Annotated in this window: 51 protein-coding genes (1 of these 51 running past the window's edge); 19 read left to right on the top strand and 32 right to left on the bottom strand. The window is 64.6% G+C overall.

Annotated elements, in window-relative coordinates; all coding sequences use genetic code 11:
• The 5 genes from ACBR42_RS05665 to hrpB all read right to left on the bottom strand — a co-directional run.
• Positions 1–91 carry the start of a hypothetical protein gene (locus ACBR42_RS05665; protein WP_102325604.1) on the bottom strand. Its footprint begins 239 nt before the window's first position, so the window shows 91 of its 330 coding nt (coding positions 1–91); it begins with the start codon at positions 89–91; the stop codon falls past the left edge of the window.
• Between the two features lie 4 nt (positions 92–95).
• The gene (locus tag ACBR42_RS05660; protein ID WP_102325605.1) at positions 96–1,673 is read right to left on the bottom strand and encodes a HAMP domain-containing sensor histidine kinase; all 1,578 of its coding nucleotides are present in this window, start codon (positions 1,671–1,673) and stop codon (positions 96–98) included.
• A 30-nt stretch (positions 1,674–1,703) separates the two neighbouring features.
• Complete coding sequence (locus ACBR42_RS05655) at positions 1,704–2,384, bottom strand: response regulator transcription factor (RefSeq protein WP_102325606.1); 681 nt, start codon at positions 2,382–2,384, stop codon at positions 1,704–1,706.
• A 31-nt stretch (positions 2,385–2,415) separates the two neighbouring features.
• Positions 2,416–3,606: a S1C family serine protease gene (locus ACBR42_RS05650; protein WP_265001171.1), complete on the bottom strand. Its 1,191-nt coding sequence runs from the start codon at positions 3,604–3,606 to the stop codon at positions 2,416–2,418.
• A 73-nt stretch (positions 3,607–3,679) separates the two neighbouring features.
• Positions 3,680–6,238, bottom strand: coding sequence for an ATP-dependent helicase HrpB (gene hrpB / locus ACBR42_RS05645; protein WP_371207456.1), 2,559 nt, complete (start codon positions 6,236–6,238; stop codon positions 3,680–3,682).
• A 99-nt stretch (positions 6,239–6,337) separates the two neighbouring features.
• Here hrpB and ACBR42_RS05640 point away from each other — a divergent pair, with 99 nt between their 5' ends.
• Positions 6,338–8,425 (top strand): protein-disulfide reductase DsbD family protein, encoded by a 2,088-nt coding sequence (locus tag ACBR42_RS05640; protein WP_371207455.1) that lies wholly within the window; start codon positions 6,338–6,340, stop codon positions 8,423–8,425.
• A gap of 43 nt (positions 8,426–8,468) precedes the next feature.
• Here the strand turns inward: ACBR42_RS05640 and ACBR42_RS05635 are convergent, their stop codons facing one another.
• From ACBR42_RS05635 to ACBR42_RS05615, 5 genes are all read right to left on the bottom strand, one after another.
• Positions 8,469–9,401, bottom strand: coding sequence for a hypothetical protein (locus ACBR42_RS05635; protein ID WP_118962838.1), 933 nt, complete (start codon positions 9,399–9,401; stop codon positions 8,469–8,471).
• Between the two features lie 101 nt (positions 9,402–9,502).
• Entirely contained in the window at positions 9,503–10,465 is a 963-nt protein-coding gene (locus tag ACBR42_RS05630; RefSeq protein ID WP_165927298.1) for an Hsp33 family molecular chaperone HslO, read from the bottom strand.
• Positions 10,466–10,510: 45 nt separating this feature from the next.
• A complete protein-coding gene (locus ACBR42_RS05625; protein ID WP_371207454.1) occupies positions 10,511–10,831 on the bottom strand; it encodes a hypothetical protein in 321 nt (106 codons plus the stop codon).
• Positions 10,828–11,814: an ornithine carbamoyltransferase gene (argF, locus tag ACBR42_RS05620; RefSeq protein WP_102325610.1), complete on the bottom strand. Its 987-nt coding sequence runs from the start codon at positions 11,812–11,814 to the stop codon at positions 10,828–10,830. The genes ACBR42_RS05625 and argF overlap by 4 nt, the downstream gene beginning before the upstream one ends.
• The gene (locus ACBR42_RS05615; protein WP_102325611.1) at positions 11,811–13,019 is read right to left on the bottom strand and encodes an aspartate aminotransferase family protein; all 1,209 of its coding nucleotides are present in this window, start codon (positions 13,017–13,019) and stop codon (positions 11,811–11,813) included. The genes argF and ACBR42_RS05615 overlap by 4 nt, the downstream gene beginning before the upstream one ends.
• Positions 13,020–13,309: 290 nt before the next feature.
• Between ACBR42_RS05615 and ACBR42_RS05610 the strand changes: the two genes are divergently transcribed.
• The 12 genes from ACBR42_RS05610 (at position 13,310) to ACBR42_RS05555 (ending at position 25,328) form a co-directional block, all read left to right on the top strand.
• Positions 13,310–13,951: a regulatory protein RecX gene (locus tag ACBR42_RS05610; protein WP_371207528.1), complete on the top strand. Its 642-nt coding sequence runs from the start codon at positions 13,310–13,312 to the stop codon at positions 13,949–13,951.
• Complete coding sequence (locus ACBR42_RS05605) at positions 13,948–14,400, top strand: CHAP domain-containing protein (protein ID WP_102325613.1); 453 nt, start codon at positions 13,948–13,950, stop codon at positions 14,398–14,400. The genes ACBR42_RS05610 and ACBR42_RS05605 overlap by 4 nt, the downstream gene beginning before the upstream one ends.
• A gap of 132 nt (positions 14,401–14,532) precedes the next feature.
• Complete coding sequence (locus ACBR42_RS05600; RefSeq protein WP_371207453.1) at positions 14,533–14,778, top strand: twin-arginine translocase TatA/TatE family subunit; 246 nt, start codon at positions 14,533–14,535, stop codon at positions 14,776–14,778.
• Between the two features lie 46 nt (positions 14,779–14,824).
• Positions 14,825–15,448 carry a methylthioribulose 1-phosphate dehydratase gene (locus tag ACBR42_RS05595; RefSeq protein ID WP_174234100.1) on the top strand — a complete coding sequence of 208 codons (624 nt, stop codon included), beginning with the start codon at positions 14,825–14,827 and terminating at the stop codon, positions 15,446–15,448.
• On the top strand, positions 15,445–15,987 hold the full coding sequence (locus tag ACBR42_RS05590) for an acireductone dioxygenase (RefSeq protein WP_102325616.1): 543 nt from the start codon (positions 15,445–15,447) through the stop codon (positions 15,985–15,987). The genes ACBR42_RS05595 and ACBR42_RS05590 overlap by 4 nt, the downstream gene beginning before the upstream one ends.
• A 23-nt stretch (positions 15,988–16,010) precedes the next feature.
• Positions 16,011–16,727, top strand: coding sequence for an acireductone synthase (gene mtnC / locus ACBR42_RS05585; protein WP_118962841.1), 717 nt, complete (start codon positions 16,011–16,013; stop codon positions 16,725–16,727).
• Positions 16,724–17,683, top strand: coding sequence for a bifunctional riboflavin kinase/FAD synthetase (locus ACBR42_RS05580; RefSeq protein ID WP_110547791.1), 960 nt, complete (start codon positions 16,724–16,726; stop codon positions 17,681–17,683). Before mtnC ends, ACBR42_RS05580 begins: the two co-directional genes overlap by 4 nt.
• A gap of 92 nt (positions 17,684–17,775) precedes the next feature.
• Positions 17,776–20,649, top strand: a complete 2,874-nt coding sequence (gene ileS, locus ACBR42_RS05575) for an isoleucine--tRNA ligase (RefSeq protein WP_371207452.1) — start codon at positions 17,776–17,778, stop codon at positions 20,647–20,649.
• A 5-nt stretch (positions 20,650–20,654) separates the two neighbouring features.
• A complete protein-coding gene (lspA, locus tag ACBR42_RS05570) occupies positions 20,655–21,128 on the top strand; it encodes a signal peptidase II (protein WP_110547792.1) in 474 nt (157 codons plus the stop codon).
• A gap of 95 nt (positions 21,129–21,223) precedes the next feature.
• The gene (locus ACBR42_RS05565) at positions 21,224–21,712 is read left to right on the top strand and encodes a DUF3035 domain-containing protein (protein ID WP_102325621.1); all 489 of its coding nucleotides are present in this window, start codon (positions 21,224–21,226) and stop codon (positions 21,710–21,712) included.
• Positions 21,713–21,775: 63 nt separating this feature from the next.
• Positions 21,776–23,653 carry a DNA mismatch repair endonuclease MutL gene (mutL, locus tag ACBR42_RS05560; protein ID WP_371207451.1) on the top strand — a complete coding sequence of 626 codons (1,878 nt, stop codon included), beginning with the start codon at positions 21,776–21,778 and terminating at the stop codon, positions 23,651–23,653.
• 133 nt (positions 23,654–23,786) lie between these two features.
• Positions 23,787–25,328 carry an NADH-quinone oxidoreductase subunit M gene (locus ACBR42_RS05555; protein WP_102325623.1) on the top strand — a complete coding sequence of 514 codons (1,542 nt, stop codon included), beginning with the start codon at positions 23,787–23,789 and terminating at the stop codon, positions 25,326–25,328.
• A 58-nt stretch (positions 25,329–25,386) separates the two neighbouring features.
• Here the strand turns inward: ACBR42_RS05555 and parE are convergent, their stop codons facing one another.
• A complete protein-coding gene (gene parE, locus ACBR42_RS05550) occupies positions 25,387–27,426 on the bottom strand; it encodes a DNA topoisomerase IV subunit B (protein ID WP_102325624.1) in 2,040 nt (679 codons plus the stop codon).
• 142 nt (positions 27,427–27,568) lie between these two features.
• Positions 27,569–28,114 carry a hypothetical protein gene (locus tag ACBR42_RS05545; RefSeq protein ID WP_371207527.1) on the bottom strand — a complete coding sequence of 182 codons (546 nt, stop codon included), beginning with the start codon at positions 28,112–28,114 and terminating at the stop codon, positions 27,569–27,571.
• A gap of 400 nt (positions 28,115–28,514) precedes the next feature.
• Here ACBR42_RS05545 and ACBR42_RS05540 point away from each other — a divergent pair, with 400 nt between their 5' ends.
• Entirely contained in the window at positions 28,515–28,943 is a 429-nt protein-coding gene (locus tag ACBR42_RS05540) for a hypothetical protein (protein ID WP_371207526.1), read from the top strand.
• Positions 28,944–29,009: 66 nt separating this feature from the next.
• On the opposite strand, the gene ACBR42_RS05535 is transcribed toward ACBR42_RS05540, so the two are convergent.
• Positions 29,010–29,456, bottom strand: a complete 447-nt coding sequence (locus ACBR42_RS05535) for an Rrf2 family transcriptional regulator (RefSeq protein WP_102325697.1) — start codon at positions 29,454–29,456, stop codon at positions 29,010–29,012.
• 153 nt (positions 29,457–29,609) lie between these two features.
• Here ACBR42_RS05535 and cysK point away from each other — a divergent pair, with 153 nt between their 5' ends.
• Positions 29,610–30,599, top strand: coding sequence for a cysteine synthase A (gene cysK / locus ACBR42_RS05530; protein WP_102325626.1), 990 nt, complete (start codon positions 29,610–29,612; stop codon positions 30,597–30,599).
• Positions 30,600–30,698: 99 nt separating this feature from the next.
• On the opposite strand, the gene ACBR42_RS05525 is transcribed toward cysK, so the two are convergent.
• The 10 genes from ACBR42_RS05525 to gltX all read right to left on the bottom strand — a co-directional run bounded on the left by ACBR42_RS05525 (position 30,699) and on the right by gltX (position 44,656).
• A complete protein-coding gene (locus tag ACBR42_RS05525; RefSeq protein ID WP_162900434.1) occupies positions 30,699–31,844 on the bottom strand; it encodes an OmpA family protein in 1,146 nt (381 codons plus the stop codon).
• A gap of 248 nt (positions 31,845–32,092) precedes the next feature.
• The gene (locus ACBR42_RS05520) at positions 32,093–32,431 is read right to left on the bottom strand and encodes a DUF1491 family protein (RefSeq protein WP_102325628.1); all 339 of its coding nucleotides are present in this window, start codon (positions 32,429–32,431) and stop codon (positions 32,093–32,095) included.
• A gap of 75 nt (positions 32,432–32,506) precedes the next feature.
• On the bottom strand, positions 32,507–34,213 hold the full coding sequence (locus tag ACBR42_RS05515; RefSeq protein WP_102325629.1) for a S41 family peptidase: 1,707 nt from the start codon (positions 34,211–34,213) through the stop codon (positions 32,507–32,509).
• Positions 34,210–36,426 carry a ribonuclease R family protein gene (locus ACBR42_RS05510; RefSeq protein ID WP_371207525.1) on the bottom strand — a complete coding sequence of 739 codons (2,217 nt, stop codon included), beginning with the start codon at positions 36,424–36,426 and terminating at the stop codon, positions 34,210–34,212. The genes ACBR42_RS05515 and ACBR42_RS05510 overlap by 4 nt, the downstream gene beginning before the upstream one ends.
• Positions 36,427–36,458: 32 nt before the next feature.
• On the bottom strand, positions 36,459–39,158 hold the full coding sequence (gene topA / locus ACBR42_RS05505) for a type I DNA topoisomerase (RefSeq protein WP_371207450.1): 2,700 nt from the start codon (positions 39,156–39,158) through the stop codon (positions 36,459–36,461).
• 46 nt (positions 39,159–39,204) lie between these two features.
• Positions 39,205–40,368, bottom strand: a complete 1,164-nt coding sequence (gene dprA / locus ACBR42_RS05500) for a DNA-processing protein DprA (protein ID WP_371207449.1) — start codon at positions 40,366–40,368, stop codon at positions 39,205–39,207.
• On the bottom strand, positions 40,365–41,003 hold the full coding sequence (plsY, locus tag ACBR42_RS05495; protein ID WP_102325632.1) for a glycerol-3-phosphate 1-O-acyltransferase PlsY: 639 nt from the start codon (positions 41,001–41,003) through the stop codon (positions 40,365–40,367). Before plsY ends, dprA begins: the two co-directional genes overlap by 4 nt.
• On the bottom strand, positions 41,000–42,295 hold the full coding sequence (locus ACBR42_RS05490; protein ID WP_371207448.1) for a dihydroorotase family protein: 1,296 nt from the start codon (positions 42,293–42,295) through the stop codon (positions 41,000–41,002). Before ACBR42_RS05490 ends, plsY begins: the two co-directional genes overlap by 4 nt.
• Positions 42,292–43,257, bottom strand: coding sequence for an aspartate carbamoyltransferase catalytic subunit (locus ACBR42_RS05485; RefSeq protein WP_110547812.1), 966 nt, complete (start codon positions 43,255–43,257; stop codon positions 42,292–42,294). Before ACBR42_RS05485 ends, ACBR42_RS05490 begins: the two co-directional genes overlap by 4 nt.
• Complete coding sequence (gene gltX, locus ACBR42_RS05480; RefSeq protein WP_132304889.1) at positions 43,250–44,656, bottom strand: glutamate--tRNA ligase; 1,407 nt, start codon at positions 44,654–44,656, stop codon at positions 43,250–43,252. The genes ACBR42_RS05485 and gltX overlap by 8 nt, the downstream gene beginning before the upstream one ends.
• Positions 44,657–44,807: 151 nt before the next feature.
• Here gltX and ACBR42_RS05475 point away from each other — a divergent pair, with 151 nt between their 5' ends.
• The gene (locus ACBR42_RS05475) at positions 44,808–46,952 is read left to right on the top strand and encodes a ComEC/Rec2 family competence protein (RefSeq protein ID WP_371207447.1); all 2,145 of its coding nucleotides are present in this window, start codon (positions 44,808–44,810) and stop codon (positions 46,950–46,952) included.
• A gap of 141 nt (positions 46,953–47,093) precedes the next feature.
• Here the strand turns inward: ACBR42_RS05475 and nth are convergent, their stop codons facing one another.
• Positions 47,094–47,804 carry an endonuclease III gene (nth, locus tag ACBR42_RS05470; protein WP_371207446.1) on the bottom strand — a complete coding sequence of 237 codons (711 nt, stop codon included), beginning with the start codon at positions 47,802–47,804 and terminating at the stop codon, positions 47,094–47,096.
• Between the two features lie 147 nt (positions 47,805–47,951).
• Here nth and ACBR42_RS05465 point away from each other — a divergent pair, with 147 nt between their 5' ends.
• Positions 47,952–49,736: an ABC transporter ATP-binding protein gene (locus tag ACBR42_RS05465; RefSeq protein WP_371207445.1), complete on the top strand. Its 1,785-nt coding sequence runs from the start codon at positions 47,952–47,954 to the stop codon at positions 49,734–49,736.
• 11 nt (positions 49,737–49,747) lie between these two features.
• Here the strand turns inward: ACBR42_RS05465 and ACBR42_RS05460 are convergent, their stop codons facing one another.
• The 7 genes from ACBR42_RS05460 to hisB are packed head-to-tail and all read right to left on the bottom strand — an operon-like array spanning position 49,748 to position 54,369.
• Complete coding sequence (locus tag ACBR42_RS05460; protein WP_102325636.1) at positions 49,748–50,125, bottom strand: histidine triad nucleotide-binding protein; 378 nt, start codon at positions 50,123–50,125, stop codon at positions 49,748–49,750.
• A gap of 28 nt (positions 50,126–50,153) precedes the next feature.
• Complete coding sequence (locus tag ACBR42_RS05455; protein WP_371207444.1) at positions 50,154–50,564, bottom strand: phosphoribosyl-ATP diphosphatase; 411 nt, start codon at positions 50,562–50,564, stop codon at positions 50,154–50,156.
• A 29-nt stretch (positions 50,565–50,593) separates the two neighbouring features.
• Positions 50,594–51,355, bottom strand: coding sequence for an imidazole glycerol phosphate synthase subunit HisF (gene hisF, locus ACBR42_RS05450; RefSeq protein ID WP_371207443.1), 762 nt, complete (start codon positions 51,353–51,355; stop codon positions 50,594–50,596).
• Entirely contained in the window at positions 51,355–52,710 is a 1,356-nt protein-coding gene (gene hisA, locus ACBR42_RS05445; protein ID WP_371207442.1) for a 1-(5-phosphoribosyl)-5-[(5-phosphoribosylamino)methylideneamino]imidazole-4-carboxamide isomerase, read from the bottom strand. The genes hisF and hisA overlap by 1 nt, the downstream gene beginning before the upstream one ends.
• Complete coding sequence (gene hisH / locus ACBR42_RS05440; protein ID WP_371207441.1) at positions 52,707–53,387, bottom strand: imidazole glycerol phosphate synthase subunit HisH; 681 nt, start codon at positions 53,385–53,387, stop codon at positions 52,707–52,709. The genes hisA and hisH overlap by 4 nt, the downstream gene beginning before the upstream one ends.
• Before the next feature lie 8 nt (positions 53,388–53,395).
• Positions 53,396–53,776 carry a hypothetical protein gene (locus ACBR42_RS05435; RefSeq protein ID WP_118962854.1) on the bottom strand — a complete coding sequence of 127 codons (381 nt, stop codon included), beginning with the start codon at positions 53,774–53,776 and terminating at the stop codon, positions 53,396–53,398.
• Entirely contained in the window at positions 53,773–54,369 is a 597-nt protein-coding gene (gene hisB, locus ACBR42_RS05430; RefSeq protein ID WP_102325642.1) for an imidazoleglycerol-phosphate dehydratase HisB, read from the bottom strand. The genes ACBR42_RS05435 and hisB overlap by 4 nt, the downstream gene beginning before the upstream one ends.
• A gap of 177 nt (positions 54,370–54,546) precedes the next feature.
• On the opposite strand from hisB, the gene ACBR42_RS05425 reads away from it, so the two are divergent.
• Both ACBR42_RS05425 and ubiM read left to right on the top strand, forming a co-directional pair.
• Positions 54,547–55,134 (top strand): nitroreductase, encoded by a 588-nt coding sequence (locus ACBR42_RS05425; RefSeq protein WP_102325643.1) that lies wholly within the window; start codon positions 54,547–54,549, stop codon positions 55,132–55,134.
• A gap of 34 nt (positions 55,135–55,168) precedes the next feature.
• Positions 55,169–56,350, top strand: a complete 1,182-nt coding sequence (gene ubiM / locus ACBR42_RS05420; protein WP_102325644.1) for a 5-demethoxyubiquinol-8 5-hydroxylase UbiM — start codon at positions 55,169–55,171, stop codon at positions 56,348–56,350.
• A gap of 106 nt (positions 56,351–56,456) precedes the next feature.
• On the opposite strand, the gene ACBR42_RS05415 is transcribed toward ubiM, so the two are convergent.
• Positions 56,457–56,636: hypothetical protein (locus ACBR42_RS05415; RefSeq protein ID WP_371207440.1), on the bottom strand; the 180-nt coding region annotated here is incomplete at its 5' end.

The raw sequence follows: 56,636 nt of genomic DNA, 5'->3' as shown, positions 1-56,636 counted from the left end.
TGTTGCCCGGCTCTGCCGGGGCGGGTGATGCACCGCACAGGCAGAAGCTCATCACGACGATGGCGGGCGTCATGGCGGGGTGCATGTTCATGGCGCTACTTTACGCTACTGTTCATGTCATGCTGATGGGGGAAAGGTGACGTTTGCGTCATGCCTGATATGTGCGCATCGGATGGAAAATCTTCTTCGCGCGATGTCAGCGCACAGGCGGCGATGGGCAGGGCGAGCGAAACCGTAAGCCCGGGATTATGGGCCGAAAGATGCATCCGCCCCCCATGCAGTTGCACGATGGCGCGGACCATGGACAGACCCAGTCCCGCGCCGGGGGTATTGCGGGCCTTTTCCGCCCGGAAGAAGCGTTCCGTCGCCCGGGCCATGTCGGCTTCGGTCATGCCGATTCCCTCGTCACTGACCGATAGGTCCAGCATCCCTTCACCCGTTGGCCCGGTTATCCGCCCCGGCGAGATTTCGCGGATCTGGGCGCGCAGGAAGACGGTGCCGCCGGGCGGGGAAAACTTGATGGCATTGTCCAGCATGTTGGCCACGGCCTGCTGCACCAGCGACCGGTCGCCGTAGAAGGACAGGTGTGCCGGCAGGTCGAGCGCCAGGGCGATCTCATGCTCCTCCGCCACCGCTTCATACAGGTCCGCCACATCCAGCAGGACGGGAACCAGATCGAATGTCATGAAGGCCGAGCGGCGGGCCCCGGCCTCAATCTGGGCAATGCGTAACAGGGCCTCGAACACGGCGGTAACGTTATCCAGGTTGCCGACCGCGCGTTCGATCGCGCCACGCAGTTCATCGGGCGTGGTGGCGTGAAGGGCCGCGTCCTCAAGCTGCGTGCGCGCCCGCGCGATGGGGGTGCGCAGGTCATGGGCAATGGAATTGGAAACCTGCCGCACGCCATCCATCAGGCGCACGATGCGGTCCAGCATTTCGTTGATGGCTTCGGCGACCTGATCCATCTCGTCGCCATTGCCAACCAGCGGCATGCGCCGGCTCAGGTCGCCATGCGCGATTGCGGAGGTCGTGCGCGCCACGGTCTTGACCATGCGGCGGAAAATCCCGTGCACCAGCACCGCGCCACTGACCGCAAGCAGGGAGACCATGACCCAGGCCCATAGCAGGGAATCGGTCAGCAGGTGCCGCAGCACCCCGCGTGAGCGCACGTCGCGCCCGACCAGCAGGCGGTAGCCACTGTCCAGTTGTCCTGCCGTATGGGTCTGCGCCGTGCCGGGCAGGCGGTAGGCATGCAGTTCCGCCATGCCGCGCAGTCCCGCGCGCGTATCGGGCAGGGTGTACCAGCGGTCGGTATACTGCACGCGTCCCGGCCATGCGGAGACATTGCCCGTCAGGTAATTGCCCTGCGGGTCGATGACCATATAGATCGCGTCGTCATCAAGGTTCTGTTCAAGCCGGTCCTCGATGGTCAGCGCCAGCGTCGGCAGTCCGCCCATGACCCAGCGCTCGGCCAGCGCGCGGGCATCGGCGTTGATGGCGGTTTCGACCTGACGTTCCAGAAACCCGATCGTGCCCCACCACATGAAGGACATGAACAGGACGGAAGACAGGGCGAACAGCATGCCATAGGCCAGCGAGAAGCGCAGGCTGGCCGACCGCCACGCCCGCCACGGCGACCGGCGTGGCCGGACCTGTGTGAAGCCTTCCGCCATTACGGCCGGGACCGCAGGCGGCTGTGCCGCCTATTCCGCACGTAGCATGTACCCGGCATTGCGGATGGTATGGATCAGCGGGGTGTCGAACGGCTTGTCCACTTTCTGTCGCAGGCGCGAGACATGCACGTCGATCACATTGGTCTGCGGGTCGAAATGGTAGTCCCACACGCCTTCCAGCAGCATGGTCCGGGTCACGACCTGCCCCGCGTGGCGGGTCAGGTATTCCAGCAGGCGGAATTCCCGTGGCTGGAGATCGATCTTGCGCCCCGCGCGGCGCACCGTGCGCGACAGCAGGTCGATTTCAAGGTCCGCCAGTTCCAGCTTGGTCTGCGGCGCGGTTTCGGTCCGGCCACGGCGGCCCAGCGCTTCCACCCGCGCCAGCAGTTCGCTGAAGGCGAAGGGCTTGGTCACATAGTCGTCCCCCCCAGCCTTGAGGCCCTGCACGCGGTCATCCACATCCGCCAGCGCCGAAAGCAGCAGGACGGGAGTGGCATTGTTCTGCGCGCGGATGGTCTCGAGCAGGCGCACCCCGTCAATGCCACCGGGCAGCATGCGGTCGAGTATGATCAGGTCGAACTTCTCGCTCACGGCCATGAACAGGCCATCCTTGCCGTTATCGGTCAGTTCGACCAGATGTCCGGCTTCCTTCAGGCCCTTGGCCACGAAATTGCGGACGGTGGGATCGTCCTCGACTACAAGTATATGCACGTTGCCTCACGTCGTTTGGGGCGGGGATCGTTCAGTCTTCCGGGTCCTCGTCGGGGCGGTGGCCGACACAGGCGTTCAGTCCCAGTATCTCATGATGGCGACGGATATGCAGTACCACCGTGGATTCAGGCTGCTTTGCCGCGATGGAGCGGATCAGCATGCGTGATGTGTCAATCGGTTCGTCATTCACCGCGATGATGACATCGCCAATATGCAGATGCGCCTTCATCGCCGGGCCGTCACGGTCGATGCCGACAATCTGCACACCACCATGCCCCGGCCCGTCAGCCAGCGTAACCCCCAGCCACCCCCGGTCAATGCGGCCCTTGCGGCGCAGTTCCTCTACAATAGGGGCCACGATTTCCGATGGCAGCCCGAACCCGATCCCGACCGATCCCCCGGTGGGGGAGACGATGGCCGTATTCACCGCCACCACCTGCCCGCCCAGATTGAATGACGGTCCCCCTGAATTGCCGGGATTGATGGGCGCATCGATCTGAAAGAAATCGTCAAACGGGCCGGTGCCGATGTCGCGCCCGCGCGCGGATACGATACCCGCCGTAACCGATGAACCCAGCCCGAACGGGTTGCCCGCGGCCATGATCCAGTCGCCGATATTGACCAGCCTGCTGTCGCCCCATGGCACGAATGGCAGGGGGCGGGGGGCACGGATCTGGATGACCGCGATATCCGTCAGGTCGTCGCTGCCAACCAGTTGGGCGGGATATTCAGCGCCATCGGCCAGCGATACGGTAATCTGGTCCGCGCCGCCGACTACATGCGCATTGGTCACGATCACGCCGGTGGGGTCGATCAGGAAGCCCGAACCCGCCCCCAGCATTTCTTCCCCATGGGCGCGCATCCGCTCGCGGAAGCGGTGTTCGAACGGCGTGCCCTTCACGCTGGGGGGCAGGGGCTGGTGACCGGGGGCCTGTCGGCTGTCCTGTGCCGACTGGGAAACGGCGATGTTCACCACCGCCGGACCAACCTGGCGTACCAGCGGCGCGAAGGTCAGCGGCCCGGACGAGACGACCGGCGCCACCGGCGCGGCAAACAGTGACGGGGTCGGCTGTGGGGCGGGTGATGCCACACCCTGCGCGCAGGCCGCCACAGTCTGCATGGTCAGGCCGGGAATGCCCAGCAGCAGTACCGGTAGCAGGCGGGAAGCCGGGCGGTGCATGGCGGTCGGTATCCATGTGGGGCGGCAGGAACAAGCATTCATGATGGGCCATGTTATCTTAAAAAAGCGGCAATGCCATGTCTGCATACCCTCATGTCGGGAAATGCATGCCGATTTATGGGTTCCGCCCGTGCCGCGGCGGGGGTGGAGACGCTGTTGCCGGGTTTTCCGGCCAGTCGTGCCGGGGATAGCGACCGCGCATGTCACGGCGCATATCCGCCCATGACCCCGCCCAGAAACCGGCCAGATCGGCGGTAATGGCCTGCGGTCGGCCCGCCGGTGATAGCAGGGCGATGCGCAGGTCCAGCCGTCCGTCCGCTATGCGTGGTGTCTGGGTCACGCCGTAGAAGGTCTGTGCCCGTGCGCTGGCGACCGGCACGGGTTGCAGGTAGTCCACTGCCGCCCGTCCGCCGGGCAGTTCCAGATGGGCGGGCAGCATCCGGTCCAGCCATTTCAGTGTCGCATGGTCCATCGTGGCGCGCAGCATGGCCAGCAGGTCCATTTCCCCCAGTAGCGACAGGCGGCTGACCCCCGCAAGCCATGGGGCCAGCCATGTTCCGGTCGTCCCGGCCAAGGCTGCGTCCGACAGGTCAGGCAGATCGGGACGGTCCAGCCGGGTCCGGGCCAGTTCCACACGCGCCTGAAGCTGGCGGCAGGCATCGGTCCAGTTCAGTGTGGCGGCAAGGTTCTGCGCCGCCTGTGCGCATAGCAGGCTGGATACTTCCTCCGCGCTGGCTGTGACGGTACGGTCACGCAGCACGAGATTGCCCAGCCGGAGCCTGCGGCGCGCCAGCACGCTGCCGGTGGTGGTGTCCAGCGTGGTTTCAACCTGTTCCTTCGCACGCGCCAGCACGCTATCGGGCAGCGCGTCGCGGTCCAGCGGGGCGGCCAGACAGATTTCCGCCGCCTTGCGCACATGCATGCCCGCGACCGCCAGCAGGCCGTGTCGGGCCAGTTCATCGGTTTTGGACAGGCGCGCGCTCCCCCCGCCTGCAAGGCGGAAGGAGCCAACATCCCCGCGCGACTGCGCCACGCGGTCGGGAAAGGCTGCTGCGATCAGGGCCGCGCAGTCACCCTGTGCCACAATATCGCGGCCCAGCCCCAGCCGCCTGCGATACTGTCGGGCGGCGTGGCGGATACGTGACAGGGCGGCACGGTCGGCATCGGGGTGATCGCCCCCTGCCAGCAGGTCAAGGCGCAGGCGGATATCGGCGGGAGCCGGGGGAGGCGCGCCGCGCGCGGGCCCCGCCGGGCGGCGCGGGCGCAACGGGTCGCGTTCTTCCAGCAGGGCGGCAATATCGGCGGCCAGCGCGCATTCGCCGGGACCGCGGGCAGCCAGCATCATGGCGGCAAGGCGCGGATGGGCGCCAAGGCTGGCCATGCGTGTGCCCTCCGGGGTGATGCGGGCGTCATCATCCAGCGCCCCCAGCGCCTGCAGCAGGCTGCGCCCGGCCTCGAACGCGCCATTGGGGGGCGTATCGGGGAAGGGCAGGTCAGCGGGGTCCGTTCCCATCGCCTCCTGCCACGCGGCGGTATCGAGCCGCAGGCCGGTCAGTTCGGCTTCCATCATTTCCGGCTGGTCATGCGGCGGCATGGCGCGGGTTGTCATTTCCGTCCACAGACGGATGGCGATACCCGGCGCGACACGTCCCGCACGTCCGGCGCGCTGGGCCGCCGCCGCGCGGGAAATGCGTACCGTATCAAGCCGCGTCAGTCCCGTGCCGGGGTCCAGCCGCGGCACACGGCGAAAACCGCCATCCACCACGATGCGCACACCGGGCACGGTCAGCGATGTCTCGGCAATGGAGGTGGACAGGATCACCCGTCTGCGCCCCTGCGGGTGCGGGGTCAGAGCCAGATCCTGCTCGGCGGGGGGGAGTTCACCATACAGCGGAAGGACATCCGCATCCACGCCCGCAAGCGCGCTACGCGCACGCAGGATTTCACCCACGCCCGGCAGGAAGGCCAGAATATCGCCCGCTTCCTCGGCCAGGGCGGTGCGGATGGCGGCAGCCATGGCATCGGGCAGGTCCCGGCGATGGACCAGATCGCGCCGCGCGTGGCGGAGATCGACCGGAAACATCCGGCCTTCGCTTTCCACCAGTTCGGCACCCATGCGCTGCGACAGGGCGGCGCCGTCCATCGTGGCGGACATGGCCACCAGCCGCAGGTCGGGCCGCAGGCTGCGCTGAAGGTCCAGACAGAAGGCAAGGGCGGCATCCGCATCGACGGAGCGTTCATGGATTTCATCGAAGATGACGCAGGCCACCCCATCCAGCGTGGGGTCCGACAGCAGGCGGCGGACCAGCAGCCCTTCGGTAATGACCTCGATACGCGTGCGCTCTGACGTCGCGCCATCCAGTCGCGTGCGGTAGCCCACCAAGCCCCCCGGCTGTTCGCCCACCAGTTCGGCCATGCGCTGGGCGGCGGCGCGCGTGGCCAGTCGGCGGGGTTCCAGCATGACGATCCGCCCGTCCTGCCGCCATGGGGCGTCCAGCAGGGCCAGCGGGACCAGCGTGGTCTTGCCCGCACCCGGCGGCGCCACCAGAACGGCGTTGGATGTGCGCGCAAGGGCCGCCTTCAGCGCGGGAATGGCGCTGGATACCGGCAGGTTTTCCCCTGCGGCGGACAGAAGGGGCGCAAGTCGGTTTTGCAAGGTGGGATCGAAAGCCATATCCTGATCTTATGGCGTCCGGCATGGTAACGGGGCAATCCTTGGCATGATGCCGGGACGCGTTTTTCTTTCTTTCCTTTCTTTCCGGTGGAGTCTGCTGTGCCCCTTCTGTGGCTTGTGTCGATCCTGTGCACGCTGCTTGCCGTAGCGCCCGTGGCCCATGCCGCGCAGAGCGCGCCGGTAACAACCACGCGCTCCACCGCAACCCTTGTCACCGATGATGACAGCTACATGCCCGGCCGTGCGCTGCATGTGGGGCTGATGCTGCATCTTGCACCCGGCTGGCATACCTACTGGATCAATCCCGGCGATGCAGGGGATGCGCCTACCGTGTCCGTCACTGCGCGGGGCGGCGCGAGCGGGCAGGCCAGCACCATCGAATGGCCTACCCCGCGCGTGCTGCATGATGGGCCGCTGACCTCCTACGCCTATACCGGGGATGTGCTGCTGCCGGTCACGCTGTCCCCTGCGCCGGTGGAAGGCAATGATGGTGCGCTTACCCTTGATGCCGAGGCCGACTGGCTGGTCTGTGCCGCCGTCTGTGTGCCTGAACATGGCACCTTCAGCCTGACCCTGCCGCGCGGTGAGCCACATCCCTCGGCGCAGGCAGCCGATTTCGCGCGGGCTGCCGCCAGTAGACCGGTGCCCTCGCCTTTCGCGGTGACGCTCTCCCCCACAGGTACCCTGCAGGTCGCGGGCAGCGGGCTTTCCGCCGATGCGGTAAGGGCGGCGTGGTTCATGCCTGAAACGGCGGGGGCGATCGATCAGGATGCACCGCAGGCCGTGGCGGTGCGCGATGGAATTGTGCAACTGGCCCTGCATCCGGGGCCGGAATTCCATAACGGCACGGGGCTGTCCGGCATTGTGGTGCTGCGCGATGGCATGGGCCGCGAGAGCAGCCTGCAGGTGCAGCCCGCACCCGGAGATGTCCGCCCCATTGCGCAGCAGGGTAATGACGTGACACGCATTGCGGCCCTGCTGGCCATGGCCTTCGCGGGGGGGCTGATCCTGAACCTCATGCCCTGCGTATTTCCGGTGCTGGCGATGAAGGTGCTGGCGCTGGAACGCATGGCGCGCGGGGAACGCAGGGCGGCCCTTGCCGGGGCCGGGGCGTATGCGGCGGGCGTTGTGGGGGCTTTTGTGGTGCTGGGCGGCTGTATTGCGGCCCTGCGGGTTGCGGGGCAGCAGGCAGGATGGGGGTTCCAGTTCCAGTCCACCGGCTTTGTCATCACGATCTGCCTGCTGCTGTTTGCGGTCGCCCTTAACCTGCTGGGTGTCTTTAACATCGGCATGCGGCTGGGCTCGCTGGGTAATGCCCTGCCTGCCCATATGGGTGATTTCCTGACCGGGGTGCTGGCGGTTGTGCTGGCCTCGCCCTGTACCGCGCCGTTCATGGGGGCGGCGGTAGCGGGCGCGCTGGCTGCGTCACCGGCAACGGGGCTGCTTATTTTTGCATCCCTCGGGCTGGGACTGGCGGCACCCTACCTGCTACTTGCCGCCATGCCGGGCCTGCTGGGCTGGCTGCCGCGTCCGGGCGCATGGATGGAAACCGTGCGGCACCTGCTGGCGCTGCCGGTGCTGGCGACCTGTGTATGGCTGGGATGGGTCGCATGGCTGGAAGGTGGCAGCGACGGACTTGTCCTGCTTGGGGTGGGGCTGGTGCTGGTTGCGGCTGGCTGCTGGTGCCTGCGCATGGCTGGTCATGCGGATATGCGTGAAGACGGGGTGCATCGCGCCGGATTTTACCGGGCTGTGGCGGTTCTTGCCCTGCTGGTGGCGTTCGTGGGTGGGGGTGTGCTGCCTCTGGCCGCCATGCATGAGCACGGGGCGGACAGGGTAGCCGATGGCAGTTCGGCCTTTTCGCCTGCACGGCTGGCACAGTTGCGCGCGCAGGGCCGTCCCGTCTTTGTGGACATGACGGCCGCGTGGTGCATTTCATGTCTGGTCAATGAACGCGTCGCCCTGTCCAGCCATGCCGTGCAGGCGGCGTTTGCGCAGCGCGGAATTGTTTACATGAAAGGCGACTGGACCCGGCGGGACGCCGATATCACGGCTTTCCTGCACGATCATGGTCGTGATGGCGTGCCGTTCTATGTCTATTATCCCGCGCATGGAGCGGAGGTGATCCTGCCGGAAATCCTGTCGCCTGGCATTGTCCTGCGCATGACCGGATCGGATGGCGGATAAGGAAACGGGGGCGGATGATCCGCCCCCGCCCGTCTGTATGATGTCAGTTGGCTGTGCCGGATGTGGTACTGCCCGGCAGGGTCAGCGTGCCCGGCGGGGGCGAACGGAGCTGGCTGCCTTTGGTGGTCTGTGTGGTTGAACCCGTATCGTCGGACGGATAGCCCGCGGGGAAGATGGCATCCGGCCCGTCATCTCCCCTCGGGACGGGTTTTGCCGTCGTCTGGGTTGTTGTGGTGGTAGCGGAAGACGGAGTGCTGCTGTCCGTTGGTCCGCCGCCCAGTGTTACGGAATTACTGTAGGGTGCGACCGCGCCAGAAACCGGTGCGGCGGGGGCGGCTGTTTCCGCACCATCCAGCGGCTGGGCCGCGACGCTGCCGGGCACCGGTGGCGTGACCAGCCAGTTGCCCAGATTGTTGCGGATCTGGTTTTCCAGTTCCACGCTCATGTCCTGCAACATCATGTCAGTCAGGGCATTCAGGTTTTCCGGCGTGTCGGTATTGCCGCTTTTCGTTTTCGGGTCATAGGTCCGTGTGACCTGCGCCACGGCATAGCCCGTGCTGCGCCCATCGGCGGAGGTTACATCCAGATGCACGTTCAGTTGCCCGTCCAGCAGGCCGCCGGGCTGGTGCAGGATGGAGGCCCGGTCGATCGTCAGCACGCCCTGCCCCCCGCTGCCCGAGGCAATCAGCCTGTCATGCGCCATCTGCCGCAGCGACTGGTCCGGCGGAAAGGGCGCACGCGCCGACAGGTCGCCCGGCACCATGCCCGGCTGTCCCCGGTCCACGATGGAGATGGAGGCGACATTCAGATGCAGCGGTGGCTGGCTGCTGAACTGTGGCGGGGCAAAGGTGGTGGTGGGGCGGCTGTCCGCATGGTCGCAGGCGGACAGGGCCATAAGGGGCAGGCTGGCCGCCAGCGCGATACGCAGGCTGCGGCGTAACGGAAGGAGCGAAAGCGGCGAACGGTTCGGTCGCATGAAATATATCCCGATGACGGCTGGCGCGTGCGGCGCGGTCGGTAGATCAGGGGTATGACCGTGCCACGATCCGCGTCGGGCGCAAAGGGGCAGGTGGCTTTTCAGGCCACCTTGCCGCTGATCTCGTCGCGCTGGAAATGGAAACTGTGATTGCAGAAAGAACAGTTCATGCTGATCGTTCCTTCCTTCGCCATATGGTCCAGATCATCCAGCGAAAATGTTTCCAGAAGACCCGACAGCCGCGCGCGGGAGCAGCGGCAGCCAAACGCAAGGGCGCGGGGCTGCCCCACGATCAGTCCTTCCGCATGGAACAGGCGATACAGCAGGTCGGCGGATGAAAGCCGGTCATCCAGCACTTCACGCGCGCTCAGCGTCGTGGCCAGCGTTGTGGCGGTTTCCCACGCATCATCGCCCTGTTCGGCGCTGAGGGTGGTTTCGATGCCACCCGCCGTGGCGATCTTTTCCATCACCAGCGCACCCGCGCGCCAGCCCTGTTCGGTCTTTCCACAGAACAGCCGGACCCAGCAGGCATGCTGTTCGCTGGTGGCGAAGTAATGCGTCGCCATGTCGGACAGGCTTTCGCCCGTCATTTCGACGATACCCTGATGGATGTCGGTGTCCGGTCCCTGATCGACACTGAAGGCGATATAGCCCTTGCCCAGCAATTCACCCGCCGTGGGGTTCGGGGTGGTCCTGAGCAGTTCAGCCACCTGTTCATCATCGGAACGGGCGTGAAAACGTAGCGCGCCCGAATCCGTGCAGTCAGCCACCAGCAGGCTGACCGGGCCGTCGCCCTTGGCCTGAAGGGAGAAGGAACCCTGAAATTTCAGCGAGGAGGCAAGGGCCGCCACCAGCGCAAGGGCTTCCCCCGCCAGTTGCAGCACGGCATCGGGATTGTCGTGGCGCGTCAGCAGGGTATCGGTCAGCACGCCGGGCCGGACAAGGCGGCCGCGAACGGGGCGCTGGTCCAGATAGAATGGCACGACGCCCTGCGGCACGACCAGATCGGGCGTGTCAGGGCGGCTGGAATCCAGAAAGGCGGGAGAGGAGATATTGGAAGTCATGGCAGAAACCCGCGGCAGCGCGCCCGCGTGACGGGCGCGGAATAATCACAGATTGGCGGTAATGTCCGCCTCCAGCGCCGCAAGGCGCTGGTCGAGGTCCTTGACCTGCACTGCGGGCAGCAGACCGTTCTCACCTATCGCGGCGATCGCGCGCAGGCGGCAGCGGTCATGTTCCATGTCCAGATCCTGCGTGCGTCCCGCGCCCGCAAGGCAGTCGAGATAGCCATCGCGTATCACATCAAGGCGGGTATCGGTAACGGGCAGGGCGGCAAAGATGTCGCGCACGCTCTTTTCCGCCCAGCCGGGAACTTCCGGCGTATCTTCGGTCGCGGTCGGCAGGGCGGGCTGTTCAGCCGGTCCGGTCATGCCGTGGGCTCCTTTCCATATTGCTGCCAGTCCTCGCCACACAGCGCCCAGACAAGAATGCCCTTTTGCGCATGCAGACGGTTCTCGGCCTCGTCAAACACAACGGAATGCGGACCTTCAAACACGCTTTCCGTCACCTCTTCCCCGATATGGGCAGGCAGGCAGTGCAGGAAAAGGGCGTCGGGGGAGGCATGCGCCATAAGCGCTGCATCAACACGGTAGGGTTCGAACGCATTCAGCCGCTGGTCGGACGCCTTGTCGGACATGCTGACCCATGTATCGGTAATGATCGCATCCGCACCCGCCACGGCGGCCACGGGATCGGTCGTGACGGTGATATCCGCACCCTTGCTGCGTGCCCATGCCACGGCCGCGGCGCTGGGTGCGTGGGTCGGGGGCGTGGCCAGACGCAGGCGGTAGCCGAACAGGGCCGCCGCCTCGATAAAGGATGTGGCGACATTGTTGCCATCGCCGACCCAGGCCAGCGTGCGGCCGGTGATCGGGCCGCGATGCTCCTCGAACGTCATGATGTCGGCCATGATCTGTACCGGATGCGAATCCGGTGTCAGGCCGTTGATGACCGGCACGCTGCTCCACCGCGCAAGCTGGCGCAGGTTTTCCGTCTTGCCGGTGCGCAGCACGATGGCGTCGACAAAACGCGACAGCACGCGGGCGGTATCGGCAATGCTTTCCCCCCGGCCCAACTGCATGTCCGATGGCGCAAGCAGGATCACGTTGCCGCCAAGCTGCTGCATGCCGACTTCAAACGACACGCGCGTCCGGGTGGATGGCTTGGACAGCATGAGCCCGAGTGCCCGCCCGCGCAGGGGCAGGGCGGGGTGCAGCGGGCGCGCGCGCTTATGCTGCATGCGCTTGATGCCCACGGCCACATCCAGAATGGTGCGCAGGGTGGAGGCGTCCAGATCCTTGAGGTCAAGGAAATGACGGGGGATCAGGGTATCGGGTGACTGAAGCGCGTTCATGCCACATTCTCCGGCTTGGCCGTCGCGGCCAGATGGGCACGCACGCGCTGCGCGGCCCGGTCCAGCATGGACAGCGCGTCCGTGCAGTCGGCTTCGGTTACGGTCAGGGGGGGCAGCATGCGCAGCACGTTGTCGCCAGCCGTGACGCTCAGCATGCCTTCCGCAAGGGCGGCATTCTGCACGGTGGCTACATCGACCTTGCATTTCAGGCCGATCAGCAGGCCAAGCCCGCGCCGCCCGGTAAAGATGTCAGGATGGGTGGCCACCAGCCGGTCAAAGCCCGCGTCAAGCTGCGCCGCCCGGTCACGCACGCCCGCAAGGAAGCCGGGCGCAAGCAGGATGTCCAGCACCGCATTGGCGGCGGCGCATGCCAGCGGGCTGCCGCCAAACGTGGTGCCATGGCTGCCCGGCGTCATGTGCCTTGCAATGGTTTCGGTCGTAAGCACCGCCCCCATGGGGAAGCCCCCGGCGATGCCCTTGGCGGTGGACAGGATATCGGGCGTGATGTCCGACCATTCATAGGCGAACAGACGCCCGCTGCGGCCCATGCCGGACTGGACTTCATCCACGCCCAGAAACAGGCCGTATTCATCACATGCCGCCCGCAGTTCCTGCATGAAGCGCGGGGTGGCGGCATTGATGCCGCTTTCGCCCTGCACCGGCTCGACCATGATGCCTGCGGTTTCCGCCGTAATGACGTCACGCACGGCGTTCATGTTGTTCAGCGGCACATGATCGAAGCCCTCGACCCGCGGGCCGAAGCCGTCAAGGTATTTGGGATTGCCCGTGGCCGACAGTGTCGCAAGCGTGCGCCCGTGGAATGCGCCATTGAAGCAGATGATGCGCGTGCGCTCGGGGTGGCCGGACCTGGCCTGCGCGCGGCGGATCATCTTGATCATGCCTTCATTGGCTTCCGCGCCGGAATTGCAGAAGAAGGCGGTGTCCGCAAAGCTGTTGGCGACAAGCCGCGCGGCCAGCCGTTCGGCCTGCGGCACGCGGTACAGGTTGGACACGTGCATGACGCGCTGCGCCTGCTGCGTGATCGCGTCCACCAGATGCGGGTTGTTATGACCGACCGAGGATGTGGCTATGCCCGATCCGAAGTCCAGGAATCGTCGTCCGTCCACCGTGTACAGCCAGGCACCTTCGCCGCGCTCGAAAGCGAGGTCGGCGCGATTGTAGTTTGGCATCAGGGCGGGAATCATGGATTGGCCTTGCAACTTCGGTTCAAAGAAAAAGGATGGCGGGTTCAGAAACGAAAACGGCCCACCGCCGAGGGGGTGGGCATATTTCTTTCCCGATTTTCCAGATCATGCGCGGATGCGATTCGCACGGCATCCGGCTGCGCATTTTGACCCGGAAGCGCAAGAGAATATGGGCCACGGGGGCGAAATGCAACCTTAACCCCGTTTTCCCCTGTGTTTGCGCCATGGCTGCCATCCGCCAGCCTGCCGGGTATGGGCGGGGACGACCGGATTGTGGCACAGTGCCGGTTATGGTGGCCCGTTCTTCCCGTTCCGCTCCCCGCCCGCTTCCGCCCGCCCCGGATGGCGCCGTGCTGCGCGCGGTCGCGCTGGCATATCTGGCGCGCTTTTCCGCCACGCGGGCCGCTGTGGAACAGACACTCGTGCGGCATGTGGACCGCTGGGTCCGTCGCGCCATCGCCAGTGGCATGGAAGCGGATGCGGCCAGCCAGGCCGTCATGCCCGCCCGTGACCTGATCCCGCGCATCGTTGCCGACATGGAAGGGCTGGGCGCGGTGGATGATGCCCGTTTTTCCGAATTCCGTGCCCGTTCCCTTGCCCGTGCCGGACGATCGCGCCGCATGGTCGCGGCCCATCTGGGCGCGCGCGGCGTGGATGAAGCCACGGCAGGGCAGGCGATGGAGGAAGCGCTGGGCGCGCACGATGGGGAAGGGCGCGAGACGGAACTGGCGGCGGCGCTGGTATTCGTGCGCAAGCGTCGCGCCGGGCCATTCCTGCGCCCCGATGCGGATGAAGATGAAGCCGCGCAGCGCTACCGGCGTGCGATGGACGCCATGGCGCGGGCGGGGTTTGCCCGCGACACCGCGCGGCAGGCCCTTGATATGGATGTGAGTGAGGCGGAGGACAGGATCATGCGCATGAGGTCGGCATGAAGGCCGTGCTGGCGCGGGCGGTGGCGGGTGGCCTGCTGCTGTCGCTTGCGGCCTGCGCGGGCGGGGGATGGCACGGGGCGGTGCAGTGCGCGCCCTATGCGCGTGAGATCACGCATGTCCAGCTTAGTGGGGATGCGGCGTCATGGTGGGGACAGGCGCGGGGCCGCTATCCACGCGGCAGTGCGCCCGCGCCCGGCGCCGTGCTGGTGTTCCGTTCGACGGGCCGGCTGCCTGCGGGGCATGTGTCGGTCGTGCGCGCGGTTCGCGGCCCGCGGGAAGTGCTGGTGGATCAGGCCAACTGGGTGCCGGGCCGAATCGGCCACGGTGAACCGGTGGTCGATGTATCGGGGCGCAATGACTGGTCGCGGGTGAAGGTTTGGTGGTCCCCCATTCACGATATGGGTAAAACCGTCTATCCTGCATACGGATTTATCCTGCCGACGGGTTGAACGGGCCGACATGGGTGCTTGCATATCATGGGGCGTCCCCTCACATAGGCGGAGTAAGGGCAGGTCGCCTGCCGTATCGGATGGCGGGCGGAAAACGGCATTTTGCGTCATGGACGCGGATTGGGGAATGCAATGGGTAGCTTGAGCTGGGGACATTGGCTGATCGTGCTGGCCGTGGTGCTGGTACTGTTCGGCGGCGGCGGCAAGATCAGTTCGCTCATGGGCGACATGGCGCGCGGGATCAAGTCGTTCAAGAAAAACATGGCTGATGACGCGCCGGATGCTCCGGTTCCGACGGGCCACATCCAGGGACCGGGCAAGGAAACGGACGCCTCCTTTACCGAAAGCCCGCAGCGTTCCGTCAATAACGCGAAATGACAGGGGCCGCGTCCGTGCATGACACGGCGCGTGGATGAAGGGTCTAATGGATAAAGCAGTGTTTCCCGCAGGCGCTTACTGCCGGGCGGTAGAGGGGATTATTGCCGCGGGCCAGCGCATGGACCGTCATGGCTGGGTTCCGGCCACCGCGGGCAATATCAGCATCCGCCTGCCCGATGGCAATCTGGCCATCACCCGTTCCGGCGGCCACAAGGGGCTGCTGGGGGCCGATGGGGTGATCGCGGTGGACATGGCGGGGGTACCTCTCAACGCAGGTGACCGCCCCAGTGCCGAAACCCTGCTGCATTGCCAGATTTATGCCCATGACCCGCAAGCCGGTGCCGTGCTGCATGGGCATTCCGTCGCCTCTACCGTGCTGTCGATGCTGGGCGGTGACGCGCTGGTGCTTGAAGGTTACGAAGTCCAGAAGGTCTTTGCCGGTCAGACGACGCATGATGCCCGCGTGCATGTTCCCATATTCGACAACGATCAGGATATTGCCCGCCTCTCCCGCGTCGTGGCCCCGCATCTTGATGGCATGCGCGCGGGCTATATCATTCGCGGGCATGGGGTCTATGTGTGGGGGGCGGACATGGACACCGCCCTTGCGCGCCTTGAGGGGCTGGAGTTCCTGCTGGCCTGTGAACTGGAAAAGAGGAAATTCGGATGAGCGTCCTCGATGTCTATGCCGATAACAATCCCGGTACCGCCATCATCCACCTGACCGATCCCGCGCGGATTGCAGGCGAGCTTGCCGCCATCGGCGTGCGCTTCGAACGGTGGGACAGCCCCGTCGTTCCGCCGCGCGATGCGCCGGAAGCCGAGGTGCTTGCCGCCTATCGGCCCTATCTTGACCAGTTGATGGGGGAAACGGGGGCCGGTTCGGCCGATGTGCTGCGCGTTGGTCCCGATACCGAAGGCTGGGCGCAGGCGCGCAGGAAGTTCCTGTCCGAACATGTCCATAGCGAGGACGAAGTCCGTTTCTTCGTGCATGGTCAGGGGAATTTCATTCTGCACGTGAATGACCGTGTCTATAACGTGTGCTGCACGGCGCGTGACCTGATTTCGGTCCCGGCGGGCACGCCGCACTGGTTTGACGGCGGGACCACGCCCGATTTCGTGACCCTGCGGATTTTTACCAATACCGATGGCTGGATTGCCCAGTATACCGGAAGTGACATCGCGGCCAGCTTCAGCCCCGAAGCCTGAACCGTATTGAGGGAGATGAGAACGTGACCCAGGCCACGCAGCCGCCCGTCCGTGCGGTGCTGCTGGATATTGAGGGAACGACCATACCGGTTTCCTTCGTCCATGACATCCTGTTTCCCTATGCGCGCAAGGCGCTGCCTGAACTGCTGCGCAGCCATGGCGATGACCCCGCCGTTCAGGCGCAGATAGCCGAAATCGCCCGTCTGGCCCCCGGCGTGGCCCCCCTGCGCCAGCTTGAGGCATGGATGGACGCGGATGCGAAGGTCGCGCCGCTCAAGGCATTGCAGGGCATGGTCTGGGCGCAGGGTTATGCCGATGGCGCGCTCAAGGCCACGCTGTATCCCGATGTGGTGCCCGCCCTGCGCTGCTGGGCGGCGGCAGGGCTGGCGCTGGCGGTCTATTCCTCCGGTTCCGTCGCGGCGCAGAAGCTGATCTATGGTCATACCACCGAAGGCGACCTGAGCAGCGTGTTCGTAGGTTTTTACGACCTGCAGATGGGCGGCAAGCGCGATGCGGAAAGCTATCGCCGCATTGTGGATGATGCGCGGTGGAATGCGGGTGATGTCCTGTTCCTGTCCGATGTGGTGGCCGAACTGGATGCCGCCGCCAGCGCTGGCTTGCGCACCTGCCAGATCGCCCGGCCCGAGGACGGAACCCGGCCCGGAACCACCCACCCGGTCGCCGTGACGCTGGCGGAGGTGGCCGCCCGCTTCGGACTGCCGCATCCGGAGGCGGTATGAAGGCGCATCTGCATACGGACTGGCGCAATATTCCCGATGCCGCGCGGGGCGCCGTCGCGGCATTGGGCAATTTTGACGGGGTCCATCTGGGGCACGCCCACCTGCTTCATACGCTGCATGCGGCCCGTCCCGATCGGGAACTGGCGGTTGTGACGTTCGAGCCGCATCCGCGCGAACTGTTCCGCCCGCAGGACCCGCCCTTCCGGCTGACCCTGCCGCAGGAACGTTTCGCCGCCCTGTCCGCGCTTGGCGTAAAACACGTATTCCAGATCCCGTTCGACCAGACCTTCAGCGCGATGAGCGCGGAAAGCTTCGTGACCCGTGTGCTGCACGAAAGCCTTGGCCTGACCCATATCGCATGCGGCACCGACTTTGCGTTTGGTCACCGCAGGCGGGGCAATGTCGATTTCCTGACCGAACAGACCGAGGAACTGGGCATCGGCCTGACCGTGGCCCCGCCGCTGGCCGATGCGCTGGGGCCTTATTCCTCCAGCCGTATCCGCAGGCTGCTGCAGGATGGTTACCCCGAACGCGCGGCGGAGGAGCTGGGCCGCCCGTGGTCGATTCGCGGCGTGGTCCAGCATGGGGACAAGCGCGGCCGGCTGCTGGGCTTCCCCACGGCCAACATAGCCCTGGGCCGTCATCTGGAACCCGCGCGCGGGGTCTATGCCGTCAGCGTGCGCATGGCCGATGGCACGGTATGCCCCGGTGTCGCCAATATCGGTCGCCGCCCCACCATCAATGACGGGCAGGAAAGCAGGCTGGAAGTCCATCTGCTGGGCTTCTCGGGCGATCTGTATGGGCAGACGCTGTCGGTTGCGCTGCATACGCTGCTGCGCGCCGAACGCCGCTTTGACGGGCTGGACGCCCTGAAAGAACAGATCGCGCGGGATTCGGAACAGGCGACAGCCTACCTGTCGGCCCACCAGTTCGGCACCATTGTGTCCAGAACTTGACCACCCGCCTTTGCGGTCCCCATAAGGTTGCCCTGCGCGCGGGCCGGTAGCGGTCCCGTATGCTTCCCCTTGCCAGAAGAACAGAACAGGCCATGTCCGAGTCAAAACCACAGGATATCTACCGGGAGACGGTCTTCCTGCCGACCACTTCCTTCCCCATGCGGGGCAACCTGCCCAAGCGGGAGCCGGAGATTCTGAACGGATGGGAAAGCGGGAAGCTGGATGAAACGCTCTTCGCCCAGGCGCAGGGGCGTGACGTGTTCATGCTGCATGACGGGCCGCCCTATGCCAACGGCCACCTGCACATCGGCCACGCGCTGAACAAGATCCTCAAGGACGTGATCAACCGTGCCCACCGCATGGCGGGATACGGCATCCACTACGTGCCGGGCTGGGACTGTCACGGCCTGCCGATTGAATGGAAGATCGAGGAAGAATACCGCAAGCGCGGGCAGGACAAGGATTCTGTGCCGGTCCTTCAGTTCCGTGCCGAATGTCGTGCCTATGCCCAGAAATGGCTGGATACGCAGGCCAGCGAATTCCGCAGGCTGGGCGTGCAGGCGGAATGGGCGAACCGCTACGCCACCATGGATTTTTCATCCGAGGCGGCGATTGCGGGTGAAATCGGCAAATTCCTGCTCAACGGCCTGCTGTACCGTGGCCTGCGCCCGGTCATGTGGAGCCCGGTTGAAAAAACCGCGCTGGCCGAAGCCGAGATCGAATACCGCGATCATGAATCCACAGCCATCCATGTGGCTTTCCCCTTCGTAACCGATCCCACACCCGCCCACGCGCTTCAGGACGTGGCGGCGGTGATCTGGACCACCACGCCGTGGACCATCCCCGCCAACCGCGCCATCGCCTATGGGCCGGACATCACCTATGCCGTGGTCCGCGTCGATGGCGTGGGCGAGGGCGCGATGCTGGAACCCGAAGCCCGCGTGCTGGTGGCTGAAGACCTGATCGGTCTCTTCTGTGAGGCGGCGGGCGTTACCGCCCATCATGTGCTGTACACCCTGCCGGGCAGCGCGCTGGAAGGGGCTGTCTGCGCCCATCCGCTGCGGGGTCAGGGTTATGATTTCGATGTGCCGCTGCTGCCTGGCGAGCATGTCACAACCGAAGCGGGCACGGGCCTTGTCCACACCGCCCCCGCGCATGGCGAGGACGACTTCAACCTTGGCCGCGCCCATGGGCTGGAAATCACCGAACTGGTGATGGATGATGGCCGCTATGCCGACTGGGTGCCGCTGTTTGCGGGTGGCCATGTGTTCAAGGCGGCCGAGCCTGTATGTCAGGCGCTGGCGGAAGCCATGCAGCGCGCCGTAACGGATGGCACCGCGCCGTGCGGTCTGGTGGCGCGGGCCACGCTGGTCCATTCCTACCCGCATTCATGGCGTTCGCGCGCGCCGATCATCTATCGCGCCACCCCGCAGTGGTTCATCCGCATGGATGGCGAAGGCCACCTGCGCGACCGTGCGCTTGCAGCGCTGGACAAGGTGACGTTCGTGCCGGCGCAGGCGCGCAACCGCCTGACATCCATGGTGGCGGGCCGCCCGGACTGGTGCATCAGCCGCCAGCGCGCCTGGGGCGTGCCGATTGCCGTGTTCGTGGAAAAACGGACGGGTGAGGTCCTGCGCGATGCAGATGTCATGGCGCGTATCGTCGCGGCTTTCCGCGCCGAAGGGGCAGATGCGTGGTACAGTTCCCCCGCTTCACGCTTCCTTGGCGATGGCCGCAACCCCGACGATTACGAACAGGTGTTCGATATCGTTGACGTGTGGTTCGAAAGCGGTTCGACCCATGCCTTCGTGCTGGGCCATGGCGACATGAAGTTCCCTGCCGACCTGTATCTGGAAGGTTCGGACCAGCATCGCGGGTGGTTCCAGTCCTCCCTGCTCGAAAGTGTCGGCACGCGCGGCGTCGCCCCCTACCGGGCGCTGGTGACGAACGGCTTCGTGCTCGATGAGCAGGGCCGCAAGATGTCCAAGTCTCTGGGCAATGTCATCGCCCCGCAGGACGTGAATGACAGCATGGGGGCGGATATCCTGCGCCTGTGGGTCATGAACTCGGACACGAATGAAGACCTGCGTATCGGCAAGGAAATCCTGAAGCAGCAGGGTGAACTGTACCGCCGCCTGCGCAACACGCTGCGCTGGCTGCTGGGTGCGCTGGACGGCTTTACCGAAGCCGAGCGCGTGCCCTATGCCGAACTGCCGGAACTGGAACGCTGGGTCCTGCACCGCATGTCCGAACTGGGCGGTCTTGTGGCCCGGGCGGTGGAAACGCATGAATGGGTGGGCGTCTATCCCGCGCTGCACGGTTTCTGTGCCGCCGACCTGTCCGCCTTCTATTTCGACGTGCGCAAGGATACCATCTACTGCGATGGCCGCTCCAGCCTGAAGCGTCGTGCGGCGCGTACGGTGCTGGACCACCTGCATCGCTGCCTGTGCACATGGCTTGCCCCCGTTCTGGTCTTCACGGCGGAAGAAGCCTGGCTGGCCCGTCCGGGTAATACCGAAAGCGTGCATCTGCAGTCCTTCGTGGACATGCCGACCGAGTGGAACGATCCCGCGCTGGGCGACCGCTGGGCGATGCTGCGTGGGGTGCGCCGCATCATCACCACCGAAATCGAGAGCGCGCGGCGCGGCGGGATGGTCAAGTCCTCCCTTCAGGCAGCCCTTGAACTGCCGCTGTCCGAGGCGGAAGCCGCGCAGTTCGAAGGCGTGGACTGGGCCGAACTGACCATCGTGTCGCAGGCGGAAGTCAGCATCATTGCCGGTGCGGGTTCGATCTATCTGGGTCAGGACGAAGCACAGGAAGGCACGCCGCACGGCATTCCCACCATCAGCGTGGCGGAAGGCCATAAATGCGCGCGCTGCTGGAAGGTGCTGGAAGAAGTCGGTCAGGACGAGAGCCATCCCGAACTGTGCCTGCGCTGTGTCGATGTGGTGCAGGGTAAGGCGTAGGCGCGATGAACAACCGCGTTGTGGGTGCCGCCTGCCTGCTGGGCGCACTGGCTGCCGATCAGGCCAGCAAGTTCTGGATACTGGATATCTATGACCTGCCCGCGCGGGAAAGCGTGCCCCTGCTGCCGGTGCTGAACCTGACCATGGTGTGGAATCACGCCATCACGTTCGGCATGCTGGGCGGCGCCGGGGCGGCGGGGCGCGTGATCTTTTCGGTCGCGGCCCTGCTGATCGTGGCGGGGCTTGGCGTCTGGCTGGCCCGCACGCCGCGGCGGTGGGTGGCCGTCGCGCTGGGCATGATCATGGGGGGCGCCATTGGCAACGTGATCGACCGGCTGCGCTTCGGCGCGGTGGTCGATTTCATCCATGCCCATGCTTTTGGCTGGTCATGGCCGGTGTTCAATATCGCCGATGCCATGATTGATTGCGGGGTGGCCATCCTGATCATCGACAACCTGCGCGACCGCAGTGCAAACTAGGGGCTGGAGCGGCCTGCATGTGCTTGCCGAACCGTTCCACTAACGGTAATAGGCGAGATATGGCGATTCCTGCTCTCAGACCCCTTTCCTGTGCATTGCTCGTATCGAGTGGCTTCATGCTTTCGGGCTGCACGGGCGCTGATGTCTCGCGCGCCTTCGGGCTGGAGCGGACCCTGCCCGATGAATATACGGTCACGACGCGCGCGCCGCTGTCGATGCCGCCTTCCGATGAACTGGGCGCGCCCAACAGCAATGCCGTCCAGCGTGCGGAAGATACCAATCCACGCATGCAGGCGCTGGAAACCCTGTCCCCCAACGTGGCCCTCCAGGGTGCGGACGGCACGGACAGCGCAGGCCAGACCGCCCTTGTGGGTGCCGCGCAGCATGCCGCGAACGAGGCCGATCAGGGGGAAATGGGGCGTGCCGATACCAGCTTTGTCGACAAGCTCATGTTCTGGCATGGCGGCGGGGCAGGCAACCTTGTGAATGGCAAGGCCGAAAATGCCCGCCTGCGTGAAGATTCGGCCCTTGGCCGCAACCTGACGCAGGGCGCGACCCCGACGGTAAGCGGTCCCACCAAATAAGATGCTGTCCCGACCAGCAGGGGTCGGGCGTGACCTGATGGCTGCTGAAACCCGGTTCCCGATATGAATACGTCACATGCGAACACGCCGCCGGTGATCCGTCGCCTGTCGGAACAGGTGGTCAATCGCATTGCGGCGGGCGAAGTGATCGAACGCCCGGCGGCGGCGCTGAAGGAACTGGTTGAAAACGCTATCGACTCCGGTGCGCGGCGCATCCATATCCGGCTTGATAGTGGTGGAATCGACCGGATCGAAGTTATGGATGACGGATGCGGCATGGCACCGGACGACCTGCGTCTGGCGGTTGAGCGGCACTGCACGTCCAAGCTGCGTGATGAAACGCTGGTGCGTATCTCCACCCTCGGTTTCCGGGGGGAGGCACTGCCATCCATCGGGGCGGCGGCCCGGCTTACGGTCACGTCCAGACCGGCTGGCAGCGATTCGGCATGGTCGATCCGGGTGGAAGGCGGCGTTGTGGGGGAACCGCAACCCTGTGCGGGGCCACCCGGTACGCGTGTGCTGGTGGAAGACATGTTCTTTGCCACGCCTGCGCGGCGAAAATTCCTTAAAAGCCCCCGTGTCGAATCCGGGCATGCGGAAAACGTGGTGCGGCGTCTGGCCCTGTCGGCACCCCATATCGCGTTCCGGCTGGAATTCGATCAGCGCGTGATACTGGACCTGCCCGCGCAGGACACGCCCGCCCGCGTGGCCGCTATTCTCGAAGCCGGTCAGGCCGACGGATTGCTGCCGGTGGAAGGCGAGCGCGGCGAACTGAAGCTGCGCGGCTATATCTGCGCACCATCGGTCCATCGCGCCACGGCAAACGGGCAGATGCTGCTGGTCAACGGGCGACCCGTCGTTGATCCGGTGCTGCGCACGGCGGTGCGGGTGGCCTATCGCAACGTGATGGAACACGGGCGGCACGCGGTTGTGGCCCTGTCGCTTGAAATCCCGCCAGAGCAGGTGGATGTGAACGTACATCCCGCCAAGACGGAACTCCGCTACGCCGACTCGGCTGCTGTGCGGGCGCTGGTGATCGGCTCACTGGGGCGCGCGCTGGGCACTGGTGCGGGTGTTGCGGGGGTACGGCCCGACCTGATCCAGTCACGGGGACCTTCTTCATCGCGGATCTGGTATCCGCCCGAACGCAGTGCGGATGCGGCGGCAGTTTCGACCCGGCTGGCCACGCCACCCGACCTGTCGGGGGATGCCGCTGTCCCATCTCCGGTCCCATCCCCTGCGGGATTTGCCGAATCGTCGCTGCCGCTTGCCGCCCTGCCATCCGCGCGCAGGGTGGTTGCGGAAGATGCGCAAACTCGTGCGGACAGCGTGGCGGCGATGGATTATCCGCTGGGCGCTGCCATGGCGCAGGTTCTGGGCACCTATATCCTGTCCCAGACAGCCGATGGCGCGCTTGTGCTGGTGGACCAGCATGCCGCCCATGAACGCCTGACCCATGAAATCCTGCGCCAGCAGTATTTGGGGGGCGAAATCCGTGCCCAGCGCCTGCTTCTGCCCGAAGTGGTGGATCTGCCTGCCCGTCAGGTCGATGTGCTGCTGGGGTTCGTACCTGCCCTTGCGCGGCTGGGAATCGAAATCGAACCTTTTGGGGGTACCGCCGTTCTGGTCCGTACCATGCCCGCATTGCTGGAGAAGGAAAATCCGGCGGCCATGCTGCGCGATCTGGCGGAGGAGCTGGAGGCGGACGACCTGTCCACCCCCGCGCAGGCCGATGCGCTGGATGCGCGGATGGATGCGATCATCGCCCGTATGGCCTGCCATGGCAGCGTCAGGGCCGGTCGCAAGCTGACACACGAGGAAATGAACGCCCTGCTGCGGGACATGGAACGTACGCCGCGTTCAGGCACCTGTTCCCATGGGCGGCCAACCTGGCTGAAGCTGGAAAAGGCCGATCTGGAGCGGATGTTCGGCCGTCGCTAGCCAGTAGCGGAACGTTGTGAACGGACGGGTCGCGGGGCCGGTGACAGGGACGGTGCGGGGCCGCCTCGGCATAATGTGAGCGGGGGGCTACTGGATTCCTGATCGGGAACGCTTCTAGGGTCGGCCATTATCCATGGATGATGTGAGACCGAATGTGCATCCGATCCTGCTGTCCCTAGTTACCTACCTGCCTCTTGCCGGGGTGGTGGCCATATTGCTCACACGCGGCTCAACCCAGACGGTCGAGACCGCCGCCCGATGGGTGGCGCTATGGACCAGTGGCATCGTGTTCGCGCTGGCTGTCATCATGTGGGCGGAATTCGATCCCACGCGGCCCGGCATGCAGTTCGAACAGCAGATCGGCTGGGCCAGTGGCGCGGGTATATCCTACCATGCCGGGCTTGATGGCATCAGCCTCATGTTCGTGCTGCTTTCCGCGTTCCTGACGCCGCTTTCCATCATCGGTGGGTGGCGGCAGGTGACGGGGCGCGTGCGTGATTACATGATCGCCATGCTGCTGCTGGAAACCACGCTGATCGGCCTGTTCTCGGCCCTCGATCTGGTGCTGTTCTACGTTTTCTATGAAGCGACGCTGCTGCCTGCCAGCCTCATGATCGGGATATGGGGCGGCCCGCGCCGGGTCTGGGCTTCGTTGCAGTTCTTCCTGTTCACGTTTGGCGGTTCGCTGTTCATGCTGCTGGCGTTGCTGGCCATGTGGAACGCGACGGGGACGACCGATATTGTCGCCCTTCAGCATCATGGTTTCGGCCATGCCATGCAGTGCTGGCTGCTTGCGGGCTTCATCATCGCTTTCGGCGTCAAGCTGCCGCTGTTCCCGCTGCATGCGTGGCTGCCCGATGCGTATACCGAAGCGCCTACGCCTGCTTCCGTCATGCTGTCCGGCGTGCTGTCAAAGGCAGGGGCATACGGACTGCTGCGTTTCGGTGTGCTGATGTTCCCCGATGCGGCACGTCTGTTCGCGCCGCTGGTGCTGACGCTGGGGGTGATTGCGGTGATCTATGCCGCCATGATCGCATTGGCCCAGACGGATATGAAGCGTGTGATCGCCTATTCGTCCTTTTCCCACATGGGGGTGATCGCCATCGGCCTGTTTACCCTTACGCCAGAGGGGATCGACGGGGCGATTTTCCAGATGCTGTCACATGGCATCGTGATCGCGGCCCTGTTCTTCTGTGTATCTGCCGTGTCGTGGCGTACGGAAACGCGTGAAATCAGCGCCTTTTCCGGTGTCGCGCACAAGATGCCGGTACTGGCGACGCTGGCCATGCTGTTCGTCATGGCCAATATCGGCCTGCCGGGGACCGGGGCCTTCGTTGGCGAATTCCTGGTCATGGTCGGTGCGCTGCATGTCTCCTTCTGGCTGGCCTTCCTTGGCGGCACCAGCATGATCCTCGGCGCGGTCTATATGCTGGTCCTGTATCGGCGCGTGCTGTTCGGGGCGGACCGGGGCGGGGTGGTTGCCCTGCTGCGTGACCTGACGGGGCAGGAACTGGCCGTGCTTGTGCCGCTGGCGGTGGTGACGCTGTGGATGGGCGTGCATCCGGGTTCGTTCCTGCGGGTGTTCGATCCCGCCGTGACCGGCCTGCTGCATCCCATGGCGACCGTGGCCACGGTGGAGCCTCATGTTGTCGCCCCGCTGACCGGCGCAGGCTGACAGGGCGACAGGAATGCAAAAAGGCCCGGTTCCTTCAGGGGAGCCGGGCCTTTTTTGTTTAGACGTCGAGGTTGTCGACCTGACGGGCATGGTCCTGAATGAAGCGGAAGCGCAGTTCCGCCTTGCGGCCCATCAGGTGCTCGACCCGTTCAAGGGTAAAGGCCCTGTCCTCGGGCGGGGTAATGACCTTGAGCAGCGTGCGGTGCTTCGGGTCCATGGTCGTCTGTTTCAGGTCGCCGGGCGGCATTTCGCCCAGCCCCTTGAAGCGGGAGACCTCAACCTTCGCATTGGGTTTGAAGTCCTTCTTCATTTTCCGCTCACGGTCGGCGTCGTCCATGGCGTAGACGCTCTTGCCGCCCTGTGTCAGTCGGTACAGCGGCGGCTGCGCCAGATACAGATGCCCGTTGCGGATCAGCCCCGGCAGTTCGCGGTAGAAGAAGGTCATGAGCAGGGAGGCGATATGCGCGCCGTCCACATCGGCATCGGTCATGATGATGATGCGGCCATAGCGCAGCCTGCTGGCGTCGAAGCTTTCGCCCATGCCACAGCCCAGTGCTTCCACAAGGTCACGCAGTTCCTGATTGCCGCGCAGCTTCTCGGTCGATGCGCTGGCCACGTTCAGGATCTTGCCACGCAGCGGCAGGACCGCCTGTGTTTCGCGGTTGCGTGCCTGCTTGGCGGACCCGCCCGCGGAATCCCCCTCGACAAGAAATATTTCCGTCTCCGCCGCGTTTTCGCGCGTGCAGTCGGTCAGCTTGCCGGGCAGGCGCAGGCGGCGGGTAGCACTTTTGCGCGGGGTTTCCTTCTGTTCCTTGCGGCGCAGGCGTTCTTCCGCCCGTTCCACCACGAAGGCCAGCAGGTTGTCGGCCTGCGGCGGGTTGCCCGCCAGCCAGTGGTCGAACCGGTCGCGCAGGGCCGTCTCAACCAGCTTGCTGGCCTCGCTGCTGGTCAGCTTTTCCTTGGTCTGGCCCTGAAACTGCGGGTCACGGATGAAGACCGACAGCTTGGCCGCGATGCAGCCCATGATATCATCGGCATTGATGCTGGCCGCACGCTTGTTGGCCCGCTGTTCGCCCCAGTTGCGCAGGCCCTTGAGCAGCGCGTTACGGAAGCCGGTTTCATGCGTGCCGCCATTGGGCGTGGGAATGGTATTGCAGTAGGAGGCAAGGGTGGCCGGTCCCTGTTCCACAAAGGCCACGGCCCATTCCAGCCGACCGGTGGCGGTGCCGTCGGCGGCGGTGGGCAGGTCGGCATCGCCCGACCACAGATCGGTCAGCAGGGCCGCCTTTTCCCCCAGTTCGTCGCGCAGGCTGTCGGCCAGTCCGCCGGGAAAATGCAGCACGGCTTCCGCCGGAACGTCATCCCCCTTGATCAGCGCCGGATCGCACGACCAGCGGATCGTGACCCCACGGAACAGGAAGGCCTTGGAGCGGCAGAGTCGGTACAGCCGCCCCGGTGAAAAATGCAGCCGACCAAATATCTGCGGATCAGGGGTAAAGCGTATCTGCGTGCCACGGCGGTTGTTGACGGGGCCGATCTTTTCCACGCCGCTTAACGGGTGCCCGCGTTCATAGACCTGCCGCCACAGGGCGCGATCACGCGCGATTTCCACCTCCATGCGGGATGCCAGCGCATTGACGACCGATGAGCCGACTCCGTGCAGACCGCCAGATGTGGCATAGGCCTTGCCCGAAAACTTGCCGCCCGCATGCAGCGTGGTCAGGATCACTTCCAGCGCCGAACGGTCGGGAAAACGCGGGTGCGGGTCAACCGGTATGCCGCGTCCGTTATCACGGATGGTCAGGCAGTCATTTTCTTCCAGCGAGACATCGATGGTGGTGGCATGGCCCGCCACGGCTTCATCCATCGCGTTATCGAGGATTTCGGAGGCGAGGTGATGGTACGCGGTTTCATCCGTGCCACCGATATACATGCCCGGACGGCGACGTACTGGTTCCAGCCCCTCCAGCACTTCGATGGCGCTGGCGTCGTAGGTATCGGGGCCGTTTTTTGCGTTTTCGGGCATGGCGGCGGGCGCGCTCTTGCGTCGGGCGGGCTTGCGGGGGCTGTCAGGCGTGGAAAAAAGATCGTCGTTCATGAAGCGTTCTTTGTTCTGTCGGGTCACGTCCTGTCAAGCGGGAACGCCTGACGCCCGGGCACTATGCCCGCACTTGCGGGCATGAAAAAGGCCGGACGCTGGCCCGGCCTTATTTTCTTTTATTCTGTCCGTAACCCGTGGATCAGCTACGCACGGTGTGGCGCGCCGGGGCACGGTTGCGGCTGCTGCTGGCGGCGGCGGCCGGACGGGCCGGGCGGTCGGGCGCGGTGCAGGTCAGGTAGGACGCGGGCTGGAGAATGTCCTTCGCCTGCGCGTAGTTGGACAGGTCGGCGGCACTGTCGAGCACCAGCACCTCATCGAACATGGACAGGCGCTGCTGGCAGAACGCCGTGCCGGACTTCAGGCCGCGCTCGGACTGTACATTCGCAAGCTGCGTGATGTAGTCATCATGCTGGCGCTGGGCATTGCGGCCGTAGGTGGTGTGGAAATAGCCGTTGAGGACATGTTCCTCATTCGTCAGCTTGCCACGGAACTTGACCACGAAGCTATTGTACTTGTCCTGCGCGCCGCATGACAGGGCCGTGACCATCAGTTCGCTTTTCAGCCCCTGCACGTCAAACGCCTCATGCGCGGGGGAGGGGGAGCAGGGGCCGGCAGCCAGTGCCTGCCCGCCATTAACCAGCCCTGTCAGGGCAAGGGCAGCAGCGCCAGCGCGCCAGATCGACATGGACATCAGGATGGGTTCTCCAGATATTGGGGCAGTTGCCAACGGGGATGCACGTGCCCCGCAAATTCCGGCAGGAATGAAATCCGATCAGGTCTATAGCGCAAACATTCAGTCGCCAAAAGGGAGAGTCAGGGCCGCCCCTTCAAAAAGCTGCGTCATGCCTGTTCCATGGGATGACAGCGGCTTCGGGGACGGGTATGCCACACGGGCAGGGCTTGTCCGCCTGCGCAAAGGACCAACGGGTCTTTCCCGCGGGGATGCGTTGTTCTACAGCGTATGCCAAAGCGGTTTGCCGTTGTGCCGATCCATGAAGCGGGGCGGCGCGGGCAAACTGTCCTGATAACGGGTGAAAAATCAAATACAGCGGAGCTGACGAGTGCGACTGCGACTGTCTGCAATCATGATGACGACGGGCATTCTGCTCGCCGGATGTGACAACAAACCGGCCGTTAACCTCGGCGGGCCTCCCAATCCCTACAATTACATGAAGCTGTCGGGGCAGTGTGATGTCGGCGCCCCCGTGGCGGCCGGTTCCAACACCCGTACGGCCACCATGCAGGTGCGCAGCGATGATGGCTACTGCGCCATCGAGACGCGGGCATCAGCCGGTCATGCCTATGCCTCCTTCGGGGTGTCTCCCGCGCCGGAGCATGGCAAGGCCTTCATCTACAATTACAACGATCACACTTATGTGACGTATACGGCCAACACGTCCTATACCGGTCAGGACAAATTCCGCGTCGTCCTGATCCGTAGCGAAAAGGAACCGCGTGAATATATGGATGTGACCGCAACGGTCACGGCCCCGGTTGTCGCCGGCGCCCAATGATCCACCCCGGCCCCGATAAGGGGCCGGGTTTTCCCCTGACGGGAGAGCTGGCCAGTCAGGCCGGTTTCAGATCGAGAAGGTGATCGGTTCGGGCAGCGAGCGGCGCATGCCGGCGTGTTCCGCCCGGCGCACCAGATCATCCAGACTGATCTTGCGACATTTCTCATCAATCATGGCGTCGAATTCCTGCCAGCACGGCTCGACAACCTTCTGGAACAGGCCACCGATCGGGCCGTCATCCGTGTTGTCGTCCGCCGTGATGACCGACAGGATATCCGCCATCAGGATATCGCGGCGGGGGCGGCCCAGCCTGTAGCCCCCGCGCGGGCCACGCACGCTTTCCAGCAGCCCGGAACGGGACAATGCCTGAAGCAGGGGTTCAATGCCACGCCGGGCCAGACCCGCGCGTTCGGCAATGTCGGCTGCACTGATGGTGCCATTGCGCCCGGCGTGAAAGGCAACATCCAGCATGATGAGAATTGCGATCATGGTCCTGTCGCGCCGGAGCAGCATATCGTTCAGCCTTGCTTTGAATAGGTTGGGAAACCAGTTCGCATCATTTACCAGTAATTGCCTGATTGATCCACGCTTCTGTTTGGGAGGATGGTAGATTATGTCAGAGTTTATGCGTGAATAGGCCATTTCCGTAACAAGGAGTGATACCGGATGAAAAAAACCACCCCAGCAGATCGCACGTATGGTTTTGCGGCGCCACGCGGCAAGGTTTACGATTCCATTGTGGATACGGTGGGGGGGACGCCACTGGTGGCGCTGCCGCATCTGACCCGTGAAGACGGGCTGGAAAGCCGCGTGCTGATGAAGCTGGAGTTCTTCAATCCGCTTGGTTCCGTCAAGGACCGCATCGGCGCCGCCATGATCGAGGATGCGGAAAGCCGGGGCGAAATCCAGCCGGGCAAGACCACGCTGGTGGAACCGACTTCCGGCAATACCGGCATTTCCCTGGCGTTTGTCGCGGCGGCACGGGGGTACAGGCTGATCGTGACCATGCCGGAAGGGGCCTCGATCGAGCGGCGCAAGATGCTGCGCCTGCTTGATGCACAGCTTGAACTGACCCCTTCGCGCCTTGGCATGGCGGGGGCCATCGCGCGTGCTGAGGAAATCCTTAAAAAAACGCCCAATGCGTGGATGCCCCGGCAGTTCGACAATCCGGCCAATCCGGACGTGCATGCCGCGACCACGGCCGAGGAAATCTGGGTCGATACGGCAGGCGAAGTCGATATCGTGGTGGCCGGACTGGGCACGGGTGGCACCGCCAGCGGCATTGCCCACAGCCTGAAGGCCCGCAAGCCGGGTATTGAGGTCTATGGTGTCGAACCGATGGAAAGCGCCATTCTCAATGGTGATGAACCCGGCCCCCATGGCATTCAGGGCATCGGGCCGGGGTTCTGCCCCCGCACACTGGATCTGGCGGCGCTGTCCGGTGTGCTGCCGGTCTCGGAACGCGAAGCCATCGCGGCGGCACGGCGCTGTGCGCGGCTTGACGGCGTGCCAGTGGGCATTTCATCGGGTGCGGCGCTGCATGCGGCTGTGCAGCTTGCAAACCGCCCGGAAAACAGGGGCAAGACGATCGTGACGATCGCGCCTTCCTTTGCCGAACGCTACCTGTCCACTTCCCTGTTCACGGGGCTGGTCTGATCCAGCCTCCGACATCATTTTTATGGTGCGCACAAAGAAAAAGCGGCTGCCTTACGGCACCGCTTTTTTCTTGCCCGGTTCCCGGTCAGCCGGAAGGGATCAGTGCAGGATGATCTCGACCCGGCGGTTCTGGGCTTCACGGGTATTGGCGGCAGTCTGGACCAGCGGGTTGGAATCGCCATAACCATGGATGTCGATTGAGGGGCCGGGCACGCCATCGCGCACCAGTTCGGCCTTGATTGTCTGTGCACGGCGCAGCGACAGCGCCTGATTATACTCTTCGCCCCGTCGGCCCGGATGGGCGGCGGAGTTGTCGGTATAGCCGTTAACCTCGATCCGTGTGGTCTGGGTATTGGTCGATGCCTGTGCCGCGACCGCCACGATGGAACGGGCGCGTTCGGTCAGGTCGCTGCGATCCCAGTCGAAAAACACCAGATAGGTCCGGTTTTCCGCCGGTGCGGGGGCCGCGATGGTGGGCGGCGGCGGCGGCGGCGGCGGAGCCGGATTGAATTCGTAACGCAGGCCGAGCATCAGCGAATGATTGAAGTCGGTGCGCGTATCACGGTTGCCGTTACGGAAGCCGTAATCGCTGTTCATGGCGGACAGGGCGGTTGCACTGCCCGTCACGATGGAACTGTGCGACTGCGGGCCAAGCATGGTCCAGAACCGGTATTCAGCCGTGGCGGACAGGCCGACAACCCAAGGCATGGGAAAGGCGAGGCCGAAAATGCCCTGATAGGCGAAATTGCCGTATGTGCCGCCGACATGCTGGCTGTAATTCTGGCCGTTCACATTACCGGTCATGGTGGCATTCATGTTCTGCCAGCCATAGCCGATACCCGCGCCGAAATACGGGAAAAGCCAGCTTTTGCCGATATCGAGGTCAAACAGCGCGTTGGCCATGATCCCCGATTCCTGCTGCCGTCCATCGGCATGGGCATGATATGCGGCATTACCGCCGACGGTTTTCAGGTCATTATTGCGATAGTGACCTTCCACCTCGACGCGGAAGCCGTTGCCCAGCCCCCAGCCAATGCTGCCGATTCCTGTTGCGCCCGGGTGGAATTCATCGCGTGCTGAAGAATGCCGTACGACCTGCCCCTGATTGAAGCTGGCACCGCCTTCACCGCTCATGTAGAGGCCCTGTACAGGCTGCGCGAATACCGGGGCGGAGACCAGGACGGAGCCGAGGGTAACCGAGGCAGTCAATAAAGACCCTGCAAGCAATCCGTACCGCAGATTCATACTCTTCATCTCCCTTCGACGGGCCTCTTCCGGCATATAGGCCCGGTCGGGTGCACGTGCCATCTTCCCTGGAAATATCAGCTTCAGCACTCTTTTGCTGAAAGAAACCACCCCTGACAATCCATTGTGACCCCGTTACGCGCCGCTTTGATCGGCTGGAGCCAACTGTCACGCCTGACTGTGTGCGAGATGCCACACCCATACGCCGGACTGGTTTCCCTGACTTTAACCCTGTGGAATCAGGTCTTTCATATCAGCCTTGCTTCAAACGGCGGCACCAGATCAGGGGCATCGAATTCCACAACCCAGATATCGGGGTCCCGGTCCACCTGCCTTGCGACGTAGGCATCGACGCTGGCCTGATCCACGGCCGCCTCCCCTGTAGCGCGGAACCATGCCCGGCGTCCATCGGGGGTGCGGGTGGGCGCCAGCACGCACAGGCGGCCTTCGCGGCCCAGAAGCACGATCAGCACGCTGCCCGCATCGTCATCGCCACGGTGCAGGACCATGCCCGGATTTCCGGTTTGTCCAGCCTGACGCAGCATTGCCTTGATCCAGATGCCGGTTTTCAGTCGGGTTTCTTCCATGGGGGCAGGCATCTCCGGTAATGCAGAAAGACAGAGGGAGACATGCAGGAATAGCACAGTTTCCCATGGGCCCGGTCAGCCGCCGCTGGCCGGAACGCCCCCTTCATCGGGTATGGTGGACAGGGCGGCACGGTATTCGACAGGATTGTCCAGCAGGGAATGGGCGGCATCCAGATCGCTGTCCGTGCCGATGGCGGCGGGGCAGGCCTTGCGGATTCCCAGGATATGCGAAGGGTCGACAGGATAACGGGTCTGGCGCGCGGCCATGACCCAGTCCCGGCTGTCTGCCGTGCCTTCCGCCAGATTCTGGAGCTGGCGTTCCATCTCGCTTTCGCCCAGACTCGTGCAGACCTGCGGCATCACGCCCAGCCCCTGCAGCGGCCAGCCCAGCGGGGCCAGCACGCGACTCCATGTCACGAACAGTTCGCCCCCATTGGGCAACTGGCCGATGGTCTGGACCAGTCCCTTGCCCAGCGTGGCGCTGCCGATCACCACGCCACGCTTCTGGTCGGACAGGGCGGCGGCCAGAATCTCGGCCGCACTGGCGGTCCGGCCATCCACCATCACGATAATGGGCAGGCCGTTGGTCATGTCGCCGCCCTGCACGGCCCAGACATGGTTGGCCTGCGGATCACGGCCCTGCGTTATCGCCGCCACGCCGTGATCGAGCATCAGGGCCGATGTGGTCACAGCCTGCTGCAGCACGCCGCCGCGATTGCCGCGCAGGTCTATGATCAGGCCGGAAATGCCCGGCACGTTCATGGCTTCGTCCAGATACTGGCTCATTTCTTCCGCCGTGTTGGCGGAAAAGGCCGTGATGTGAAGGATGACGTGCTTGCCACTGGTATAGGCGAAGACGGTTTCGGGCGGGGTGGACGCACGGTGGAGGGTAACCGTGGTCTGCCGTCCTTTTGATTCCACCGTTATGCGAACAAGGCTGCCGTTGGCGCCATTAAGCCATGAACTGACGGTATCAAGACTGCGTGATGCGGTAGGCCGCCCGTTGATCGCGCGCACGATCTGCCCCGCCGCCAGGCTTGTCGGCCATGCGGGACCATTGGCGTTGACCGCCGTGATGATGATGGCGTCATGATCGAGTCCCAGCGTCAGCCCCGCCGAGGCTTCGCCCCCGGTGCGGGTGCTGCGGTCCGATACGGCGGCGCCGGGCGCGATATAGCGGGAATAGGGGTCCAGATGATTGAACAGTTCATCGAAGAATCCCTGCAGCACGCCATCCTGTCCCGTATCGCGCATGGCGGGGGAATGATGCCACGCCATATCCAGCACATGGGTGATGGCGGCACTCCATCCCGGCAGGTCATCCGGCGCGGGCAGGGGCAGGGCCATGACCGTCCGCTGCGTTGCGACCAGTTGCAGGAAGCCGTGCTGTTCATCAATGCTGAGGGAGGGGTCGAGCGCGCTCAGCCCGTTCAGTCCCCACAGGGCGAAGTCATGGATCGTATGACTGTCCAGCGTGCGGGGCTGCAGGAAGGCGAGACTCGCCTGAATGACCGACGACAGGACCGCAAGATCCATGCCGGGCCCATCGGGCTGTTCCATGCTGTCTTCATGCAGCGGGGGGGCTGGCGTGGGCGTGCGGGGGGTAGCGGGCGCATCATCGGCATAGGCGGCGGTGGTCAGGCGCGCGATGACAAGCAGCAGGATGAAGGTGTCACGCGGGATATGGCCCAGCGTGGACATCCGCCGTCGCCATATGACGGCGGCCTCGCCCCCCATGCTTACGGGGCGTAGGATGATGGCCGGAAACCGGCGGCGTTTCATGGCCGCCGCCTTCGCCGGGGCGGCAGGGTGTCGGGAAGTGCCAGCAGGACTGTTCCCCGGATGGCGCATGCTTCTTCAATCCGTACGCACAGGGCCTGACCGGGGCGGAATACCATGGTCGCGTCGCGTGCCGATAATGTCTGCGTTTTTTCGTCGTGATGCCACTGATCTTCCGGCAGGGCAGACATGGGCAGCAGGGCGGATGTACCCGTTGCATCCAGAACGGTAAAAATGCCGAATCGTGACAGGCCGGATATATGCGCGTCCATCACCGTGCCCACGCGCGCCTGCAGCCATGTGGCGGCGTAGCGTTCCAGTGTCTCGCGTTCGGCCTGTGCGGCGCGGCGTTCGGTCTGCGTGATGGCCTGACCCGTTGTCTCCAGTTCCGTATGGTCCGGTGCGCTGCCCGATTCCAGCTTTGCTGCGACCAGCAGGGCGCGATGGGTCAGCAGGTCGGCATAGCGGCGGATGGGGCTGGTGAAATGGGCATAGGCGGGTAGCGAAAGGCCAAAATGGCCGATCGGGTCCGGGCTGTATTCGGCCTGATTCTGCGCACGCAGCACGAGTTCGTTGACCAGGGGGGCCTGATCGCTGCTGCTGACTTCGCGCAGGACGCGGTCAAGGTCGGCTGCGCGCAGGCCACCCACGGGTGGTAGGGATATGCCCATCATGTCCAGCGTGCGGCGCAGGCTTTCCAGCCGTTCCGGCGTAGGGGGCGCATGGATTCGATACAGGCAGGGGACATGCCGCCCCTCAAGGAAGCGTGCGGCGGCGACATTGGCCGCGATCATGAATTCCTCGACCAGCCTGTGACTGTCCAGACGGATGCGCGGGTGAATGGACTCTATCAGACCCGCGTCATCAAGGTGAACCTGCCGTTCCGGCATGTCCAGATCCAGCGTGCCCCGCCGTGCCCGTGCGCGCGACAGGCACTCCCATGCACCGAACAGGCTGTCGAGCAGTCCGTCAGGCAGGGACAGCATCGTGGTATCGGGTGCGCCATCGCGCGCGGCCTGCACCTGTTCATAGGTCAGGCGTGCGGCGCTGCGCATGATGCCACGGCCAAAGCGCGCGCCCGACACTGCGCCATCGGCTGCGACGTGCATATCGACGAAGATGCAGCCCCTGTCCTCACCGGGACGGAGCGAGCACCACCCGTTGGACAGTTCTTCGGGCAGCATGGGAATGACCCGGTCGGGGAAATAAACCGAATTGCCGCGCAGACGCGCTTCCCGGTCCAGCGCGCTACCGGGGCGGACGTACCAGGCGACATCCGCGATGGCTACGGTAATGCGGAAGCCATCCCCATCGGGTTCGGCATAAATGGCATCATCAAAATCGCGCGCATCCGCGCCATCGATGGTGACAAGCGGCACGTCACGCAGGTCCGTGCGACCATCGGGTGAGACACCCCGCGCGGCTCTGGCCTGCGCCAGTGCTTCCTGCCCGAAGACGTGAGGGATGCCGTGCATCGCCACAGCCAGCATGCTGATGGTCCGGGCATCGCCCTGCGGACCAAGGCGCTGGATGATTCGCGCGGGGTGCAGGCCCGGCCCGGACTGGGGCAGGGGAATGGCGATGACGATTTCGTTATCCGGCGCGTCGTCATCCTCGCCCATGGGAATGACCCATTCCGCCCTTGCGCGGCGATCCGCCGGGGTCAGCCTGCCTGCGGGGCGAAAGCGCGCGGGGGCCGCTGCTGCCGGGTCCGTGTCCCCAAGGGCGCGGAACAGGCCCACGATCTGCACCGGCGCATCCGTCAGGCGACGCAGGGTGCGGCCTTCATACCGGCCGGGACCAACGCGACGCAGGCGCGCGACCACGCGTTCACCGGGGGCGAGGGCCGCGCGTCCGCGCAGTTCAGGGTGCATGAACACGGTGGGGGAAGGCCCGTCGCCATCCCATTGCACGGGCCGAGCGATGGGGTCGCCATCGGCATCGGTGCCGGTGACCTGCACCACGGCGGATTCGGGCAGGCGGTCCGATACACGGAACCGCCGCGCACCGGCCGGGGCAAGCGTGCCGTCCAACGCCATTTCCCGCAGCATGGCGCGCAGGGCCTGCCGGTGTTCGGGACCAAGGCCGAATTCCCGGCTGATCTCGCGCTTGCCGATCCGGCCCGGCGCGTTTTCGATAAACGCGCGAAGCTGCTCACGTTCCGGCAGGCCGCCCGTACGGGCCGGGGATGTGCCCGTGGGCAGGCTGTCCGGCATCTGGAAAGTTGCTGGACGCTGCCGCTTCATGGTCAGCCAGCCTCGCCTTCGGTACTGGCCTTCTTGCGGGTCGTCGTCTTGCGCGCAGCCGGTTTGGCCGCTGTCTTGCGGGGGGCAGCTTTCTTCTTGGGTGCGGCCTTGCCTTCAGCGGTGTCTTCGGCGCTGGCCTTCGTCTTGCGGGCGGCGGGCTTGCGGGTGGTGGTTTTCTTGCCCTTCGCCTTGAGCGGCTTGCCCTTTTCCTTCAGCAGGGTCAGGGCTTCCTCCATGGTGACATCATCCATTTCCTGCCCGCGCGGCACGGTCGCCACGATCGATCCATGCTGGATGTAGGGGCCGAAGCGTCCCTTGCGCACCAGCACCGGCTCGCCATCCTTGGGGTGGGGACCAATGGTGCGGATGGAAGCCAGTTTCTTGGCCAGCGCATCGACCGCGCGGTTCAGCCCCACCGTCAGGACATCATCATCCTTGTCCAGTGAACCATAGACCGCGCCCATTTTCACATACGGCCCGAAGCGGCCCAGACCGGCTTCGATGGATTCGCCGGTTTCGGGGTGGATGCCGACAATGCGCGGCAGCGACAGCAGGCCCGCCGCCTGTTCCAGCGTGATCGTATCCCCATCCAGTCCGCGCGGGATGGTGGCACGCTTGGGTTTGGCCTTCTTGTCCTCCGGGTCGGGTTCGCCCTGCTGCACATACAGCCCCCACGGCCCGCGACGGACGGTAATTTCCTCGTCCGTGCCGGGGGCCGTGCCCAGAACGCGCATGCCGTCCTTCAGCGTTGCCGCGTCTTCCCCTTCCTTGGGGTCGGCGACCAGTTTGCGCGTGTACTGGCAGGTCGGATAGTTGGAACAGCCAATGAACGCGCCATAACGGCCCAGCTTCAGCCCCAGACGGCCGGTATTGCATGCCGTACACACGCGCGGGTCCTGCCCGTCTTCGCGCTGGGGGAAGAAATAGGGCGAGAGATCCGCGTCGAGCGCCGTAATGACATCGGATATCTTCAGGTCCTTGGTCTGATCCACCGCATGGGAGAAATCGGACCAGAACGCCGACATGACATCGCGCCAGTTCGCGCGGCCGCCGGAAATGTCATCAAGCTGTTCTTCAAGCCCCGCAGTGAACTGCGTATCGACATAGCGTTCGAAAAAGGACGTGAGGAAGGCCGTGACAAGCCGTCCCCGGTCTTCGGGGATGAAGCGCCGGTTTTCCAGTTGCACGTAGTTACGGTCGCGTAGCACGGTCAGGATCGAGGCGTAGGTGGAGGGACGGCCAATGCCGATTTCCTCCATCTTCTTGACCAGAGACGCTTCCGAATAACGCGGCGGCGGCTGGGTGAAGTGCTGTTCGGCCGTCACATCGCCGCGCCCGATCGCATCGCGTTCGCTCATGGCGGGCAGCATGCGGTCCTGATCGTCGTCCGTCTTGGCGGGGGAATCGTCGCGCCCCTCGCTATACAGACGCAGGAAACCGTCGAACGCGATGATGGAGCCCGTGGCGCGCAGGGTTGCGTGCTGCTGGCGGTCCGTGATGTCCACCGCGACCTGATCGAGTTCGGCGGACTGCATCTGGCTGGCGACCGAACGCTTCCAGACCAGTTCGTACAGCTTGCGCTGCTCGGGCGAGAGGTAGCGCGCCATGTCGGCAGGCGTGCGGCGCACGTCGGTCGGGCGGATGGCTTCGTGGGCTTCCTGCGCGTTCTTGGCCTTGGTGGAATAGATACGCGCCTTTTCCGGCACGTACTGATCGCCGAAGCTGTGGCCGATATGGCCACGTATGGCTGCAATGGCCTCGCCTGCCATCTGCACGCCATCGGTTCGCATATAGGTAATCAGGCCGACCGTCTCGCCGCCGATGTCGATACCTTCATACAGTTGCTGCGCGGTGCGCATGGCCACCTGCGCGCCCATGCCCAGCTTGCGGGACGCTTCCTGCTGCATGGTGGACGTGGTGAAGGGCGGGGGCGGATTGCGGCGGACCTTGCGGCGTTCGACCCTGGCGACACTGAAATCGCCAGCCTCGACGGCGGCCTTGGCGCGCATGGCGCCGGCTTCGTCATTCAGGTCGAACTGGTCAAGCTTGTGGCCGTCCAGATGCGTCAGCCGCGCGGTAAAGGGCAGACCGGCGGGCGTGGTCATGCGCGCGATGACGGACCAGTATTCGCGTGGTTTGAAAACCTCGATCTCGGCTTCGCGTTCGCAGATCAGGCGCAGGGCGACGGACTGCACGCGTCCGGCACTGCGCGATCCGGGCAGCTTGCGCCACAGCACGGGCGAAAGCGTGAAGCCGACCAAATAGTCCAGCGCCCGGCGGGCGAGGTAGGCTTCGATCAGCGGGAAATCAAGTTCACGCGGATGGGCCATCGCCGTCTTGATGGCGCTTTTGGTGATTTCATTGAAGGTGACGCGCTGCACCTCGATGCCCTTGAGGAGGTTTTTCTCCTCCAGCATGGCGCGGACATGCCACGAAATGGCCTCTCCCTCACGGTCGGGGTCAGTGGCCAGATACAGATGGCGCGCACCACGCAGGGCCTTGGCAATGGCCGCGATCTGGCGGCTGCCGCGCTCATCGGCTTCCCATACCATGGCGAAGCCCTCATCGGGGCGCACGCTTCCATCCTTGGGCGGCAGGTCACGCACATGCCCGAACGAGGCAAGAACCGTAAATTGATCGCCCAGATACTTATTGATCGTTTTCGCCTTGGCTGGCGATTCGACCACCACGACGTCAGTCATTCTGTCTCCGGATCACGATTCTAAAACCTTGCTTCAATCCCTGCTGTCAGGCCGGGGGTGGACGGCGCACGACCATATCCCCCGGAAGGAATTCGATCGTGCCTGCAATCTCCATTTCCGACAGGACTGTCAGGACCGCTGCTGTGGAGAACTGGCAGCGCCGTACAAGATCGTCAACAGGTGATGGCGTGAAAGATAGAAATCCCTCCACTCTTTCGTGAATATCTTCTCCCTTCGCCGGTGTGGGCGGGACGGGGGCTGCCTGTGCCACCGCGCCCTGCCTTGCCGGTGGGGCGGACGGTGGCCGTGACGGCTGGGGGTGGAGCGGGAAAAGGCTTCTTTCTTCCATGAATTCAGGAAGTTCGCGCAGGATGTCGCGCTCGTTTTCCGTCAGGATCGCACCCTGACGCAGCAGGTCATTGCTGCCCCGGCAGCGCGGGTCGAGGGGGGAGCCGGGCACGGCAAAGATGATCCGGTCATAGTCCAGCGCCATGCGTGCGGTAATCAGGCTACCCGACCTGGGTGCGGCCTCAATGACCACGCATCCCAGCCCCAATCCGGCTATAAGCCGGTTCCGGCGCGGGAAATGGCGGGCCTGCGGCACCGTGCCCAGCGGCGCTTCGGTCACAACTGCGCCAGTGCGGGCAATTTCATCCTGCAGGGTGTGATGTTCCGGCGGGTAAGGACAGTCCAGTCCGCCCGCGATGGCTGCGACCGTGCGGCCCGCTGTCATCGCCCCGCGATGGGCGGCGGCATCAATTCCCCGCGCCAGTCCCGATACCGTGTTCACTCCCTGTGCTGCCAGCAGGGCCGCAAGGCTTTCCGCCATGCGCATCCCGCCTGATGATGCGTTGCGTCCCCCGACGATGGCGACCATCCGACTCGCCAGCAGGGCGCAGTCGCCCAGCACGCTCAGCACCGGCGGCGCATCGTGCAGGCTGGCAAGGAGTGGGGGATAGCCCGGCTGGCCATGCACCAGCAGGTGGCCGCCCATGGCATGCAGGCGTTCAATTTCATGCAGCGCATCCGCGCGGGGACAGGGCATGCCCACCGTTCGGCTTATGCGGGTGGCACCCCGTTCAAGCATGTCCAGCGCGGATTGCGCGCTGCCATGGGTCTGGATAAGGCGGCGGTAGCTGACCGGGCCGATGCCATCCGTTCGGGCCAGCCGCAGGCAGGCCAGGACCGTTTCGGCATCGGCGGGGGTCATGGCGTTTTCTGGCCGATCCTTGGTTCCGTGCCGCGCAACAGGCGGCTGATATTGGCATGGTGGCGGATCAGGATGACAAGGGCGATCAGCACGCCTGCCAGATAGGCGGGGGAGGAGAAATCAACCCGTCCCGGCCGGATCATGAGCAGCGGCATCGCCGCGAAGGCGATAATCGCCCCTGCCGAGGAAATGCGCGTGACCTTGGCGAAGATCAGCCACAGTGCGCAGCAGCACAGCCCCACGCCCGGCATCAGCGCCAGCACGCTGCCCAGCCCGGTGGCGACCCCCTTGCCGCCCTTGAATTTCAGCCATACCGGAAAACAGTGCCCGAGCACGACACAGATTGCGGCCACGGATTCCGCGGCCAGCGTATGGAAGGGGCACAGCACGAAGGCGCAGAAAACGGCGAATGCGCCTTTGGTGCCATCCAGCGCCAGCGTGGCCGCCGCCAGTCCCTTGCGCCCGGTACGCAATACGTTGGTTGCCCCGATATTGCCCGATCCGATCTTGCGGATATCCCCGTTACCGGACAGCGCGGTCAGCACCAGCCCGAAGGGGATGCTGCCAATCAGGTAGGACAGGAACGCAACCCCGGCCATAAGCGGCAGGTCATAGGTGGGGATGCCGTAGATCATGCGGCCTGCGCCCCGAATACACGCTGGCCGTTTTTCCACGTGCCAACCACGCGGCCTTCCAGCGCACGTCCGTCGAAGGGGGTGTTCTGGGCCTTGCCGGGCAGTTCGCCCGCCCGCACGATCCAGCCGCTATCGGTGTTGAACAGGCACAGATCCGCCGCCTGTCCCGTAGCCAGCGTGCCCGCATCGCTGCGCAGCAGGCGGGCAGGGCGGTGGGTCAGCAGGCCGATGGCGTCAGACATGCCCAGATTGCCCGCATGCACCTGCGCCAGCGTGACCGCCAGCAGGGTGGACAGTCCCGTGCCGCCAGCGGACGCCACGGCAAAGGGCTGGCGTTTGTCATCCGCGTCGCACGGCATGTGATCGGATGCGATGGCGTCGATCGTGCCATCCGCCAGCGCCGCACATACCGCCCTGCGATCCGCTTCCGCACGGAGCGGCGGCGACAGCTTGGCATAGGTGCGGAAGTCACCGATGACCGTTTCGTTCAGGTCAAAATAGGGCGGTGCCGTATCGCAGGTCACATTTACGCCATCGGCCCTGGCCGCCCGGATCAGGTCGAGGCCCTCAGCCGTGGAGACATGGCCGAAGTGCAGCCGCCCGCCCGTCATGCGCGCAAGGCGGAGGTCGCGGGCGATCAGGATCGCTTCAGCCGCCGCCGGAATGCCGGGCAGGCCAAGCCGTGTGGCCAGTTCCCCATCGGTGGCGCACCCGCCACGGGCAAGGGACGGGTCTTCGGGATGCTGGACAATCAGCGCGCCGAAACCTTTGGCATAGGTCAGCATCTGCCGCATCGTACGGCTGTCCGCAATGGCGTGCGGCCCATCGGTAAAGGCGATGGCCCCGGCTTCGGCCAGAAGGCCGATTTCCGCCATTTCCTTACCTGCGCATTCCCGTGTCAGCGCGCCATAGGGCAGGATGTCGATCATGCCGGTTTCTTCCCCGCGTGCGCGCAGCAGGCGGGCAAGGGCCGGATTGTCGATGGTGGGGCTGGTGTTGGGCAGTACGGCAATGGTGGTGATGCCGCCCGATACGGCCGCCCGCGCGGCGGAGGCCACGGTTTCCCGGTATTCAAAGCCGGGTTCCCCGATCGTCACGCGCATGTCCACAAGGCCGGGACACAGGACAAGCTGGTTCTGCCCGTCGATGATTTCGGCCCCATCGGGCGCGCCTTCGGCCCCCGGCAGGTCGGTGCCTGCGATTACGCCGTCACGCACCAGCAGCCGTCCCGCCCGATCCAGACCGGAGGCCGGATCGATCAGGCGGACGTTTTCAAACAGGACAGGCTTCATGCGCCGTCTCCCCCGCGTGACAGGATGTCCAGCACCGCCATGCGCACGGCCACCCCCATTTCCACCTGTTCACGGATCACGCTCTGGTCGGAATCGGCAACGCGGCTGTCAATTTCCACGCCCCGGTTCATCGGGCCGGGATGCATGACCAGCGCATGTGGCTTCGCCAGCGCGAGGCGCTTGTTATCCAGCCCGTAGAAGCGGAAATATTCGCGCGCGCTGGGGACCTGCGTGCCTTTCATGCGCTCGCGCTGCACGCGCAGCATCATGACCACGTCCACGCCGCGCAGGCCGTCTTCCATCGTATGGTGAATGCTTACGCCCAGCGCGCCGATCGCGCCGGGCACCAGTGTTGGCGGCCCTACCACGCGCACCTGACAGCCCATGGCGGTCAGCAGATGGATGTTGGACCGTGCGACGCGGCTATGGCTGACATCGCCGCAGATGGCGATGGTCAGCCCCTCGAACACGCCGAAATGGCGGCGGATGGTCAGCGCGTCCAGCAGGGCCTGCGTGGGATGTTCATGCGTGCCGTCACCGGCATTGACCACACTGGCCTGAACCTTCTGCGCCAGCAGGGCGGGTGCGCCGGACTGGGAATGACGCACGACCAGCAGGTCGGTATGCATGGCGTTCAGCGTCGCCGCCGTGTCCAGCAGGGTTTCCCCCTTGTTGACCGAGGAACTGGCGACCGTCATGTTCACCACATCCGCCCCAAGCCGCTTGCCCGCCAGCTCGAAGGACGTGCGCGTGCGTGTGCTGTCCTCGAAAAACAGGTTGATGAGCGTGCGCCCGCGCAGCAGGTCGCGCGGGGTTTTGCGCGACCGGTTGAGCAGGGTGTAGTTTTCCGCAAGGTCAAGGATGGGGGTGATGCGGGTGGGATGCATGCCCTGCACGCCCAGCAGGTGACGCGCCGGGCGTGTCAGGAACACGTTGCTGCCATGGGCGCTGCGATCACTCATGGGCGGCGACCGCATTGATGCGCGCAAGTACCTCGTCCCGCCCCAGCGCGACCAGTGTGTCGTCAATGCCGGGCGACATGGTGCTGCCGGTTACGGCGGCGCGCAGCGGCTGCGCCACCTTGCCCAGCTTCATTTCATGGGTTTCGGCAAACTGGCGCAGGGTCGCGTCGACCGTTTCCCTGGTGAACGGTTCGGCGGCCTTCAGCGCTTCGGCCAGCCTGCCCAGCATGGCACGGTTTTCAGGGGTGAACTGCTTTTCTGCCTTGGCATCGAAGGAAAGCGGCAGCGAGCGGCCAAGGAAGGCGGCATTGTCCGCCAGTTCCACCAGCGTCTTCGCACGTTCCTTCAGGCCGGGCATAAGTGCGAGCACCTTGGCGCGCGTGGCGTCGGATGTATCCACACCTTCCATCGCCGCAAGGCGTTCCATCACGTCACCGGTCAGCCGTTCATCATCGGCCTGACGCAGCCACACGCCGTTGATGTGCAGCAGCTTGGCGTAATCCATGCGCGACGGTGAGCGGCCGACGCCATCAAGGTCGAACAGCCTGATCTGTTCTTCCCGCGACAGGATCTCCGCATCGCCATGGCCCCAGCCAAGACGCAGCAGGTAATTGTTCAGGGCTTCGGGCAGGTAGCCCATTTCCCGGAATTCCACCACCGACTGCGCGCCGTGACGCTTGGACAGTTTGGCGCCGTCGGGGCCGTGGATCAGCGGCAGATGCGCGAAATGCGGCAGGTCCCAGCCCATGGCGCGATAGATCATGGCCTGACGGAAGGTGTTGGTCAGGTGGTCATCGCCACGGATGACATGGGTGATGTCCATGTCATGGTCATCGACCACCACGGCAAGCTGGTAGACCGGGGTGCCATCGGCGCGCAGGATGATCATGTCATCCATTTCCGCATTGGCTACGCGCACGTCGCCCTGCACCAGATCATGAATGATGGTTTCCCCTTCACGCGGGGCCTTGATACGGACGGTATAGGGGGTGTTGGCCGGTGCTTCGGACGGGTCGCGGTCGCGCCACATGCCGTTGTAACGCGGGGGACGGCCCTCGGCCATCGCCTTCTCACGCATTTCCTTGAGTTCATCCGCCGTGCAGTAGCAGCGGTAGGCCAGCCCCTTTTCCAGCAGTTCATGCGCCACTTCGGCATGGCGCGCCTGCCGTGTGGACTGGAAAACCGGCTTTTCATCAGATTCGATGCCCATCCAGGCGAGGCCGTCGAACAGCACATCGACCGCTTTCTGGGTCGAGCGTTCGCGGTCGGTATCCTCGACGCGGAGCAGGAATTTGCCGCCGTGATGGCGGGCATAGAGGAAATTGAAAAGGGCGGCACGGGCGTTGCCGATATGCAGCAGGCCGGTGGGGCTGGGAGCAAAACGCGTACGGACAGTCATGAGCCGGCTCCTTAGCATGTTTTCGGCCTGCTGACAGGGGGCAGTCTGGCGTGTGCCCCCTTTGCGCCGGTAAGGTGTGTATTCCGGCCACGCATTATTACGGGGGTTCTTCTGCCGCGCCAGTCCAATGCCCGTCACGAATGTTCGCCGCATGGTTGAATTGCGCGCCCTGCGTGTGGCACTCGCCGCATGGCTTTGGCAGCGGCATGGCACTTTCATCGTGTGGCTGCCGGTATTTCTGGCCGCGGGCATCGCCCTGTATTTCACCCTGCCGTGGGAACCGGCGGGCATGGCGGCGCTGGGGGCAGGGATGCTGGGTGCAGCCTGCCTGTTCGTGCGTCTGCTGTGGCCCGCGATTCTGCCGCTGCGCATGGGGTGTGGCGTGCTGGGGGCGTGCGCGGCAGGCTTTGCGCTGGCTTGGGCGCAGGCGCATATGCAGCCCGCTTTTCCTGATCTGCCGCGCCGGGCTGTACATGTCTCCGCCCGCGTTGTGGGGGTGGAAGGGCAGACCTTGCGCGATGGCACGCAGGCCACCCGCCTGCTGCTGGCGGATGCGCGGTTCGGGGATGGTATCAATATCGGCATGTCCCCCTTGCGGCGCAGGCTGCTGCTCCGCCTGCGGGCGGACGATCCTGCCGTGGTGGAAGCAGGTGATCGCGTGTCGGTTCAGGCATTGCTGACGCCACCGGCTTTCCCGGCAATACCCGGTGGTTATGATGCCCAGCGGCGGGCATGGTTTGACGGGCTGGCGGGGTACGGGCGGGCGCTGGAACCCGTAAGCTGCGTGCATGGACACGACCGCGCAGGCGTGCAGGGTGCGATCAGCCATCTGCGGCAGGTCATGGCCCGCCGGATTCGTGCGGTCCTGCCCGGCCCATCGGGCGCTGTTGCGGCTACGGTTCTGGTGGGATGGGACGGTGCGATTGACGGCCCCATGCGTGCGGCTTTTGCTGATGCGGGTCTGGCCCATCTGCTGGCGGTGGCGGGGCTGCATCTGGCCATCGTGATGGGGCTGGTGATGGCTGTAACCCGCATGGGGCTGGCGCTTTGGGAGCGGGCGGCCCTGTTCTGGCCATGTCGGCAGATCGCGGCGCTGTCCGCGTTGCTGGCCGGGGCCGGGTATGTGCTTGTCACCGGCAGTCACCTGCCGGCCCTGCGCAGTCTGTTCATGGCAACGCTGGCGATCGGTGCGCTACTGGCGGGCAGGCGGGCGTTGTCCATGCGCAGCCTTGCGGTGGCGGCTGGCGTATTATTGTGCCTGAACCCTGAAAATGTGGCCGAACTGCCGCTGCAGATGTCCATGGCCGCCGTTATGGCGCTGATCGCGGGGTTTGAGGCCCTGCGCCCCCTCCTGTCGGGCTGGGAACAGGCCGGGTCATGGTGGCGGCGGGTCATGGCGCGGCTGGCCCATCCGCTTGCAGCCAGCGTGCTGGCGGGCGGGGCATGCATCCCGGTCGGCATGGCGCATTTCGGCACCGTGCAGCCATGGTTCGTGCTGGCCAATCTGGTGGCCGTGCCGCTCATGTCGATATGGATCATGCCATGGGGGCTGGCATCGTTCATGCTGATGCCCGTGGGGCTGGAAAAGCTGGCGCTGGTGCCGATGGGTTACGGCATCGGGGTGGTGGAATGGCTGGCGCGGCATGTCGCCAGCCTGCCCATCGCCCGGATGATGGTTCCGGCAATGGATGGTGTCTGGCTTGCTGTTTTTTTCGCCGGGTTGTGCTGGCTGTGCCTGTGGAGCGGGCGGATGCGGCTGATGGGGGTCGTGCCCATTGTGCTGGCCGTGGCCTCCCCGTGGGTGACGGCGCGGCCTGTCGGCATGGTCTCCCCCGATGCGCGCATGGCGGCGCTGGTATCGGATGGCAGGCTGCTGACCGGTCCGGGCGCGCATCCTGATCCGTTCGTGCTGCGGGAATGGCAGCGTATGACAGGACTGCCGGCGGGACTGCTCCCCCCCGACGGAAGCGCAGGGGGCGTGTCCTGCCGGAGCGGTGGGTGTCGGCTTGAGGGGGCTGGCGGTGATATCGTGGCGGTTCTGGCCGCACATGGATCGGACAGGGCGATGTGTCAGGGGCGTGGCGTGCTGGTGAACCTGTCGGGCATGTGGGGGTGTCCGGGCATGCTGCTGATCGGACGGTTCGATGTCTGGCGAAACGGAGCTTACGCCATCTACAACAGGGGCGCCCACGGGCTGGCGATCCATGCGGACAGGCAGGAACGGGGCGACCGGCCGTGGGTGATGCGCCCCGGTGGGACAGGCATGCCGAACCTGCCAATGGCGCAGGCGGAATAGGATAGGGGTGCCGGGGGCAAGACCGGCTGCGGCACCGGCAGGCCCATCAATGGCTTTTTCGGGTCATGGGCAGTCTGCTGCGGGCAGGACGCGGCAGGTTAAGGACTTCGGTAACAGAGGCCGGAAGTCACGCGCCTTGTTTCAGCCTGCCGTCGCGCCACCCGGTCCGACCGCGCGCAGGTCATCCTTCAGGCGGTACTGGCAGGGGTCATAGGCGGGACAGCGCCAGCATTCGGGCTTGCGGGCCTTGCATACATAGCGCCCGTGCAGGATCAGCCAGTGATGGGCAGGGCGCAGCATTTCGGCGGGTATGCGCCGGACAAGCTGGTCTTCCACCGCCCGCGGGGTCGTGCCCGGCGCAAGCCCCGTGCGGTTGCCGATACGGAAGATATGGGTATCGACCGCCATCGTACTGTCCCCGAACGCGACATTCATCACCACATTCGCCGTCTTGCGGCCTACGCCGGGCAGGGATTCCAGCGCCGCACGGTCACCAGGCACCTGACCGTCAAAGCGTTCGAGCAACTGCCGCGACAGGGCCACGACATTATGCGCCTTGGTCCGCCACAGCCCGATGGTGCGGATGTGTTGCCCAACCTTTTCTTCCCCCAGCTCCACCATCGCCTGCGGGTTTGGGGCATCGCGGAACAGGGCGACTGTGGCCCTGTTGACCGAGGCATCCGTCGCCTGTGCCGACAGCACCACCGCGACCAGCAGGGTATAGTCATCCACGAAATTGAGTTCACTGGCGGCATCTGGGTTGGCTGCGGCCAACTGGCCGATGAAGGTGCGCACTTCCGCCAGTGTCATGGCACGGCGGGCAGGTCTGGCGCGGCTGGCGGGTGTTTTCATCGGAGGCTCGCTGGAAGGATCACGCCACATTGTGTGGCGGGGCAGTAATAGGTGCAAATCGCCACAGGCTCAATTTCCGTTACCGGCCTTGCACCCGGCGGGGGCGGCGGCTAGTCGTTCCAGCCCCTGCGATATGGCATGGTGGCAATGATATCTTTCTTCTCCCGCCGGGAAACCGGACGACATGAATTTTCCGATGTGCTGGGCTTTGTCTGGCGCAGGTGGCGCGCGCATCCGGCCTGTCTGGCATGGACGCTGGTGGGGATCGGCGGGGCCACGGTTGCGGATGTGACGATGCCGCTGCTGGCGGGCTGGCTGGTCAGTGACGTGTCGCATCCAGCGGAAGGGACAGTGCTGCATCATGTTGCGTGGGATGTAGCGGGCCTGACCTTACTGGGGCTGCTGGGTATCGGGGCGCGGCGCATGGCGTATGTCTCCATCTCGCACCTGACATCAAGGGTCATGACCGGCATCGTGACGGAGGCATTTGCGCGCGTGCAGCGGTTTTCCAGCGAATGGCACGCCAGCAATTTTGCCGGTTCCATCGTGCGGCGCATCACCCGGGGGCTGGGGGCGGTCGATACGCTGGGTGATACGCTGCTGCTGATGCTGGTGCCGGAAATGATGGTCCTGTGCATTACGACTGCGGTGCTGGCCTTTCACTGGATGCTGATGGGGCTGGTCCTTGCCGTCGGGGCCGTGGTCCTAGTCGGGCTGTCGGTCGTGCTGACCCTGCATTACGTGACGCCGTCCGCCCGGCTGGCCAATATGTGGGATACGCGGATGGGGGCCACGCTGTCAGATGCGGTGACATGCAACGCCGTGGTCAAGGCATACGGGGCCGAGGTGCGTGAGGATGCCCGGCTGGCATGGGTTGCGAACCGCTGGCGCCAGCGCATGCTGCGTTCATGGCTACGCGGCACCAACAGCGCCAATTTACAGAATTTCGCGGCCCTGATCATGCGTATGATGCTGATTGCGGGTATTGCCCTGTTATGGATGCGCGGGCGCGCCGGACCGGGTGATGTCGCCTATGTGCTGACGATGATGTTCGTCATACAGGGCTATCTGCGGGATATCGGACAGCAGATTTCGGTCGTGCAGCGTTCGGTCAACGAGATGGGGGAACTCGTCGCCCTGTTCCATGCGAAGCCGGAGGTCGCGGACAGAGCCGGTGCCGGTGCGCTGCTGGTGACGCGGGGGCATATCCGTTTCACGCATGTCGGCTTTGGCTACGGACGTCACCATGCCAGACCGTTATTCGAGGATCTGGATATTGATATCGCACCCGGCAGCAAGGTTGCCCTTGTGGGGCCATCGGGTTCGGGCAAGACCACGCTGACCCGGCTGCTGCAGCGGCTGTATGACGTGCAGGCGGGGTGCATAACCATCGATGGCACGGATATCGCCACTGTCACGCAGGCCAGCCTGCGCGGGCAGATCGCCATCGTCCCGCAGGAACCGCTGCTGTTTCACCGGACCATTGCCGAAAACATCGCCTATGGCCGGCCGGACGCCACGCCTGCGGAAATCGCCCATGCGGCCCGTCAGGCCAATGCGGCCGATTTCATCGACCGTCTGCCGCGCGGTTACGCGACGATGGTGGGCGAACGCGGGGTCAAGCTGTCCGGTGGGGAACGCCAGCGCATCGCCATCGCCCGCGCCTTTTTAAGTCAGGCGCGGATCGTCATCATGGATGAGGCGACATCAAGTCTCGATTCCCATTCCGAAATGCTGGTGCAGCAGGCGATGGAACGCCTTATGGCGGGACGCACGGTGCTGGTCATCGCCCACCGCCTGTCCACCGTCATGGGACTGGACCGCATCATCGTGTTCCGTCAGGGACGGGTGTGCGAGGATGGAACCCATGCCGAACTCATGGCCCGGCATGGGGGAATCTATCGGGAACTGTTTGAAATCCAGTCCCTGTAGGCAGGCGGCCGTCAGCCCGGCAGCATGGCGCCCAGCGCCTTGCCGCCAAACAGGTGGACATGGAAATGCGGCACTTCCTGTCCCGCTTCCTCGCCCACGTTGGACAGCAGGCGGTAGCCACGGGTTTCCAGCTTCAGGTCCCGCGCGACCGTGCCAAGTGCGCGGGTAAAGCCCGTGATTTCAGCTTCAGATGCGTTCTGGCTGAAATCGGCAAAGGAGACATATGCCCCCTTGGGAATGACCAGAACGTGGACCGGCGCCTTGGGTGCGATGTCATGGAAGGCGAGGGCGTATTCATCCTCATACACCTTCTTGCATGGCAGTTCGCCGCGCAGGATACGGGCAAACACGTTTTGCGGGTCGTAGGGACCGATGCCGCTTACGGCCATGGGCTTTTCTCCTGTTGCAGTGTGAAAATCAGGCCAGCGGGTCGCGGGGACGCGATGCCTTTTCGGCCACGCCGCTGACCCCTTCACGCCGTTGCAGTTCGGCCCACACATCGGTGGATTTCACGCCCGCATCCACCCACATCACGATCAGGTGGTACAGCACGTCCGCACTTTCGCTGACCAGTTCGTCACGGTTGCCCGCTACGGCTTCGATCAGGCATTCGACGGCTTCCTCACCGAATTTCTGTGCAATCTTGCGCCGACCGCGTGCCAGCAGTCGCGCGGAATGACTGACCGACGGGTCCGTGCCCCGGCGGGATTCCACAACATCGAACAGGCGGTCCAGCACATCGGGTGATGCCGGGGCGACGGCTTCGGGCTTCGGCGCGGCTGCGGCCTTGGCCGGGGCGTTCTTGCGGGATTTCTCTGGCTTGGCCATGGAATGCTCCGATAGGCGGGAAAAGGGAATCAGATGGTCTGGCGAACCGGCAGACCGGCGGAGGCGAGTGCCTGCTTGACCTGCGGAATGGTGAACTGTCCGAAATGGAACACGCTGGCGGCCAGCAGGCCGGTGGCGCCCGCCCGCGCACCTTCGACAAAATGGTCCAGTTCCCCAACGCCGCCGGAGGCCACGATGGGAATGCGGACCGCCGCGTTGGCCGCGCGCAGCAGGTCAAGGTCGAAGCCCTTGCCGGTACCGTCGCGGTCCATGCTGGTCAGCAGGATTTCACCCGCCCCGCGTTCGGCCACTTCCCGGCACCAGTCGATCACGTTCCGCCCGGTGGGGGTGCGGCCACCATGGGTATAGACTTCCCATGATCCGTGGCCATCGCTGCGTGCGTCAATGGCCACGACCACGCACTGGCTGCCGAATTTCTGCGCGGCCTCACTGACCAGTTCGGGGCGCGATACGGCGGCGGAATTCATGGCGCATTTATCAGCACCCGCCAGTAGCAGGCGACGCATGTCGTCCGTGGTGCGCACGCCCCCGCCCACCGTCAGCGGCAGGAAGATGCGTTCCGCCGTGCGGCTGACCACATCCAGAATGGTATCGCGGTTTTCATTACTGGCCGTAATGTCAAGAAAGGTCAGTTCATCCGCGCCTGCCGCGTCATACACCGCGGCCTGTTCCACCGGGTCGCCCGCATCGCGTAACGAGACAAAATTGACGCCCTTGACCACCCGGCCATTTTTTACATCCAGACAGGGGATGACGCGCAGCTTCAGCATCAGGCCAGAACCCGCAGGGCTTCGCTCAGATCAATGCGGCCATCATACAGCGCGCGGCCCACGATCACGCCTTCAATTCCGGGCGCACGCGCGGTTGCGGCCCGCAGTGCTTCCAGATGCGCAAGCGTGCCCACCCCGCCACTTGCGATGACCGGAATGGACAGGGCATTGGCCATATCCGCCGTCTGTTCGATATCGATGCCCGTCAGCATGCCGTCGCGGCTGATTTCGGTAAAGATGACGGCCGCCACACCGGCATCCTGCATGCGCAGGCCCAGCTCAACGGCTTTCATTTCCGATGTTTCAGCCCAGCCTTCGGTTGCGACCTGTCCGCTGCGGGCGTCGATGCCCGCCACGATCCGGCCGGGGAAAAGACGGCAGGCTTCGCGTACCAGTTCCGGGTTCTTGACGGCGACACTGCCCAGAATGACGCGGCTGATCCCGGCGTTGAGCCATTTGCCGATGCTTTCCAGATCGCGCAGGCCACCACCAAGCTGCACCGGAACGGATGCGTTGGCGATGATCGCCTCGATGGCTTCGGTATTGGCGGAACGCCCCGCGAAAGCCCCATTGAGGTCAACCACATGCAGCCACGAACAGCCCGCATGGATCCATGCCAGAGCCTGCGCGCCGGGATCATCGGAATAGACGGTGGCGTTATCCATTTCCCCACGGCGCAGGCGCACGCAGGTGCCGTCCTTGAGGTCGATGGCGGGGTAGAGTGTCAGGCTGTGTCCGGTCACGGGGGCATGTCCTGCTGCAGGAATGGGGGTTGAGGCATCCTGCGGATGGGCGGGTACGATCCGCTCGTCATCCTGCAGGCGTTTGGTGAAGAACAGGCCACGGACGGTCCGGCCGTCCATGCGCGCATAACTGGGGTGGGTGCCCCAATGGTGGAACCCGCAGCGGCGGAACAGCCGCAGGGCTTCGGTCTGGGTTTCGCGCACGTCAAGGTTGATGATCTGGTAGCCCATGCTGCGTGCGCAGCTTTCCACCTCGGTCAGAAGCAGATGGCCCAGACCCAGCCCGCGTGCGTAGGGCGCTATATAGAAGTGCATGAGCGTGGCACTCATGGCCTGCGCTTCATTATTGCGTGGCGGGCGGACAAGCTGGGCCGATCCGACAATCATGTCATCCAGCCGCGCCACGAATATCTGCCGTTCGGGCACCAGCAGCACGCCACGGAAATAACGCTCCAGCGTTTCCCGCGGGGGCGGGGCCAGCCAGCCGAATCCGCCGCCCTCAAGTATGGCGGCGTTTGTGGCATCGCACAGGGCATGCAGGTCATCTTCGTGCATGTCCTGCAGACGCTCGGCATGGATGGTACCGGCAGGCACCATGTTCCGCCGGGTCATGGCGTGCCATCCGGCGTCGGTGTCCAGCGGAGGAAGTTCGACAGGATACGCAGCCCCACGCCCTGACTCTTTTCCACATGGAACTGCGTGCCCGCCCGGTTGCCACGCGCCACGATGGCGGGAACCGTGCCGCCGTAATCGGTAGTGGCGACCATGTCCGTCGGGTCGTAATCCGCAAGGGCGAAGGAATGGACGAAATAGCCATGTGCGTCCGCCGCCAGCCCTTCGGTCAGGGGATGGGCGCCGGATGTGAATTCAAGCTGGTTCCACCCCATCTGGGGCAGGCGCAGGTCCGGCACGTCCATCAGCCGGATTTCACCGGCGATCCAGCCGAAACCGGGCGTTACCCCATGCTCGCGTCCGCGCTCGGCCATAAGCTGCATGCCCACGCAGATGCCAAGGAAGGGCACGCCGTTATCGGTCGCCTCCACAATGGCGTCACGCAGTCCCGGCTGCGCGGCAAGCCCGCTTGCGCAGTCGGCAAAGGCGCCCTGACCCGGCAGCACGATCCGGTCAGCCCGGCGTACGGCCTGCGGGTCCGCCGTTATGGTGACTTCGGTATCAAGCCCGCTATCCTGCGCCGCGCGGGCAAGGGCGCGCGCGGCGGAAGCAAGGTTGCCACCATTATAGTCGATCACCACGATGGACTGGGTGCGGGAAGATACGGGCGCGGGCATGGGATGCCTCATGTTACGGAGGAAACGGAGCGGGCCGGATTACGGTCCATCCAGCGCAGCAGGGCGGCCCGGCGGTCGGGGGCATACACGCCACGGATGGGCCTGTAGCCCCGCAGGCGCAGTTCCCACTGCCGGAGGTCGGGCGTACTGAGCGCCAGAAACAGATGCATACCGCCCAGCAGGGGCAGGGCGATGCCGAGGGGGGCGAATATGCCGACCAGAACGCTTGCCCCACCCGCCAGCAACCCACTGACCGGGCAGCCCCGCAGTAGAAGCCCGACCCAGCCGCACAGCAGGACCAGCCATGACAGCCGACTGGCTACCATGACCGGTTCGGATGTCTGGCCTTCGGTCCGCCGGGGTGGCAGCAGGGCGGCATAAAAGATCACAGGCTACCCTTGGTGGAGGGGATGATGCCGCCCGCACGCGGGTCAGCTTCACTGGCCGTACGCAGGGCGCGGGCCAGCGCCTTGAAGGCGGCTTCGGCAATATGATGGCAGTTATGGCCCGCACGCTGGATGACATGCAGGGTCACGAGGGCGCTCATGGCGAAGGCGCGGAAAAATTCCTCGAACAGTTCCGTATCCATTTCCCCGATCTTGTCACGCCCGAAGGTCACGGACCATGCAAGGAAGGGACGGCCGGAAATATCGATCACCGCTTCGCACAGGGCTTCGTCCAGCGGCACCGTGGCGCTGCCATAACGGCGGATGCCGCGCTTGTCCCCGATCGCCTGCGCGAAGGCCTTGCCCAGCGCGATGCCCGTATCTTCCACCGTGTGGTGGTAGTCGATATGCAGGTCGCCCCTGGCCGTAATGTCCAGATCGCACATGCTGTGGCGGCCAAGCGCCGTAAGCATATGGTCGAAAAAGCCGATCCCGGTATCGATACTGGTCCTGCCCGTGCCATCAAGGTTGATGGTGACGGTAATGTCGGTCTCGCTGGTGGCGCGGTGGACCGTGGCTGTGCGTGGGGTGTTCATGACCCCCTTCTACAGAAGCATGCAGCCGGAATCCATACCGATCCGCCTGCGCGCCCCTGCGTTCCGGCGGGGTGGATATTGGCATGGCCGGCCTTCTGCGGCATGTTGTCGCGTCATCGCGCCTGCTGTCAGGACACGGACTGTCAGCAGGTAGCCAGATAGTCAGGGAACGACCACATGGCATCGCTCGATCTTCTTCTGTCACGTTTTTCCACGGATGCTCTGGTGGAGCCGGCACCGGCCGGGGGCGTGCTGGAAAGCATTCTGTCCACCGCCATGCGCGCGCCCGATCACGGCAAGCTGCGTCCGTGGCGCTACGCCATCGTGCAGGGGGATGCCCGTCTTGAACTGGCGCAGCGCGTCGTGGCCAGCATGAAGCGGCTGGACCCGGACGTAGCCCCCGCCAAGATCGAGAAGCGTCTGTCGCGTTTTTCCACCATGCCCATGACCATCGTGCTGGGTATGCACCTGCGTCCCGAGCATAAGATTCCCGTGCTGGAACAGGAACTGGCGGTCGGTGCGGCGGCCATGAATATCCTCAATGCCCTGCACGCCACGGGCTTTGGTGGCGTATGGGTCAGCGGGGATGTGGCGTATGACCCGGAATTCGCGGCGGAGTTGGGTTTTCCTGCCCCGCATAAACTGGCGGGCTTCCTGTTTGTTGGTACCCCCAAGGCCGATGCCGCAGGTCCCACGCGCCGCCCGGTTGACGGCTACGTTGCCCAGTGGACGGGAAAACCTGTCCAGTTCGGCGCAGATACATAAGTAATGAAAGCACGCGGACAGGAACGGGCAATCAATGACATATCATGATGTAACCATAATGGGCGGTGGACCAGCAGGTCTCGCCGCCGCCCTGTCGCTGGAAGCTAGGGGCCTGTCCGTTGCCGTGCTTGAACGTGCATCCCACCCCGCATGGGGGGAGCCTGCCTTTGACGGGCGCGAAATTGCCCTGACGCACCATTCGGTTTCCGTCCTGAAGGCGCTTGGTGCGTGGGATCATATCCCGCAGGTCGCCATTTCCCCCCTGCGGGAAGCGCGGGTGGAAACCGGTCGCAGCAATCATCCCCTTACTTTCGATACGAATGGCAAGGGCGTTGATGCGCTGGGGTATCTGGTATCCAACCACAGTATCCGCCGCAGCCTGTATGTGGCCGCCAGCCAGCGCCCCGGCATCACCCTGCACGGCGGCACGGTAACGGGTCATCTCCGCCGCATAGGCGACGATATGACTGTCGTGCACAGTGGGGGAGAAATTACATCCCGTCTTGCCGTCGGCGCGGATGGCCGTTTTTCACAGATTCGTCGGCTGCAGCGTATTGGTGCAGTCATGCACGATTTCCGGCGTGCCATGCTGGTCTGCCGTATGGCGCACGATCTGCCGCACCATCATGTCGCAACCCAATGGTTCGATGAAGGGCAGACCATTGCCCTGCTTCCCGTCAATGGGGGCGCGTCGTCGCTGGTGCTGACTTTGCCACGCGAAGAAATCGAACGCCTGCGTGTGCTGGACCGCGATACCTTCAATGCTGAAATCATGGAGCGGGTCGGCAGACGGCTTGGCAATATGCGGCTGGTCAGCACGCGGCATGCCTATCCCCTCAAGGCGGTTTATGCCCACCGTTTCGTAGCACCCGGCTTTGCGCTGATCGGGGATGCCGCCGTGGGCATGCATCCGATCACGGCCCATGGCTTCAACCTGGGGCTGAAAGGGCAGGAAGCGCTGGCGCAGGAAGTCGAGGCAGGTCTGGCGCGTGATGAATCGCCGGGTAGCCTGTCCGTGTTGCGACGTTTTGAACGGCGTCACCGTATGGCTACGCTTCCGCTATTCGCCGCCACCAATGGAATTGCCACGCTTTACACACGTGACGAGCCCGCTTTCCAGATCCTGCGCCGGACGGGATTGCGGGTGGCGGATGCGCTCTCTCCCTTCAAGTCGGCTGTGACGGCCATGCTGATGGATCGTGAACGCGCGGCATAATGTTTTCCTGCCCGCCAGAACCCTGTGTCTCGGCATTTCAGTAGGTGACCGCGTGGATTCTGTGGCGCTTTCTGGTGTTTCGTCGGGTAAGTGATTCTAAGGATTGTTAGTTTTTCGGGGTTTGAGTGTGCCCCCGGGTCATATTTTTTGGTGTGTGTGCATTTTTCTGATTGACGGTATGACCGGTGGGTCCTATATCCCCCTTCACCGGCGGCGCTGAGGGAAACTTCTTGAGCTTCCCCGGCGGATTTGCTAGGTTATTCGGCCCTACGGGGTTTGGATCTTT

The sequence above is a fragment of the Komagataeibacter sp. SM21 genome (genome assembly GCF_041402665.1).
GTDB lineage: Bacteria > Pseudomonadota > Alphaproteobacteria > Acetobacterales > Acetobacteraceae > Komagataeibacter > Komagataeibacter saccharivorans.
This window is presented reverse-complemented; position numbering and strand designations above follow the sequence as displayed.

What these genes read in the sequence shown, in the direction of transcription:
- ACBR42_RS05660 (WP_102325605.1), bottom strand. Translation starts at nt 1,673, where the DNA reads ATGGCGGAAGGCTTCACACAGGTCCGGCCACGCCGGTCGCCGTGGCGG.
- ACBR42_RS05650 (WP_265001171.1), bottom strand. Translation starts at nt 3,606, where the DNA reads ATGAATGCTTGTTCCTGCCGCCCCACATGGATACCGACCGCCATGCAC.
- hrpB (WP_371207456.1), bottom strand. Translation starts at nt 6,238, where the DNA reads ATGGCTTTCGATCCCACCTTGCAAAACCGACTTGCGCCCCTTCTGTCC.
- ACBR42_RS05635 (WP_118962838.1), bottom strand. Translation starts at nt 9,401, where the DNA reads ATGCGACCGAACCGTTCGCCGCTTTCGCTCCTTCCGTTACGCCGCAGC.
- ACBR42_RS05630 (WP_165927298.1), bottom strand. Translation starts at nt 10,465, where the DNA reads ATGACTTCCAATATCTCCTCTCCCGCCTTTCTGGATTCCAGCCGCCCT.
- ACBR42_RS05625 (WP_371207454.1), bottom strand. Translation starts at nt 10,831, where the DNA reads ATGACCGGACCGGCTGAACAGCCCGCCCTGCCGACCGCGACCGAAGAT.
- argF (WP_102325610.1), bottom strand. Translation starts at nt 11,814, where the DNA reads ATGAACGCGCTTCAGTCACCCGATACCCTGATCCCCCGTCATTTCCTT.
- ACBR42_RS05615 (WP_102325611.1), bottom strand. Translation starts at nt 13,019, where the DNA reads ATGATTCCCGCCCTGATGCCAAACTACAATCGCGCCGACCTCGCTTTC.
- ACBR42_RS05610 (WP_371207528.1), top strand. Translation starts at nt 13,310, where the DNA reads ATGGTGGCCCGTTCTTCCCGTTCCGCTCCCCGCCCGCTTCCGCCCGCC.
- ACBR42_RS05605 (WP_102325613.1), top strand. Translation starts at nt 13,948, where the DNA reads ATGAAGGCCGTGCTGGCGCGGGCGGTGGCGGGTGGCCTGCTGCTGTCG.
- ACBR42_RS05600 (WP_371207453.1), top strand. Translation starts at nt 14,533, where the DNA reads ATGGGTAGCTTGAGCTGGGGACATTGGCTGATCGTGCTGGCCGTGGTG.
- ACBR42_RS05595 (WP_174234100.1), top strand. Translation starts at nt 14,825, where the DNA reads ATGGATAAAGCAGTGTTTCCCGCAGGCGCTTACTGCCGGGCGGTAGAG.
- ACBR42_RS05590 (WP_102325616.1), top strand. Translation starts at nt 15,445, where the DNA reads ATGAGCGTCCTCGATGTCTATGCCGATAACAATCCCGGTACCGCCATC.
- ACBR42_RS05580 (WP_110547791.1), top strand. Translation starts at nt 16,724, where the DNA reads ATGAAGGCGCATCTGCATACGGACTGGCGCAATATTCCCGATGCCGCG.
- ileS (WP_371207452.1), top strand. Translation starts at nt 17,776, where the DNA reads ATGTCCGAGTCAAAACCACAGGATATCTACCGGGAGACGGTCTTCCTG.
- lspA (WP_110547792.1), top strand. Translation starts at nt 20,655, where the DNA reads ATGAACAACCGCGTTGTGGGTGCCGCCTGCCTGCTGGGCGCACTGGCT.
- mutL (WP_371207451.1), top strand. Translation starts at nt 21,776, where the DNA reads ATGAATACGTCACATGCGAACACGCCGCCGGTGATCCGTCGCCTGTCG.
- ACBR42_RS05555 (WP_102325623.1), top strand. Translation starts at nt 23,787, where the DNA reads ATGGATGATGTGAGACCGAATGTGCATCCGATCCTGCTGTCCCTAGTT.
- parE (WP_102325624.1), bottom strand. Translation starts at nt 27,426, where the DNA reads ATGAACGACGATCTTTTTTCCACGCCTGACAGCCCCCGCAAGCCCGCC.
- ACBR42_RS05545 (WP_371207527.1), bottom strand. Translation starts at nt 28,114, where the DNA reads ATGTCGATCTGGCGCGCTGGCGCTGCTGCCCTTGCCCTGACAGGGCTG.
- ACBR42_RS05540 (WP_371207526.1), top strand. Translation starts at nt 28,515, where the DNA reads ATGATGACGACGGGCATTCTGCTCGCCGGATGTGACAACAAACCGGCC.
- ACBR42_RS05535 (WP_102325697.1), bottom strand. Translation starts at nt 29,456, where the DNA reads ATGCTGCTCCGGCGCGACAGGACCATGATCGCAATTCTCATCATGCTG.
- cysK (WP_102325626.1), top strand. Translation starts at nt 29,610, where the DNA reads ATGAAAAAAACCACCCCAGCAGATCGCACGTATGGTTTTGCGGCGCCA.
- ACBR42_RS05525 (WP_162900434.1), bottom strand. Translation starts at nt 31,844, where the DNA reads ATGAATCTGCGGTACGGATTGCTTGCAGGGTCTTTATTGACTGCCTCG.
- ACBR42_RS05520 (WP_102325628.1), bottom strand. Translation starts at nt 32,431, where the DNA reads ATGGAAGAAACCCGACTGAAAACCGGCATCTGGATCAAGGCAATGCTG.
- ACBR42_RS05515 (WP_102325629.1), bottom strand. Translation starts at nt 34,213, where the DNA reads ATGAAACGCCGCCGGTTTCCGGCCATCATCCTACGCCCCGTAAGCATG.
- ACBR42_RS05510 (WP_371207525.1), bottom strand. Translation starts at nt 36,426, where the DNA reads ATGCCGGACAGCCTGCCCACGGGCACATCCCCGGCCCGTACGGGCGGC.
- topA (WP_371207450.1), bottom strand. Translation starts at nt 39,158, where the DNA reads ATGACTGACGTCGTGGTGGTCGAATCGCCAGCCAAGGCGAAAACGATC.
- dprA (WP_371207449.1), bottom strand. Translation starts at nt 40,368, where the DNA reads ATGACCCCCGCCGATGCCGAAACGGTCCTGGCCTGCCTGCGGCTGGCC.
- plsY (WP_102325632.1), bottom strand. Translation starts at nt 41,003, where the DNA reads ATGATCTACGGCATCCCCACCTATGACCTGCCGCTTATGGCCGGGGTT.
- ACBR42_RS05490 (WP_371207448.1), bottom strand. Translation starts at nt 42,295, where the DNA reads ATGAAGCCTGTCCTGTTTGAAAACGTCCGCCTGATCGATCCGGCCTCC.
- ACBR42_RS05485 (WP_110547812.1), bottom strand. Translation starts at nt 43,257, where the DNA reads ATGAGTGATCGCAGCGCCCATGGCAGCAACGTGTTCCTGACACGCCCG.
- gltX (WP_132304889.1), bottom strand. Translation starts at nt 44,656, where the DNA reads ATGACTGTCCGTACGCGTTTTGCTCCCAGCCCCACCGGCCTGCTGCAT.
- ACBR42_RS05475 (WP_371207447.1), top strand. Translation starts at nt 44,808, where the DNA reads ATGGTTGAATTGCGCGCCCTGCGTGTGGCACTCGCCGCATGGCTTTGG.
- nth (WP_371207446.1), bottom strand. Translation starts at nt 47,804, where the DNA reads ATGAAAACACCCGCCAGCCGCGCCAGACCTGCCCGCCGTGCCATGACA.
- ACBR42_RS05465 (WP_371207445.1), top strand. Translation starts at nt 47,952, where the DNA reads ATGATATCTTTCTTCTCCCGCCGGGAAACCGGACGACATGAATTTTCC.
- ACBR42_RS05460 (WP_102325636.1), bottom strand. Translation starts at nt 50,125, where the DNA reads ATGGCCGTAAGCGGCATCGGTCCCTACGACCCGCAAAACGTGTTTGCC.
- ACBR42_RS05455 (WP_371207444.1), bottom strand. Translation starts at nt 50,564, where the DNA reads ATGGCCAAGCCAGAGAAATCCCGCAAGAACGCCCCGGCCAAGGCCGCA.
- hisF (WP_371207443.1), bottom strand. Translation starts at nt 51,355, where the DNA reads ATGCTGAAGCTGCGCGTCATCCCCTGTCTGGATGTAAAAAATGGCCGG.
- hisA (WP_371207442.1), bottom strand. Translation starts at nt 52,710, where the DNA reads ATGACCCGGCGGAACATGGTGCCTGCCGGTACCATCCATGCCGAGCGT.
- hisH (WP_371207441.1), bottom strand. Translation starts at nt 53,387, where the DNA reads ATGCCCGCGCCCGTATCTTCCCGCACCCAGTCCATCGTGGTGATCGAC.
- hisB (WP_102325642.1), bottom strand. Translation starts at nt 54,369, where the DNA reads ATGAACACCCCACGCACAGCCACGGTCCACCGCGCCACCAGCGAGACC.
- ACBR42_RS05425 (WP_102325643.1), top strand. Translation starts at nt 54,547, where the DNA reads ATGGCATCGCTCGATCTTCTTCTGTCACGTTTTTCCACGGATGCTCTG.
- ubiM (WP_102325644.1), top strand. Translation starts at nt 55,169, where the DNA reads ATGACATATCATGATGTAACCATAATGGGCGGTGGACCAGCAGGTCTC.